Source organism: Streptomyces rishiriensis (assembly GCF_003112535.1).
GTDB lineage: Bacteria > Actinomycetota > Actinomycetes > Streptomycetales > Streptomycetaceae > Streptomyces > Streptomyces rishiriensis.
On sequence record NZ_BEWA01000006.1, the window covers coordinates 230412 to 288082 of the forward strand.

The 57671-nt window shown below is 68.7% G+C and carries 41 protein-coding genes and 1 pseudogene (2 of these 42 cut by a window edge); 18 read left to right on the forward strand and 24 right to left on the reverse strand.

Going from position 1 to position 57671, the window contains the following annotated elements:
- The 4 genes from Sri02f_RS12400 to Sri02f_RS12415 form a co-directional block, all read left to right on the forward strand.
- Positions 1–62, forward strand: the end of a protein-coding gene (locus Sri02f_RS12400; RefSeq protein WP_109001192.1) for a LacI family DNA-binding transcriptional regulator. The gene continues 976 nt to the left of window position 1, outside the view; only the last 62 of its 1038 coding nucleotides appear in the window; its start codon lies beyond the left edge, outside the window; its stop codon occupies positions 60–62.
- 156 nt (positions 63–218) lie between these two features.
- Positions 219–1445 carry a thiolase family protein gene (locus tag Sri02f_RS12405; protein WP_109001193.1) on the forward strand — a complete coding sequence of 409 codons (1227 nt, stop codon included), beginning with the start codon at positions 219–221 and terminating at the stop codon, positions 1443–1445.
- Complete coding sequence (locus Sri02f_RS12410) at positions 1442–3574, forward strand: 3-hydroxyacyl-CoA dehydrogenase NAD-binding domain-containing protein (protein ID WP_109001194.1); 2133 nt, start codon at positions 1442–1444, stop codon at positions 3572–3574. Before Sri02f_RS12405 ends, Sri02f_RS12410 begins: the two co-directional genes overlap by 4 nt.
- Before the next feature lie 543 nt (positions 3575–4117).
- On the forward strand, positions 4118–4501 hold the full coding sequence (locus Sri02f_RS12415; RefSeq protein ID WP_373865092.1) for an NTP pyrophosphohydrolase: 384 nt from the start codon (positions 4118–4120) through the stop codon (positions 4499–4501).
- A gap of 192 nt (positions 4502–4693) precedes the next feature.
- Here Sri02f_RS12415 and Sri02f_RS12420 read toward each other — a convergent pair whose 3' ends face one another.
- From Sri02f_RS12420 to ngcE, 9 genes are all read right to left on the reverse strand, one after another.
- The gene (locus Sri02f_RS12420) at positions 4694–6223 is read right to left on the reverse strand and encodes an amino acid permease (RefSeq protein WP_109001195.1); all 1530 of its coding nucleotides are present in this window, start codon (positions 6221–6223) and stop codon (positions 4694–4696) included.
- 157 nt (positions 6224–6380) lie between these two features.
- Positions 6381–8306 (reverse strand): 1-deoxy-D-xylulose-5-phosphate synthase, encoded by a 1926-nt coding sequence (gene dxs / locus Sri02f_RS12425; protein WP_109001196.1) that lies wholly within the window; start codon positions 8304–8306, stop codon positions 6381–6383.
- A gap of 351 nt (positions 8307–8657) precedes the next feature.
- Positions 8658–10049, reverse strand: coding sequence for a sugar ABC transporter permease (locus tag Sri02f_RS12430; protein ID WP_174855639.1), 1392 nt, complete (start codon positions 10047–10049; stop codon positions 8658–8660).
- Entirely contained in the window at positions 10046–10837 is a 792-nt protein-coding gene (locus Sri02f_RS12435; RefSeq protein WP_109001197.1) for an ATP-binding cassette domain-containing protein, read from the reverse strand. Before Sri02f_RS12435 ends, Sri02f_RS12430 begins: the two co-directional genes overlap by 4 nt.
- Before the next feature lie 287 nt (positions 10838–11124).
- A complete protein-coding gene (locus tag Sri02f_RS12440) occupies positions 11125–12222 on the reverse strand; it encodes a sugar ABC transporter substrate-binding protein (RefSeq protein ID WP_373865093.1) in 1098 nt (365 codons plus the stop codon).
- 123 nt (positions 12223–12345) lie between these two features.
- On the reverse strand, positions 12346–13545 hold the full coding sequence (locus tag Sri02f_RS12445; protein WP_109001199.1) for an ROK family transcriptional regulator: 1200 nt from the start codon (positions 13543–13545) through the stop codon (positions 12346–12348).
- 555 nt (positions 13546–14100) lie between these two features.
- The gene (locus Sri02f_RS12450; RefSeq protein WP_109001200.1) at positions 14101–15033 is read right to left on the reverse strand and encodes a carbohydrate ABC transporter permease; all 933 of its coding nucleotides are present in this window, start codon (positions 15031–15033) and stop codon (positions 14101–14103) included.
- 2 nt (positions 15034–15035) lie between these two features.
- Positions 15036–15962 carry a carbohydrate ABC transporter permease gene (locus Sri02f_RS12455; protein ID WP_109001201.1) on the reverse strand — a complete coding sequence of 309 codons (927 nt, stop codon included), beginning with the start codon at positions 15960–15962 and terminating at the stop codon, positions 15036–15038.
- Positions 15963–16006: 44 nt separating this feature from the next.
- The gene (gene ngcE / locus Sri02f_RS12460) at positions 16007–17500 is read right to left on the reverse strand and encodes an N-acetylglucosamine/diacetylchitobiose ABC transporter substrate-binding protein (protein ID WP_245970610.1); all 1494 of its coding nucleotides are present in this window, start codon (positions 17498–17500) and stop codon (positions 16007–16009) included.
- A 381-nt stretch (positions 17501–17881) separates the two neighbouring features.
- Here ngcE and Sri02f_RS12465 point away from each other — a divergent pair, with 381 nt between their 5' ends.
- The 3 genes from Sri02f_RS12465 to Sri02f_RS12475 all read left to right on the forward strand — a co-directional run bounded on the left by Sri02f_RS12465 (position 17882) and on the right by Sri02f_RS12475 (position 24676).
- Complete coding sequence (locus Sri02f_RS12465; protein WP_167467534.1) at positions 17882–21724, forward strand: GH92 family glycosyl hydrolase; 3843 nt, start codon at positions 17882–17884, stop codon at positions 21722–21724.
- Positions 21725–21831: 107 nt separating this feature from the next.
- Entirely contained in the window at positions 21832–22356 is a 525-nt protein-coding gene (locus Sri02f_RS12470; protein ID WP_109001202.1) for a hypothetical protein, read from the forward strand.
- 325 nt (positions 22357–22681) lie between these two features.
- Entirely contained in the window at positions 22682–24676 is a 1995-nt protein-coding gene (locus tag Sri02f_RS12475) for an alpha-glucuronidase (protein WP_109001203.1), read from the forward strand.
- Here the strand turns inward: Sri02f_RS12475 and Sri02f_RS12480 are convergent.
- From Sri02f_RS12480 to Sri02f_RS12505, 6 genes are all read right to left on the reverse strand, one after another.
- Positions 24670–26721: a beta-galactosidase gene (locus tag Sri02f_RS12480; protein WP_109001204.1), complete on the reverse strand. Its 2052-nt coding sequence runs from the start codon at positions 26719–26721 to the stop codon at positions 24670–24672. The genes Sri02f_RS12475 and Sri02f_RS12480 overlap by 7 nt on opposite strands.
- The gene (locus Sri02f_RS12485; protein ID WP_109001205.1) at positions 26718–27401 is read right to left on the reverse strand and encodes a hypothetical protein; all 684 of its coding nucleotides are present in this window, start codon (positions 27399–27401) and stop codon (positions 26718–26720) included. Before Sri02f_RS12485 ends, Sri02f_RS12480 begins: the two co-directional genes overlap by 4 nt.
- Before the next feature lie 247 nt (positions 27402–27648).
- On the reverse strand, positions 27649–29157 hold the full coding sequence (locus Sri02f_RS12490; RefSeq protein ID WP_109001206.1) for a GH39 family glycosyl hydrolase: 1509 nt from the start codon (positions 29155–29157) through the stop codon (positions 27649–27651).
- Positions 29154–30809, reverse strand: coding sequence for an ABC transporter substrate-binding protein (locus tag Sri02f_RS12495; RefSeq protein ID WP_109001207.1), 1656 nt, complete (start codon positions 30807–30809; stop codon positions 29154–29156). The genes Sri02f_RS12490 and Sri02f_RS12495 overlap by 4 nt, the downstream gene beginning before the upstream one ends.
- Before the next feature lie 34 nt (positions 30810–30843).
- The gene (locus Sri02f_RS12500; protein WP_373865094.1) at positions 30844–31758 is read right to left on the reverse strand and encodes a carbohydrate ABC transporter permease; all 915 of its coding nucleotides are present in this window, start codon (positions 31756–31758) and stop codon (positions 30844–30846) included.
- Positions 31755–32744 (reverse strand): ABC transporter permease, encoded by a 990-nt coding sequence (locus Sri02f_RS12505; protein ID WP_109001208.1) that lies wholly within the window; start codon positions 32742–32744, stop codon positions 31755–31757. The genes Sri02f_RS12500 and Sri02f_RS12505 overlap by 4 nt, the downstream gene beginning before the upstream one ends.
- 271 nt (positions 32745–33015) lie before the next feature.
- Here Sri02f_RS12505 and Sri02f_RS12510 point away from each other — a divergent pair, with 271 nt between their 5' ends.
- Positions 33016–34008, forward strand: a complete 993-nt coding sequence (locus Sri02f_RS12510; protein ID WP_109001209.1) for an acetylxylan esterase — start codon at positions 33016–33018, stop codon at positions 34006–34008.
- A gap of 546 nt (positions 34009–34554) precedes the next feature.
- Here the strand turns inward: Sri02f_RS12510 and Sri02f_RS12515 are convergent.
- Positions 34555–35619 carry a lytic polysaccharide monooxygenase auxiliary activity family 9 protein gene (locus tag Sri02f_RS12515; RefSeq protein WP_109001210.1) on the reverse strand — a complete coding sequence of 355 codons (1065 nt, stop codon included), beginning with the start codon at positions 35617–35619 and terminating at the stop codon, positions 34555–34557.
- Positions 35620–36434: 815 nt separating this feature from the next.
- Positions 36435–39152 (reverse strand): aconitate hydratase AcnA, encoded by a 2718-nt coding sequence (acnA, locus tag Sri02f_RS12520; protein ID WP_109001256.1) that lies wholly within the window; start codon positions 39150–39152, stop codon positions 36435–36437.
- A 309-nt stretch (positions 39153–39461) separates the two neighbouring features.
- On the opposite strand from acnA, the gene Sri02f_RS12525 reads away from it, so the two are divergent.
- The 4 genes from Sri02f_RS12525 to Sri02f_RS12540 are packed head-to-tail and all read left to right on the forward strand — an operon-like array spanning position 39462 to position 43618.
- Positions 39462–40196, forward strand: a complete 735-nt coding sequence (locus Sri02f_RS12525; RefSeq protein ID WP_373865095.1) for a TnsA-like heteromeric transposase endonuclease subunit — start codon at positions 39462–39464, stop codon at positions 40194–40196.
- A 47-nt stretch (positions 40197–40243) separates the two neighbouring features.
- Entirely contained in the window at positions 40244–40768 is a 525-nt protein-coding gene (locus Sri02f_RS12530; protein WP_109001212.1) for a hypothetical protein, read from the forward strand.
- Positions 40755–42584, forward strand: a complete 1830-nt coding sequence (locus tag Sri02f_RS12535; RefSeq protein ID WP_109001213.1) for a TnsB C-terminal domain-containing protein — start codon at positions 40755–40757, stop codon at positions 42582–42584. The genes Sri02f_RS12530 and Sri02f_RS12535 overlap by 14 nt, the downstream gene beginning before the upstream one ends.
- Entirely contained in the window at positions 42581–43618 is a 1038-nt protein-coding gene (locus tag Sri02f_RS12540; RefSeq protein ID WP_373865096.1) for an ATP-binding protein, read from the forward strand. Before Sri02f_RS12535 ends, Sri02f_RS12540 begins: the two co-directional genes overlap by 4 nt.
- Before the next feature lie 668 nt (positions 43619–44286).
- Here Sri02f_RS12540 and Sri02f_RS12545 read toward each other — a convergent pair.
- Positions 44287–44832 (reverse strand): hypothetical protein, encoded by a 546-nt coding sequence (locus tag Sri02f_RS12545; RefSeq protein ID WP_109001214.1) that lies wholly within the window; start codon positions 44830–44832, stop codon positions 44287–44289.
- Between the two features lie 8 nt (positions 44833–44840).
- The gene (locus Sri02f_RS41190; RefSeq protein ID WP_159106702.1) at positions 44841–45230 is read right to left on the reverse strand and encodes a hypothetical protein; all 390 of its coding nucleotides are present in this window, start codon (positions 45228–45230) and stop codon (positions 44841–44843) included.
- Positions 45231–46079: 849 nt separating this feature from the next.
- Here Sri02f_RS41190 and Sri02f_RS12550 point away from each other — a divergent pair.
- Entirely contained in the window at positions 46080–46913 is an 834-nt protein-coding gene (locus tag Sri02f_RS12550) for an SAM-dependent methyltransferase (RefSeq protein ID WP_109001258.1), read from the forward strand.
- Between the two features lie 125 nt (positions 46914–47038).
- Here the strand turns inward: Sri02f_RS12550 and Sri02f_RS12555 are convergent, their stop codons facing one another.
- On the reverse strand, positions 47039–47653 hold the full coding sequence (locus Sri02f_RS12555) for a CYTH domain-containing protein (RefSeq protein ID WP_245970611.1): 615 nt from the start codon (positions 47651–47653) through the stop codon (positions 47039–47041).
- 361 nt (positions 47654–48014) lie between these two features.
- Here Sri02f_RS12555 and Sri02f_RS12560 point away from each other — a divergent pair, with 361 nt between their 5' ends.
- Both Sri02f_RS12560 and Sri02f_RS12565 read left to right on the forward strand, forming a co-directional pair.
- Positions 48015–48215 (forward strand): DUF4236 domain-containing protein, encoded by a 201-nt coding sequence (locus Sri02f_RS12560; RefSeq protein ID WP_109001215.1) that lies wholly within the window; start codon positions 48015–48017, stop codon positions 48213–48215.
- A gap of 65 nt (positions 48216–48280) precedes the next feature.
- Positions 48281–49810, forward strand: coding sequence for a helix-turn-helix domain-containing protein (locus Sri02f_RS12565; RefSeq protein ID WP_109001216.1), 1530 nt, complete (start codon positions 48281–48283; stop codon positions 49808–49810).
- 534 nt (positions 49811–50344) lie between these two features.
- Here the strand turns inward: Sri02f_RS12565 and Sri02f_RS12570 are convergent.
- Positions 50345–50773, reverse strand: coding sequence for a DUF6299 family protein (locus Sri02f_RS12570; protein ID WP_109001217.1), 429 nt, complete (start codon positions 50771–50773; stop codon positions 50345–50347).
- A 230-nt stretch (positions 50774–51003) separates the two neighbouring features.
- Here Sri02f_RS12570 and Sri02f_RS12575 point away from each other — a divergent pair, with 230 nt between their 5' ends.
- Positions 51004–51216: a DUF5999 family protein gene (locus tag Sri02f_RS12575; protein ID WP_109001218.1), complete on the forward strand. Its 213-nt coding sequence runs from the start codon at positions 51004–51006 to the stop codon at positions 51214–51216.
- Between the two features lie 25 nt (positions 51217–51241).
- On the opposite strand, the gene Sri02f_RS42725 is transcribed toward Sri02f_RS12575, so the two are convergent.
- Positions 51242–51769 carry a RidA family protein gene (locus Sri02f_RS42725; RefSeq protein ID WP_245970613.1) on the reverse strand — a complete coding sequence of 176 codons (528 nt, stop codon included), beginning with the start codon at positions 51767–51769 and terminating at the stop codon, positions 51242–51244.
- Between the two features lie 3 nt (positions 51770–51772).
- Positions 51773–52957, reverse strand: a pseudogene (locus Sri02f_RS12580) (acyl-CoA dehydrogenase family protein); the annotation flags it as partial.
- A 248-nt stretch (positions 52958–53205) separates the two neighbouring features.
- Here Sri02f_RS12580 and Sri02f_RS12585 point away from each other — a divergent pair.
- Together Sri02f_RS12585 and Sri02f_RS12590 are read left to right on the forward strand one after the other, a co-directional pair.
- Positions 53206–54810: an AMP-binding protein gene (locus Sri02f_RS12585; RefSeq protein ID WP_109001220.1), complete on the forward strand. Its 1605-nt coding sequence runs from the start codon at positions 53206–53208 to the stop codon at positions 54808–54810.
- A 15-nt stretch (positions 54811–54825) separates the two neighbouring features.
- On the forward strand, positions 54826–55638 hold the full coding sequence (locus tag Sri02f_RS12590; RefSeq protein ID WP_109001221.1) for a PaaX family transcriptional regulator: 813 nt from the start codon (positions 54826–54828) through the stop codon (positions 55636–55638).
- Between the two features lie 103 nt (positions 55639–55741).
- On the opposite strand, the gene Sri02f_RS12595 is transcribed toward Sri02f_RS12590, so the two are convergent.
- Positions 55742–57671: the 3' portion of a bifunctional salicylyl-CoA 5-hydroxylase/oxidoreductase gene (locus Sri02f_RS12595; RefSeq protein ID WP_109001222.1), read on the reverse strand. Its footprint extends 374 nt past the window's final position; only the last 1930 of its 2304 coding nucleotides appear in the window; the start codon falls outside the window, past its right edge — the gene reads right to left on this strand; the stop codon is at positions 55742–55744.

Genomic DNA, 57671 nt, shown 5'->3' on the forward strand with positions numbered 1-57671 from the left:
CGCATCCGGTGCCGACGCCGGTGCTCACGCCGAGGGGATCCACGGCCCCGCCGCGGTCGTGAGCCAGGATGGTCGTCGAGCGCAGCCGGTGTGACGTTCGCCGCTCCTCCCGGCAGGGGTGTGCAGCTACGTTACCCACAAGTAGCATGGTTTCTGAGCGCGCGCTCAGCGCTTGCGTGCCGCAGCAGTGCCACCCCGCACCCTGGAGGAGAGCCATCGTGCCTCGTACCGTCAGGGACGTCGTCTTCGTAGACGGCGTCCGTACCCCGTTCGGCAAGGCGGGCCCGAAGGGCATCTACCACGAGACCCGGGCCGACGACCTCGTCGTGAAGGCGATCCGGGAGCTGCTGCGCCGCAACCCCGGCCTCGACCCGAAGAAGATCGACGAGGTCGCCATCGCCGCGACCACGCAGATCGGCGACCAGGGCCTGACCCTCGGCCGCACCGCCGGCATCCTGGCCGGTCTGCCGACCTCCGTGCCCGGCTACTCCATCGACCGCATGTGCGCGGGCGCCCTGACGGCCGTCACCGCGGTCGCCGGCTCCGTCGCCTTCGGCGCGTACGACGTCGCCATCGCCGGCGGCGTCGAGCACATGGGCCGCCACCCGATGGGCGAGGGCGTGGACCCGAACCCGCGGTTCGTCAGCGAGAAGCTGGTCGACGAGTCCGCCCTGTTCATGGGCATGACGGCGGAGAACCTGCACGACCGCTACCCGCAGATCACCAAGCAGCGCGCCGACGAATACGCGGTGCGCTCCCAGGAGAAGGCCGCCAAGGCGTACGCCAACGGCAAGATCCAGGCCGACCTGGTGCCGATCTCGGTGCGCCGCACCAACCCGGAGGCCGGTGAGACGGGCTGGGGCCTGGTCACCGCCGACGAGCCGATGCGCCCGGGAACGACGCTGGAAAACCTCTCCGGCCTCAAGACCCCGTTCCGCGTCCACGGGCGGGTCACCGCCGGCAACGCGGCCGGTCTGAACGACGGTGCAACCGCTTCCCTGATCGCTTCCGAGGACTTCGCGCGCGAGAACGACCTGCCGGTCAAGATGCGCCTGGTGGCGTACTCCTTCGCGGGCGTCGAGCCGGAGGTCATGGGCTACGGCCCGATCCCGGCCACGGAGAAGGCCCTCGCCCAGGCGGGTCTGTCCATCTCCGACATCGGTCTGTTCGAGATCAACGAGGCCTTCGCCGTCCAGGTCCTGGCCTTCCTCGACCACTACGGCATCGCCGACGACGACGAGCGCGTCAACCAGTACGGCGGCGCGATCGCCTTCGGCCACCCGCTCGCCTCCTCCGGCGTCCGTCTGATGACGCAGCTGGCGCGCCAGTTCGAGGAGCAGCCGAACGTGCGCTACGGCCTGACCACCATGTGCGTCGGCTTCGGCATGGGCGCGACGGTCGTCTGGGAGAACCCCCACTTCGAGTCCGCCGGAGGCGACAAGTGAGCACCACCACCGCTGAGCTTCTGAAGGGCGCGGCCGAGCTGTTCCCGGACGAGGTCGTCACCCAGGCGCACGTACGCCACCTGGACCTGCCGTTCGGCGCGGGGCGCTTCGCCCTGATCACGCTGGACAACGGTCTCGACCACACCAAGCCGACCACCTTCGGCCCGCAGTCCCTCGCCAACCTCGACCTCGCGATCGACCAGGTCGAGAAGGAGGCCGCGGCCGGCGAGATCGTCGGAGTCGGCGTCACCGGCAAGCCGTTCATCTTCGCCGTGGGCGCGGACCTCAAGGGCGTCGAGCTCCTGAAGGAGCACCAGGACGCCCTGGCCATCGGCAAGGGCGGTCACGAGGTCTTCAAGCGCCTCGCGGGCCTCGCGGTCCCCACCTTCGCCTACTACAACGGCGCGGCGATGGGCGGCGGCGTCGAGGTCGGTCTGCACTGCCGGTACCGCACGGTGTCCGCGGCGCTGCCCGCGTTCTCGCTGCCCGAGGTCTTCCTCGGCCTGGTCCCCGGCTGGGGCGGCTGCACCCTGCTGCCGAACCTGATCGGCGCGGACAAGGCCGTCTCCGTCATCATCGAGAACTCGCTCAACCAGAACAAGCAGCTCAAGGGCGTGCAGGTCTACGAGCTGGGCATCGCCGACGCCCTGTTCGAGGGCGCGGACTTCCTGGAGCAGTCGCTGCTGTGGACGGCGTCCGTCCTCAAGGGCGAGATCGTCGTCGACCGTCCGGTGATCGACCGCGGCGAGGCCTGGGACCAGGCCGTCGCGCGCGGCCGGTTCATCGCGGACAGCAAGGTGCACGGCGCGGCCCCGGCCGCCTACCGCGCCCTCGACATCATCGCCGCCGCCAAGAACGGCGACCTCCAGCAGGGCTACGACGCCGAGGACGTGGCGCTCGCCGACCTGATCATGGGCGGTGAACTGCGCGCCGGCATCTACGCGTTCAACCTGGTGCAGAAGCGCGCCAAGCGCCCGGCCGGCGCCCCGGACAAGTCCCTGGCCCGTCCGGTCACCAAGGTCGGCGTGGTGGGCGCGGGCCTGATGGCCTCGCAGCTCGCGCTGCTGTTCCTGCGCCGTCTTGAGGTGCCGGTCGTGCTGACCGACATCGACCAGGAGCGCGTCGACAAGGGCGTGGGCTACGTCCACGCCGAGATCGACAAGCTGCTCGGCAAGGGCCGGATCAACCAGGACAAGGCCAACCGCCTCAAGGCGCTGGTCTCCGGCGTCCTGGACAAGGCCGAGGGCTTCTCCGACGCGGACTTCGTCATCGAGGCCGTGTTCGAGGAGATCGGCGTCAAGCAGCAGGTGTTCGCGGAGGTCGAGGCGGTCGCCCCGGCGCACGCGATCTTCGCCACCAACACCTCCTCGCTGTCGGTCTCCGAGATGGCGTCGAAGCTGAAGCACCCCGAGCGGGTCGTGGGCTTCCACTTCTTCAACCCGGTCGCGATCCTGCCGCTGCTGGAGATCGTGCGCGGCGAGCAGACCGACGACGCCTCGCTGGCCACCGCCTTCGCCGTCGCCAAGAAGCTGAAGAAGACGGCGGTTCTGGTGAAGGACGCCCCGGCGTTCGTCGTGAACCGCATTCTGACCCGTTTCATGGGCGAGGTGCAGAACGTCATCGACGAGGGCACCCCGGTCGCGGTGGCGGAGAAGGCGGTGGAACCGCTCGGCCTGCCGATGTCGCCGCTGGTGCTGCTGGAGCTGGTCGGCCCGGCCATCGGTCTGCACGTCTCGGAAACGCTGAACCGCGCGTTCCCGGACCGATTCACGGTCTCCCCGAACCTCGCGGCCGTCGTCAAGGCGGGCAAGCGCGGTTTCTACGTCTACGACAGCGGCAAGCCCGAGCTCGACCCGGAGGTCTCCGCGCTGCTGCAGCAGGGCGACACCGTCCTGACCGAGGAGCAGGTGCGGGCGCGCGTCCTGGACGCGGTGGCGCAGGAGATCGGGCTCATGCTCGACGAGGGCGTCGTCGCCGAGGCGCAGGACATCGACCTCTGCCTGATCACGGGCGCGGGCTGGCCCTTCCACCTGGGCGGCATCACGCCGTACCTGGACCGCGAGGGCGTCTCCGAGCGCGTCAACGGCAAGCAGTTCCTGGCGCCGGGCGTGGCGTCGGTGCCGGCGTAACGGTAGTAACCGTGTGCACGTCGTGCACCTGAAGAGGGCCTCCGCTCACGGGCGGGGGCCCTCTTCGCGTGGCGCGGCGGACCACAGTCGCCGCGCCCGCCCGCACGGTCCTCGCGGGCGGCCGCACGCACGCACGGCCGCACGCCCAACCACCCGCCGCGTCCGCCGTGCTGCCGCTCCGCCGTGACTGACCCGCTCGCCGTCGTCCCCGCCCCCGCCGCCTCCCCTGTACGGCGAGCAGCGGTCGCGGACGGTGGTCCCTCGCGAGCGCCCCGACGTCGTCGGCGGGCAGCGGGCCCCGACTCCCCGCTCCCGGCTCTCGGCTCCCGGCTCTCGGCTCGGTCCGACGCGCGCCGGCCGGCTCCCGCTCGTCGGGACACGCGGCAACGGCGACGAGCCGGCCGCCGTTCACGGATCATCCTGGAGGGAGGCGGACCGTGCGACATCCGCGCGCGGGCACGCCGCGGGGTGGACCGTGTGACGCCCACGCGACGCCCACGCGCGGGGGACGTCGCGGGGGTCGGCCGTGCGACTCTGGGCCGTATGGACGACGACAACGACAACGACATGGCGCTGCTCGTGATCGTGGACGCCGCGAACGTCGTCGGATCGGTGCCCGACGGCTGGTGGCGGGACCGGCGGGGGGCCGCCGAGCGGCTGCGCGACCGGCTGGCCGCGGACGGGCTGCCGGAGAGCCTCGGACCGGTGGAGATCGTCCTCGTGGTCGAGGGCGCGGCGCGCGGGGTGGAGCCCGTGCCCGGCGTGCGGGTGGAGGCGGCGTCCGGCAGTGGCGACGACCGCATCGTGGAACTGGCCGCCGCGGCCGGAGCACGGCCCCGGCTGGTCGTGACGGCCGACCGCGAGCTGCGCCGCCGGGTCACGGAGCTCGGCGCGGACGTCACCGGGCCGCGCGCGGTGCGGGGCTGAGGGCGGGACGGCGTACAGGGCGTCCGGCACGGCAGACGGCCGGCCCCGCACACCGTGCGCGGGGCCGGCCGTGGAGCCGAGCGTGGAGCGGCCGTGAGGCCGGCCGTGGAGCCTCCTGCGGGTCGCGGGCGGACCGGCCGGGCTGCCCGTGATGCCCGTGAGAGCGGCCGTGGAGGCGGCTGTGGGGGCCCGTCAGACGGTGTCGTCCCGGGTGGACCCGGCGGAGCCGGCGAGCCCTGCGGGGGCCTCCTGAGGGCGTGCGAGGCGGCTGTGGGTGCGGCCGTAGAGGAAGTACACGGCGAACCCGATGACCATCCAGATGCCGAACCGCAGCCAGGTCTCGGCGGGCAGGTTGAGCATCAGCCACAGCGAGGCGCACACCGACACGACCGGCAGGACCGGCACCCACGGGGTGCGGAAGGACCGGGGCAGGTCGGGGCGCGACCTGCGCAGGATGATCACGCCGATCGCGACGACGATGAACGCGAACAGGGTGCCGATGTTCACCAGTTCGGCGAGCTCGCTCAGGCTGGTGAAGCCGGCCAGGATCGCGATGAGCACGCCGAGCAGGATGGTCGGCCGGTGCGGGGTCCTGAACCGCGGGTGGACGTGGGAGAAGAAGCGAGGCAGCAGTCCGTCGCGGCTCATGGCGAAGAAGACACGGGTCTGTCCCAGGAGCAGGATCATGCAGACCGTGGTCAGGCCGACGGCGGCGCCGAAGCTGATGAAGCCCGCGAACCAGGCGTGCCCGGTGGCCTTGAAGGCGTCGGCGAGCGGGGCGCTCACGGACAGCTTGGTGTAGTGCTCCATGCCGGTGACGACGATCGACACGGCGACGTACAGGAACGTGCAGATGATGAGCGAGCCGATGATGCCGCGGGGCATGTCGCGCTGCGGGTTCCTGGTCTCCTCGGCGGCGGTGGCGACGACGTCGAAGCCGATGAAGGCGAAGAAGACGACGGAGGCGGCGGTGAAGATGCCCATGACGCCGAAGTTGGACGGCGCCCAGCCGAAGATCAGCTGGATCAGCGGGGCCTTGAGGCCGCCGCCCGCGTCGACGGGCTGCGCCTTGGGGATGAACGGGTCGTAGTTCTCGCCGTGGATCAGGAACGCGCCCGCGACGATCACGGTCAGGACGACGATCACCTTGATGGCGACCACGATGGAGGTGACGCGCGCGGAGAGCTTCGTGCCGATCACGAGGATGGCGGTCAGCACGAGGACGAGCGCGGCGGCGAGGATGTCGAAGCCGAAGCCGTGGGCGCCGTCCCGGCCGCTGAGCGCCGCCGGCAGATGCCAGCCCGCGTTGTCCAGCAGCGAGGCGATGTACCCGGACCAGCCGACGGCCACCACCGCCGTGCCGAGCGCGAACTCCAGGACCAGGTCCCAGCCGATGATCCAGGCGGGGAGTTCCCCGAGAGAGGCGTACGAGAAGGTGTACGCGGAGCCGGCCACCGGGACGGTGGAGGCGAACTCGGCGTAGCAGAGCGCGGCGAGTGCGCAGACGACCCCGGCCACGACGAAGGCCAGGGCGACGGCGGGGCCGGCGTTGTTCTTGGCGACCGTGCCGGTGAGGACGAAGATGCCGGTGCCGATGATGACGCCGACGCCGAAGACGGTCAGATCGAGCGCGGACAAGGACTTCTTGAGCGCGTGCTCTGGCTCCTCGGTATCGAGGATGGACTGCTCGACCTTCTTGGTCCGGAAGAGGGTGCTGCTCACGGGGTACCTCCCACGCTGTGTCGTCCTCGACATGATCGAGAGGGGGCGTAGACCGTATGCCCCGGAGCAGGCCGGTTAACGCGAACGGACCGGTTCCACCACTCTTCACAGTGGTGGAACCGGTCCGTTCGGGCGTCGGCGCGCCTCTGCGACGGCGTCAGTCGCGGGCGGGCTCCACGGAGTCGACGTCGGAGGCCGCGCTGCCGTACCGGCCGTCGAGCTTGGAGACGAGGCCGGTGACCTGGCGGGCGATGTCGGGGGCGGTGAGCCCGATCTCGGCCATGACCTCCGCGCGGGAGGCGTGGTCGAGGAAGCGCGGCGGAATGCCGAAGTCGCGCAGCGGGACGTCGACGCCGGCGTCGCGCAATGCCTGGGCGATCGTCGAGCCGACGCCTCCCACGCGCGAGTTGTCCTCGACGGTGACGACCACCCGGTGCCGCTCCGCGAGGGGGGCCATGGCCTCGTCGACGGGCTTGACCCAGCGCGGGTCGACGACGGTGGTGGTGATGCCCTGGCGGTCGAGGAGGGTCGCGATCTCCAGGCACATCGGGGCGAGTGCGCCCACGGAGACCAGGAGCACGTCGGGGGTGTCGGTGCCGCTGTCGCGCAGCACGTCCATGGCGCCGACGCGTCCCACGGCGGGCACGGCGGGGCCCACGGCGCCCTTGGAGAAGCGGACGACGGTCGGGGCGTCGTCGACCTCGACGGCCTCGCGCAGCTGGGCGCGGACCTGGTCGGCGTCGCGCGGGGCGGCCAGCCTCAGGCCGGGGACGACCTGCAGGATCGACATGTCCCACATGCCGTTGTGGGAGGCGCCGTCGGTGCCGGTGACGCCGGCCCGGTCCAGGACGAAGGTCACACCGCACTTGTGCAGGGCGACGTCCATCAGGACCTGGTCGAAGGCGCGGTTGAGGAAGGTGGCGTACACCGCGAACACCGGGTGCACCCCGCCCGCCGCCAGGCCCGCGGCGGAGACGGCGGCGTGCTGCTCGGCGATGCCGACGTCGTAGACCCGGTCCGGGAAGGCCTTGGCGAACTTGTCGAGGCCGACCGGCTGCAGCATGGCGGCGGTGATCGCGACGATGTCCTCGCGCTCCTTGCCGAGCGCGACCATCTCCTCGCCGAAGACGGACGTCCAGTCGGCGCCGGAGGTGGCGATCGGCAGACCGGTGTCGGGGTGGATCTTGCCGACGGCGTGGAAGCGGTCGGCCTCGTCCTGGAGGGCGGGCTGGTAGCCGCGGCCCTTCTCGGTGAGGCAGTGCACGATGACCGGGCCGCCGAAGCGCTTGGCGCGGGCCAGGGCGGACTCCAGGGCCTCGATGTCGTGGCCGTCGATCGGACCGACGTACTTCAGGCCGAGGTCCTCGAACATGCCCTGGGGGGCGATGAAGTCCTTCAGGCCCTTCTTGGCGCCGTGCAGGGTCTCGTAGAGGGGTTTGCCGACGACCGGGGTGCGCTCCAGGAGGTCCTTGCCGCGGGCGAGGAAGCGCTCGTAGCCGTCCGTGGTGCGCAGGGTGGCCAGGTGGTTGGCGAGGCCGCCGATGGTGGGCGCGTACGAGCGCTCGTTGTCGTTGACGACGATGACCAGCGGGCGGTCGCCGTCGGCGATGTTGTTCAGCGCCTCCCAGGCCATGCCGCCGGTGAGCGCCCCGTCGCCGATGACGGCGACCACGTGGTCGTCGCGGTCGAGGATCTGGTTGGCCTTCGCGAGGCCGTCGGCCCAGCCGAGCACCGTGGAGGCGTGGCTGTTCTCGATGACGTCGTGCTCGGACTCCGCCTGCGACGGGTAGCCGGAGAGGCCGCCCTTCATCTTCAGCCGGGAGAAGTCCTGGCGGCCCGTGAGCAGTTTGTGCACATAGGACTGGTGGCCGGTGTCCCACAGCACCTTGTCCTTGGGCGACTCGAAGACCCGGTGCAGGGCGATGGTGAGCTCGACCACGCCGAGGTTGGGGCCGAGGTGGCCGCCGGTCTTGGAGACGGCGTCGACGAGGAAGGTCCGGATCTCCCCTGCCAGCTGGTCCAGCTCCTCCAGGCTGAGCCGGTCCAGATCGCGCGGTCCCCTGATGCGGGTCAGCAGCGGCACCCGTGCCTCCTTGCAGTAAAAGCTGATCGAGCTGTTGCCGGGCTTGTCGAGTCTAATGTTCCGCCCGGGCGGCCGGTGTCCGGGCCGTGCGTCATACGTCACGCGAACGGCCGTACCCAGGATCGGCCCTTCCCATGACACGACCGTGCCAGGCATCCGCGACCGTGCCCCCATCCCGCACGACCGTGCCCGGCGTCCGTCCGTACGACCGCGCCCGGCGTCCGTCCGTTGCCCGGCGTCCGTCCGTACGACCGCGCCCGGTGTCCGTCCGCACGACACGACTGTGCCCGGCATCCGCCGGGATGCCGGGCACAGGGGTCGTGCGGGAAGGCCCTACTCCGCGGACACGGTCTAGCCGCGGCCGGCGGCCTTCTGGCTCTTGCGGGACACCGAGTCGATGACGACGGCGCCGAGCAGAACACCACCGGTGATCATGTACTGGATCGAGGTGTTCATGTTCAGCAGGTCGAGACCGGTCTGGATGGACTGGATGACCAGCATGCCCAGGAGCGCCGACCAGACGGTGCCGCGGCCGCCGAAGAGGCTGGTGCCGCCGATGACGGCCGCCGCGATGGCGAGCATCAGGGTGTTGCCGCCGCCGGCGCTCAGCGACGCGCCCGCGGTCTGACCGGCGAAGAACATGCCGCCGACCGCGGCGAACCCGCCGGAGATGGCGAACACGGTGATCCGGACCAGCGGGACGTTGATGCCGGCGCGGCGGGCGGCCTCGATGCCGCCGCCGACCGCGAACACCTTGCGGCCGTACGTGGTGCGACGCAGCACGAAGTCCACGATCACCAGCGCCGCCAGGAAGATCACCAGTGCGTTGGAGACACCGGAGGCGTTGTTCAGCACGGCGGCCGAGACGAACGCGGCGAGCGCGAGCAGACCCACGCGCAGCAGGATCTCGCTGGTCGCGCGGAACGGCACGCCGGCGGCCCGACGACGGCGCTGCTCACCGAAGTTGCCGATCGCGGAGAGCGCGACGGCGAGGCCGGCCAGGATGTAGGCGCCGATGATGGCCTGGTCCATGAAGAACGAGTTCTGGCCGAGCAGGTGGATCGGGCCGGAGTCCGACGGCAGGTTGATCGTGCCGCTGGAGCCCAGCAGCCACAGCATCAGACCGTTCCAGCCGAGGAAGCCGGCCAGGGTCACCACGAACGCCGGTACGCCGATCCTGGCGAAGAACCATCCCTGCAGGGCGCCGACGGCGATGCCGGTGAGGACCGCCAGGACCAGCGACACCCATGGGTTCACGCCGTGGTCCGTCACGAAGACGGCGAACAGCGCGGACGCCAGACCGCTCACGGAACCGACCGACAGGTCGATCTCGCCGAGCAGCAGCACGAACACCAGGCCGATGGCGAGCATGCCGGTGGCCGACAGGAAGTAGCTGATGTTGGAGAGGTTGGCGGCGCTCAGGAAGCGGTCGTTCTGCAGCTGGAAGATCGTCCAGATGACGATCAGGCCGAGGACGACCGGGATCTGGCCGAGCTCACCGCCCTTGACCTTGCGCTTGAACTCGGTGAGGTAGCCCTTGAGGCCCTCCTCGCGGATCAGCAGCCGGGGGTCGACGACGGTGACGGGCGCGGCCGTCGGGTCGTCGGCGGGGGCGACGGTCTCCTGACCGTCGACCACGCCCTCGGCCTTGCCGGCCTCGATCGTCGTCGCGGCCTTCTCGGTCCTCGTGCCCTTCACGGGCTCCGAGGAGTCGCTCTTGACGGGCTTCGACGTGTCGCTCACTTTGCCGCCTCCGCGGTGCGACGCCCCGCACGACGGGTCACGGCGTTGTCCGTGGCACCCGTGATCGCGGCGATGATCTCTTCGTGGCTGGTGTCCTTCACGGGGAAGGAGCCGTTGTTCTTGCCCAGACGCAGGACGGCGACGGTGTCGGCGACCGCCTTGACGTCGGCCATGTTGTGGCTGATGAGGATGACGCCGAGGTCGCGCTCGCGCAGCCGCTCGACCAGGTCGAGGACCTGCGCGGTCTGCTCCACGCCCAGGGCGGCCGTGGGCTCGTCGAGGATGACGACCTTCGGGTCGCCGATCAGCGCGCGGGCGATGGCGACGACCTGACGCTGACCGCCGGAGAGGCTCGCGATCGGGATGCGCACGCTCGGGATGCGGATGGAGAGCGTGGACAGCAGTTCCCGCGCGTTCTTCTCCATCGTCACCTCGTCGATGACGCCGCGGTGCAGCAGCTCACGTCCGAGGTAGAGGTTGCCGACCACGTCGAGGTTGTCGCACAGGGCGAGGTCCTGGTAGACGGTCGCGACGCCGAGTCCCTGGGCGTCGTGCGGCTTGGTGATGCTGACGGGCCGGCCCTCCCACTCGATGACGCCCTCATCGATGGGATGGACACCCGCGATCGTCTTGACCAGGGTGGACTTTCCTGCGCCGTTGTCGCCCACCAGGGCGACCACTTCTCCGGCGTGAACCTCCAGCTCGACGTCGGTGAGTGCCTGCACCGCACCGAATCGCTTGGAGACTCCGCGCAACGCCAGCACGGGCGTAGCGGACACGTGAACCATCTCCTTCGCCGCCTGACCGGCGGGGATGCCGCGCGCAAAGAACAGGCGCGGAGGGATGTGCGCGACGCGCGGGTGACGCGGCGTCGACGCACGAGGTTTACAAGATGAACATGCGCGAATCCGCTGCTCTTGGCAACGGTTCCGTCCGACGCCCGCCCCGGCAGCGGGGTGTGAAGGTGGGGCGGGCGTCGGACAGGTCTCGCGGGACCGCTGGGCGGTCGACGGTCCCGCGGAGCGGACCGAGGGCGGCTCGCGGCCGGCTCGGAGGCTCCCCGGGACCAGGACTGCTACTGGAGGCCGGCGGCCTTGCAGGCGGCGGCGTACTCCGGGGTGCAGATGTCGGCGACGGTGTACAGCCCGTCCTTGATCACCGTGTCCTTGATGTTGGCCTTGGTGACCGACACCGGGGTCAGCAGCTGGGAGGGCACCTTGTCGCCGGAGCCGCTGGTCAGCGTGGCGGTGGCCAGGGACTTGATGTCCTTGCCCTCCAGCAGGTTGACGGCGAGCTGCGCGGCGGTCTCGGCCTCGGGCTTGTAGGCCTTGTAGACCGTGGCGGACTGGGTGCCGGCGACGATGCGCTGGATGGCCGCGAGCTCCGCGTCCTGACCCGTCAGCGGGATGTTGCTGATCTTCGCACCCTTGAGGGTGTTGGCGATGCCGCCGGCCATGCCGTCGTTGGCGGCGTAGACGCCCGCGATGTTCTTGGCGCCCAGCTGGGTGATGGCCGCGGACATCTTCTGCGCGGCGACGGTGTCCTTCCACAGGCCGGACTGCTCGTAGGCGATGTTGACCTTGCCGTCGAGGACCTTGTGCGCGCCTTCCTTGAACTGGGCGGCGTTCGGGTCGGCGTCGTCACCGTTGATCATGACGATCTTCGACGCGGGGGTGGCCTTGGCGCCGAGGGCGTCGAGCAGGGCCTGGCCCTGGAGCTGGCCGACCTTGACGTTGTCGAAGGAGACGTAGGCGCTGACCGGGCCCTGGGCGAGACGGTCGTACGCGACGACCTTGACGCCCTTGTCCACCGCGGACTTGATGGAGGACTTGATGGCGGCCGAGTCCTGGGCGGAGATCACGATGACCTTCACGCCCTTGGTGACCATGTTGCTGACCTGCTGGGCCTGCTTGGCCGGGTCGGCCGCGGCGTTCGCGTACTCCAGCTTGCAGTCGGAGCAGAGCGCCTTGACCTTGGCGTCGAAGTACGGCTTGTCGAACTTCTCGTACCGCGCGGTGACGCTGTCGGGGAGCAGCAGGCCGATGGACTTGTCGCCCGAGCTGCTGCTGCCGGAGTCGCTGCCCTTGTCGCCTGCCTTGCCGCACGCGGCAATCGACAGCGCCATGGAGACGGCGGTGGCGCCGATCACGACTCTACGCATCGTTGCGTTCATTTGGGGTGTGCCTCCCTGACAGGGCCGCAACGCTGCGGCCGAGGTGGCTGGAAGTCAACTCGGCCACACGTGCGACGTCAAGAAGTAAATACTTAACGAGATGGCAACGGCGTCATTCGTTCTCTAAGTGAAGGCGGGTGTCGCTGCGGTCAGCGTGCCGTCCAAAAGGGTCGAATCACCCATCTCGCTCAACGCGAGAGCAAGTGCTCCGAGGACCTCCGCACGCCCCCCAAGTGCCCCCGGGAGAACGGAGAGTTGACGCGCCGCACTCGGGATCGCATAGCGGCCGACGGACTCCCTTATCGGACCGAGTACCAGCTCACCGGCCTCGGCGAGATCGCCGCCGAGGACCACCCGGCTCGGGTTCAGCAGGTTGCAGAGATTGGCGACTCCACTGCCGATGTGTCGGCCGACGTCGGCGATCACCCGACGGCAGCCCGGGTCTCCGTCCCTGGCCAGCCGCACGACGCCTTCCATCGTCAGATCCGTGCCGTGGCTGGACTGGAGGAGTGGCAGCACATAGCGCGCGGCCGCGAAGGTCTCCAGGCAGCCCCGGTTTCCGCAGCGGCAGACGGGGCCGGACTCATCGAGTGTAATATGCCCGATTTCTCCCGCAGTGCCGCCGGGACCGCGGTAGATCTTCCCGTCGATCACCAGACCGGCCCCCACACCGCTCGCGACCTTGATGTATGCAAGATCACGAACGCCCCTGCCGCTGCCCCAGACCATCTCGCCGAGGGCGCCGAGGTTGGCGTCGTTGTCCACGTGCACGGTGACGCCCAGCCGGCCCTTCATCTCCTCGGCGGGGCGGGTGCCGATCCAGCCGGGCAGGATGGCCGAGGAGCCGAGCGTGCCGGACTCCAGATCGATCGGCCCGGGCACGCCGAGCCCCACCCCCGCGACCTTCGTACGGTCCACCCCGGTGGCCTCGATCAACCGGCTGACCAGCTGTTCCGCCCGGTCGAAGCCCTGCGTGGACGAGGCGTCCACGTCCAGGGGCTCGGACTCCTCGGCGAGCACCTGATGGGCCAGGTTGCCCACGGCGACACGGAGATGGGTGTGGCCGAAATCGACCCCGATGACGATGCCCGCGTCACCGCTCAGACTGACGCTGCGGGCCCTGCGTCCCCCGGCCGAGGTGGGCGTCACCTCGACGGTGCCGCCGTCCTTGAGCTCACGCACGATGTTGGAGACGGTCGCGGCCGACAGACCGGTCGTCCGGGCGATCTCCGCCTGTGTGAGGGACCCGGCCAGGCGCACGGCGCGTACGACTCGCTCCAGGTTGGCTCGGTGCAGCGACGACTGCGACCCCGGAGTCTCCACGACGACCTCCTGCGCGCGGGACCGCTTCGATGAGGCCCCGTCTATGTCCAACTAGTGAACTCTAAGCTGAGCTGTTCGGGTCGCCTCCCGTCAAGAGGTTGAACAGTATCCGCATGCGTGCGAAGAGACACGGAGGGTGGCCGAGCCGTCGGTCGCGGGGTGTGCGGGGCCGGGTGCGGGGCGTGGCGAGCGGGACGAAGCAGAGCGCGTCACGCACTCTCACCGCTTCGGCCCATCGCCCCTCCCCCACTCGCCCCAGCGGGCCCGGACGGCGGCCGGACGGCGGCTCGGACGGCGGCTCGGACAAGGGTGCGGGCCAAGGGGAGGCGCAGGCCGAGGGCCGAGGGCCGAGCGGCGGGGCCGCTCGGGCGTCCGGCGCGGCAGGGAGTACGAGCGGGCCCGAGGCCGGACCGACGGACTTCGGAGCAGGCCCGGGGCAGGACCGGCGAGCTGCGGAGCAGGCCCGGCGCTCCTCGGCCGCGACGCGCGGAACCTGGGCGAAAGCCGGGCGAAAACCGGGCTGGCGAGCTTGTCGGTCCCGACCCGGCCGTGCCGCTACTTCAGCGCGCCCGCCGTCAAGCCCTGCACCACCTGTCGCTGGAAGACGATGTACGCGGCCAGCACCGGCAGCATCGCCATCACCAGTCCCGCGAACAGCCCCGACCAGTCGCCCTTGTACCCCTGGCTGACGGCCAGTTGGACCAGCCCCTGGGTGAGAACACGTTTGTCGGGGTCGGTGTTGAGGACCGTCGGGAGCATGTACTGGTTCCACTGGCCCAGGAAGTTGAAGATGCCGACGCTGATCAGGCCGGGCTTGGCCATCGGCAGCATGATCTGGAAGAACGTACGGCTGTGCGAGGCGCCGTCCACGAAGGCGGCCTCCGCCACGGATGTGGGAAGCGTGCGGAAGAAGGCCGTCAGGAAGAACACCGTGAACGGCAGCGAGTAGGCGATGTACACCAGGATGAGGCCGTGGATGGTGTTGAGGAGCCCCATGTTGTTCACGACATAGAACAACGGGACCAGCGCCAGCATGATCGGGAAGCTCATGCCGCCGATGAAGAGGTAGTAGATGAAGCGGTTGCCCGGGAAGTCGAAGCGGGCCAGGACATAGGCGGCCATGGAGCCGAGGACCAGTGTGCCGATGAGCGAACCGCCCACCACCAGGACGGTGTTGAGGAAGTAGTCGCTCATGTCGGCCTCGGTCCAGGCCCGCGTCCAGTTGTCGAAGTGCAGCATGTCCGGCAGCGACCAGGGCGAGCCGAAGATGGAGCTGTCGTCCTTGAAGGAGGTCATCACCGCCCAGAGCAGGGGCAGCACGACCATGATCGCCCAGATGACCAGAATGCCGTGAGAAAAGGCGTTGAGAACCTTTCCTTCCCTTTTCTGTGCCGTCGGCGGCTTCCCCGAGGGCGGGCCGGCCTTCGTGACGGACATGCCGGAGCCGGCGTCGGCCGGCAGGGGCGCGGAGGTCTCGGTCGTCTTCATCGTCAGTACTCCAGCCGCTCGCGCCGTCCCAGCCGCAGCACGACCGCGGCGAAGGCCAGCGTCACGATGAGCAGGGCGACGCCGATGGTGGTGGCGTAGGCGGCCTGACCGTCACGGAAGGCCTTCTGGTACACGTACAGAACCATGACGGTCGTCGAGTAGTCGGGACCGCCCGGGCCGGTCGTCATGATCTGCACGACCGCGAACGACTCGGCGCCGAGCGCGAGAATGCCCATGTAGACCCAGCCCGACTGCACCGTGTCCCAGAGCAGCGGGAGGGTGAGGCGGAAGAACGTCGTGGCCCGGTTCGCACCGTCGAGCAGCGCGGCCTCGTAGAGTTCCGCCGGGATGGAGGCCATGCCCGCCGAGAACAGGACCACGAAGAAACCGACCGTCGACCAGACGAGCACCGCCATCACGCACCACAGCGCGAGGTCCGGGTCGCCGAGCCAGAGGGGCTGGACGCCGTCCAGCCCGATCCCCCGCAGAAACGAGTTGATCGCACCGCTGTCCGGGTTGTACGCGAAGTTGAACAACAGCGCGACGATGGCGATGGAGAGCACCTGCGGGAAGAAGTACACGATCTTGTAGAAGGAGGAGCCCCGGACGCCGGAGATGACCGGGCCGCCCTTCCGTCGCCGCCCGCCGACATTGATCATGAAGGCGAAGAACAGCGCCAGGCCGATCGTCACCAGCGGCAGCACGATCGCGAACATCAGACTGTGCTGCAGGGACTTCCAGAAGACGTCGTCGTCCAGCATCCGGCGGTAATTGTCCAGGCCGACCATCTTGAATTCGGGGCTGAGGCCGGTCCAGTCCGTGAACGAGTAGTAGATGGACTGGATGAACGGCCACACCACGAAGAGCGCGTACAGTCCCAGGGGCAGCGCGAGAAACCCCACGATGAACCGGTACTTGCCGTGCTGCATCGCCACTCCGGTGCTTTTGCGGACGCTTCGCGGTGTTTCTGTCGTCACTGGTGCTTGTAATGCTTGATCGACGTGTCCTTGGCCGTCGCGTCGGCGTAGTCCTGGATCTTCTTGATCGCCTCGGCGGGCGTGATCCGTCCGGCCATCATCTCGCCCAGACCGGACACCCCGATCTTCTCCTTCTGCAACTGGACGTACCAGTCCTGCAGCCGGGGATTCACCACGTTGGAGCCGGCCTTGTCCAGTGCGGCGACGCCCGATTTCAGGCCGGGAGTGAGCGTGATGCCGTCGGTGCCGCCGTTGTACGCGGTCAGCGACTTGACCTTGGAGGTGAAGTTCTTCGACGACGCCTCGCTGAGCATGATGCGCAGTTGCTCCATGCCGCCGGCGGTGTTCTGCGCCTTGGCGGGAACGACGAACGGCTCGCCTCCGGAGGCCCAGATGGTGCCGAAGGGCATCTTGTCGGAGGAGTCGATGCCGGTGGGCGCGGACACCGCCAGGTCGAAGTCCTGCGGGATGACGTTCGCCGACTCGTTCTCCACCCAGGAACCGTTGGGGATGAACAGGGCCTTGCCCTTGGCCCACGCGGTCTGCGACTGGATGTGGTCGAGCCCCGGGGTGCCCTGGAGGATGTAACCCTTCTTGTAAAGCTCGTAGTACGCGTCGAAACACGCCTTCACGGCGGGGTGTTTCCAGGCGTTCGGCTCCAGGTTGTCGATGGCGTCGAGGACTTCGCGGCCGCCGACCTTGCCGATCATCGGGTAGAGCGAGAAGGGGAGATAATAAGGGTACTTGCCCGCATATGTCCAGCCGGCCATGCCCTTCTTCTTGGCCTTCGCGCAGACCGCGAGCATCTCGTCCCAGGTCTGCGGATACGTGGCGTCCAGCGAGGCGAGGGCCTTCTGCGAGTACCAGACGCCGTAGACGGTGTAGGCGTAGTACAGGATCCAGACCGGGGCGCCGTCGAACTGGCCCATCTCGACGATCCCGGGACGCAGTGTGTCCCGGACCTTCTTCTTCGGATCGTCGTAGGAGGCGGCGTCGAGGAGCGGCGTGAGGTCGGCGAGCTGTTTCTTGCCCACCAGGACGCCCATGTCCATCTGCTCGGCGCCGGAGTTGTCGATGAGGTCGGGCGGGGTGCCCTGGTTGAAGCGGGGCTGGAGCGTCGACTGGATCTTCTGCGTGGCCGAGAACTTCACCTTCGCCTGCGGGAAGTTCTTCTCGTAGATCTTCACGGCGTCCTCGGCGTACTCCTTGCCGAAACCGCCGTCGAACAGGACGAATTCCATCTGGGCGGTCTCGTTGACCGCGAGGGGGTTCTTGGCGGTCTTCTTTCCGGCCTTGGCCTTGTCCTCACCACCCGCGCCGCTGCTGGCGCAGGCGGCCAGAAAACCCGTCACGGGGACGGAGATCAGGCCCAGCGCCGCCGATCTCCGGATCAGATCTCTGCGGCCGAGACCCACGGCGCCGCTCTTCTCGAAACCGCTCTCCCCAAAGCCCTCGTGTTCCAAACGGTCGTACTCGGAGTGGGATCCCATGCTCAAGTCCTCGCCTTCTCCAGGACTCAGGCGGTGCACCGGATCCTTCCCGGCACCGCGGTCGGGTCAAGCAGGGTCGTACGGAGCGCGTGGTGCGGAGGTCTCGCGGCCTGGACAGTGAATTGCCGACAGGTATAGTCCATTCCTGGCCGACGGAGCAAGATCGAATACAAGGTTGGCCACGGGTCTTTTCCGAGTTGAGACCTCCTGGAAATATGACCGACGGATGGGCGCCTTGCCAGAGAATTGCATGAAATGACCCCCCGCTGACGCAATCAACGTCCTTGACACCACTGTCCACTTCCCCACCTACTGATTCCTGCGCAACCAGGAGGACAACGTTGTCCCGGGCGTGGTCCGGCGCGGGGAGGGTGCTCACGCATGCAACGGTCTGGACGGTGGTGGGCGGTCGCGATCGTGGCCGCTCTGGTCATGACGGTCGGCGACGCACCGGGAACGGCGGCCGCGCTGCCGGCCCGGGGATCGCTCCCCGACCGGGGCTTCGCCTCGTCCTTCGAGACGGGTGAACGCGCCCCGGACTGGCTGAGCACCGTCGAGTCCGCACCCGGCGGCGGCAAGCGCGCCTCGGGCGTCGACGGCGGGTATGGCGGCGGGCTTCCGGGCGACGTGACGGACCGGGTCACGAACGTCCGGGCGAGCGCCGAGAACGCGGCCGGCGGCGAGGTGAAGGAGAACCTCGTGGACGGCGAGGCGAGCACCAAGTGGCTCGCCTTCGCCGCCGACGGGTGGGTGGAGTTCGACCTCGACCGGCCGGCCCGGGTAAGCGCTTACGCGCTGACCTCCGCGAACGACTTCGCCGAGCGCGATCCCGCCGACTGGACGCTCTCCGGTTCGGCGGACGGCGCCACCTGGACGCCGCTCGACAGCCGCTCCGGGGAAACGTTTGCTGAGCGGTTCCGGACCCGCGCCTACAGCCTCGACGCCCCGGCCGAGTACCGGCACTTCCGGCTGGAGATCTCGCGGAACCACGGCGCCCCGATCCTGCAACTCGCGGACGTGCGGTTCGGCACGGGCGACAGCGGCGGGCCCGTGCCGCCGGACATGCTCACCGTCGTGGACCGCGGCCCCAGCGGATCGCCGACCGCGAAGGCCGGCGCCGGATTCACCGGACGACGGGCCCTGCGCTACGCGGGCCGGCACACCGCCGCCGGCCGGGCGTACTCGTACAACAAGGTCTTCGACGTCGACGTGCCGGTCGGCTCGCGCACCCGGCTGTCCTACCGGATCTACCCGGCGATGGCGGACGGCGACCTGGACTACGCCGCCACGCACGTCTCCGTGGACCTGGCCTTCACGGACGGGACGTATCTGAGCGGACTCGGGGCGAGCGACCAGTACGGGTTCCCGTTGTCGCCCCGCGGACAGGGTGCGGCGAAGGTGCTGTACGTCAACCAGTGGAACGACGTGGTCTCCGGGATCGGTGCGGTGGCGGCCGGGAAGACCGTCGACCGGATCCTGCTCGCCTACGACTCTCCCGGCGGGCCCGCCCGGTTCCGGGGCTGGGTGGACGACATCGCGCTGCGCGCGGCGGCCCCGGAGCCGAGGAAGGAGCACCTCTCGGACTATGCGCTGACCACGCGTGGCACCCACTCCAGCGGCGGCTTCTCACGCGGAAACACGTTCCCCGCCACGGCGGTGCCCCATGGCTTCAACTTCTGGACGCCGGTGACGAACGCGTCGTCGCTCGGCTGGCTGTACGACTACGCGCGGGGCAACGACGCGGACAACCTGCCCACGATCCAGGCGTTCAGCGCGAGTCACGAGCCGAGTCCGTGGATGGGCGACCGGCAGACCTTCCAGGTGATGCCGTCGGCCGCGGCAGGCGTCCCGGCCACCGGGCGGACGGCCCGGGCGCTGGCCTTCCGGCACACGAACGAGACCGCTCGCCCGTACTACTACGGAGTGCGTTTCGAGAACGGTCTCACGGCCGAGCTGGCCCCGACCGACCACGCGGCCGCCCTGCGCTTCACCTATCCGGGCGCGGACGCGAGCGTGGTCTTCGACAACGTCACCGACCAGGCCGGGCTCACCCTCGACAAGGACGCCGGCGTCGTCTCCGGCTACTCGGACGTGAAGTCGGGGCTGTCGACGGGAGCGACCCGGCTCTTCGTGTACGGCGAGTTCGACGCGCCGGTGACGGAGGGGGCGTCGAGCGGGGTAACGGGTTACCTGCGTTTCAACGCGGGTGCCGACCGCGCCGTCACCCTGCGTCTGGCGACCTCCCTCATCAGCGTCGACCAGGCTCGCGACAACCTCCGCCGGGAAATTCCGGCGGACACCGATTTCGAAACGGTCAAGTCGCGGGCTCAGCAGAAGTGGGACCGACTCCTGGGCAGGGTGGAGGTCGAGGGTGCGAGCCAGGACCAGCTGACGACTCTGTACTCCAGCCTGTACCGGCTGTATCTGTATCCCAACTCCGGCTTCGAGAAGGTCGGTGCGACGTACCGGTACGCCTCGCCGTTCTCCCCGATGCCGGGTCCCGACACGCCCACGCACACCGGCGCGAAGATCGTGGACGGCACGGTGTACGTCAACAACGGTTTCTGGGACACCTACCGGACGACCTGGCCCGCGTACACGCTGCTCACCCCGACGCAGGCCGGCGTGCTGACCGACGGCTTCGTGCAGCAGTACAGGGACGGCGGCTGGATCTCGCGCTGGTCCTCCCCCGGTTACGCCGACCTGATGACCGGCACGTCCTCGGACGTGGCCTTCGCGGACGCGTTCGTCAAGGGTGTGCGCTTCGACGCCGCAGCGGCGTACGAGGCGGCGCTGAAGAACGCGACGGTCGTGCCCCCGGTCTCCGGGGTGGGCCGCAAGGGCATGTCGACTTCCCCCTTCCTCGGCTACACGAGCACGGCCACCCATGAGGGGCTGTCGTGGGCGCTGGAGGGCTATCTCAACGACTACGGCATCGCGCGCATGGGACAGGCCCTGTACCGGCAGACCGGCGAGAAGCGCTACCGGGAGGAGTCCGACTACTTCCTGAACCGCGCCCAGGGCTACGTCCACCTCTTCGACTCCCGGGCCGGGTTCTTCCAGGGCAAGGACGCCGAGGGCGACTGGCGGACGGCGTCCGGCGCCTACGACCCGCGGGTGTGGGGCTACGACTACACCGAGACCAACGGCTGGGGCTACGCCTTCACCGCGCCGCAGGACAGCCGGGGCCTGGCCGATCTGTACGGCGGCCGCGGCGGCCTGGCGAGGAAACTCGATGACTATTTCTCCACTCCGGAAACCGCTTCCCCGGAATTCGTCGGCTCGTACGGCGGAGTGATCCACGAGATGACCGAGGCCCGGGACGTGCGGATGGGCATGTACGGGCACTCCAACCAGGTCGCCCACCACGCGATCTACATGTACGACGCGGCAGGGCAGCCCTGGAAGGCGCAGGCGAAGTCGCGCGAGGTGCTCTCCCGGCTCTACACCGGCAGCTCGATCGGACAGGGCTACCACGGTGACGAGGACAACGGCGAGCAGTCGGCGTGGTACCTGTTCTCCGCGCTCGGCTTCTACCCACTGGTGATGGGCGGCGGCGAGTACGCGGTCGGCTCCCCCTTGTTCACCAAGGCGACCGTGCACCTGGAGAACGGCAAGGACCTGGTGGTCAAGGCTCCGAAGAACAGCGCGAGGAACGTCTACGTGCAGGGGCTGAAGGTCGACGGCCGTCCCTGGACGTCCACAGCGCTTCCCCACGCCCTCCTCGCCAAGGGCGCTGTCCTGGAGTTCGCCATGGGGGCGCGGCCCTCGGCATGGGGCGCCGGGAAGGACGCGGCTCCGGTCTCGATCACCCGGGGCGACAAGGCGCCGACGCCCCGCACGGACGCGCTGAAGGGCGGCGGGGGCGCGCTGTTCGACGACACGTCGGCAACGCAGGAAGCGGTGTCGGGAACGCTCTCCCTGCCGGTGACGGGGAGGACCAAGGCGCTGCAGTACACCCTGACGTCCGCCGACCACGCCCAGTCTCCCGGCAGTTGGGCGCTCCAGGGCTCCGCCGACGGAGTCGAGTGGACCGCCTTGGATGAGCGCTCCGGTGAGACCTTCCGATGGGACCGCCAGACACGGGTCTTCACGATCGCCCGCCCCGGCGCGTACCGGCACTACCGGCTGGTCCTCGATGGAGAAAGCGTTACCGGGAGCAGGGCGGCCGAGGGAAGAGCGGCGACCGAACTGCACCTGGCGGAGGTCGAGTTGTTGTCCTGATCGGGTAACCAACAGCGATCCTCCGCTGTACCGGGCGTCACCCGTGTTTCAGAATGAGCGGACGGCGCGCGAACACCGCGCGGTCCGTGACGAAGGGGGAAGCGGGAATGGGTATCACCAGAAGATTCACGGGACTGCTCGCGGGCGCGGCCCTCGCGGCGGGGGCGCTCTTCGCCACCGCGGCGCCGGCTCAGGCGTACAGCCCGAACCCCACGTTCCACGCCTACTACTACGACACCGACGGCTGCCCGTGCAGCGGCGGCAACCTCACCGACCCCTTCGACAACACGTACTTCGCGCAGGACGCCGGCGGCTACGCCGTGAAAATGGAACTGACGAAGGGCAGTGCGTTCGTCGGCAAGGTGGAGTTCCACCCGAACGACGAGAAGCTGTGGGTGTACGACACCGCCAACGACGGTGACACGTTCTACGTCAAAGTCAGCTACACGTCCGGCGGAACGACCCGCAACCTGGGCACCTTCAGCCCGCCCGGAACCTCGGCGGTGGTGGACTACGAGGTGGAGGACTTCGATCTGCCAGAAGGCGCTTACGTCGACATTTCCGTGTACGACGACGCAGGACTCACCGACCTCATCGGTGCCGCGCGCGGCACCGGAGCAGCCATCGCGTAGGCGCTTCGTCCGGATCGGGTCGGGGTCCGGATCGGGTCGGGGTCGGATCGGGGTCGGATCGGGGTCGGAATCGGGATCGGGTCGGGGTCCGGATCGGGTCGGAGTCGGGGTCGGATCGGGGTCGGGGTCGGCGGGCGGGAGGCTGCGCGCCGGGTCGTACCCGCACAGCGGACGACGGAAGCAGGGCGGCCCCCGGCGACCAAAATCACCTCTGCAAGGCAAGGCAAGGCGAGGCACGGTCAGCACGACCGGGTCCGGGCTGGTCCCGCGAGCCCGGCACGATTCAGACGACGACCCCACGTCGGACCGCATCACCGGAGGGATCATGCCGAGCACCGTGCCCGTCCTCCCCGAGGGAGTCGACCCCGCCTGGTTGCCGCCGGACGCGTTCCGGGCGCTGGGCAGCCGGCGGACACTGATCCACGGCTCCGGGCCACTGGTGGAGACGGTGCACGACGAAGTGGCCCTCGCCTGCGCACAGTTCGGCGGGCAGGTCGTACGGGACGCGACGAGCGCCTCGTACGACCTCGTCCTGCGTGTGGCCGGTGACGACGGCGCGGAGATCGGCGAGGAGGGGTTCCTCTACGCACGTGCCGCCGGGACGACCACGGTCACGGCGGCCGGCCACCGCGGGCTGCTGTACGGGCTGTTCCACGTCGTACGGCTCGGCGAGGACGCCTTCCGCGGTACGCGCCCGCGTGAGGCGCACCGGCCTGCGACGGCTCTGCGGATGCTGGACCACTGGGACAACGTGGCGGTGCATCCGGTCATGGGGCAGGTGGAGCGAGGATACGCCGGCGGCTCGCTGTTCTGGCAGGACGGCCGGGCCCGTGGTGACACCGAGCGCGTCAGGGCGTACGGCAGGCTGCTGGCGGCCTGCGGCGTCAACGCCGTCTCGGTCAACAACGTCAACGTGCACGACGTCGAGGCGCACCTGCTCACCGACCGGATCGGCGAGGTGGCGCAGATCGCCGAGGCGTTGCGTCCGTACGGCATCCGGACGCACCTTTCGGTGACCTTCGCCGCGCCGGTCGTCCTCGGGCGCCTGCCCACCGCCGACCCACTGGACGGCGCCGTGCGCGCCTGGTGGGCGAAGGCCGCACGCGGCGTGTACGAGGCGATCCCGGACTTCGGCGGGTTCGTGGTGAAGGCCGACTCGGAGGGCCGTCCGGGCCCGTTCGCCTACGGCCGCACGCACGCGGACGGCGCGAACATGCTGGCCGCGGCCCTGGCCCCGTACGACGGCACGGTCCATTGGCGGGCCTTCGTGTACGACCACCGCCAGGACTGGCGGGACCGCTCGACGGACCGCGCACGCGCCGCGTACGACCATTTCGCTCCGCTGGACGGTGAGTTCGCCGCCAACGCCGTACTGCAGGTGAAGCACGGGCCCATGGACTTCCAGGTCCGCGAACCGGTCTCGCCGGTGTTCGGCGCGCTTCAGCGGACCCGGGTCGCCGTGGAGGTGCAGGCCACCCAGGAGTACACCGGGCAGCAACGGCACGCGTGCTGGCTCGGACCGATGTGGAGCGAGGTGCTGCGCTTCCGTCCGGGCGGTGAACAGGGTTTGACCGTGGGCGAGTTGGCGACGGGCGGATCGGTGGCGGTGTCCAACGCCGGCGACGACCCGTTCTGGACGGGACATCCGCTGGCCCAGGCGAACCTCTACACCTTCGGCCGGCTCGCCTGGCGACCGGACGCCGATCCGCTTCGGATCCTGGACGAGTGGATAGCGCTCACCTTCCCCAGCGCCCCCGAGCGGCTGACGGCAGGCCTGCGCGCGGTGCTGCGGAACTCCTGGCGCACCTATGAGAAGTACACCGCCCCGCTGGGCGTGGGTTTCATGGTGCAGCCCGGGCATCACTACGGCCCGGCCGTCGACGGCTACGAGTACAGCCCCTGGGGGACGTATCACTTCGCTGACCGGGACGGCATCGGCGTCGACCGGAGCGCGGCGACCGGCACCGGTTACGCAAGCCAGTACGGCGAACCCTGGTCGGCCTTGTACGAGTCGGCGGTCTCATGCCCCGACGAGTTGCTGCTGTTCTTCCACCATGTGCCGTACGGGCATGTGCTGAAGAGCGGGAAAACGGTTGTGCAGCATATCTATGACACGCATTTCGAAGGCGTCGAGGAGGTGGAGGAGGCTCGCCGGGTGTGGGCGGGCCTCGCGGATCTGGTGGAGCCGGCACGGCACGCGCGCGTCGCGGAACGCTACGACGAGCAGGTACGCGGCGCACGGGAGTGGCGGGATCAGGTGAACAGTTACTTCCTGCGGAAGTCGGGCATCCCCGACGAACGGGGGCGCACGATCTACTGAAGCACGAGCACGGCCACGCCGAGCGGGTCCAGGGTCAGGACGTCGCCTTGGTCGAGCCGCTTGCCCGTGAGGAGGTCCCTCGCCGCGGCATGGACCGCCACGTCGGTCGACGTCGAACCGTGGTTGAGCAGGAAGAACAGGCAAGCGCCGTCGGGAGCGACGCGGGTGGCCGTCTCCACGGCGCGGTGGTCGGCGTACGGGCCGACGAGCGCGTGACGTGCCAGGACGCGCCGCACGACATGGTCGACGCCGGGGCGGTCGAGGGCCGTCGCCACATACCAGCCTTCTCCTCCGTCGGGGCCGAAGCGATTGCGGGTCACGGCCGGGGTGCCCGCGTAGAAGTCCGCGCCGTACACGGCGACGGCCTCGGCCCCGCGCAGGCGGACGATCTCGAACAGGAGGCCTGCCTGAGCGGTGAGCTCCCCCAGTCGCACCGGCTGTACGACGTCTTTTGGCCGTGCGTCCCACTCGTCGACACGGATCCCCATGAGGGGAGCCAGCGGGCCGGGGACGTCGGCCAGGAAGGCACGGTCGTGTTGGTCGCACCGGGCGGTGAGGAAGGTGGCGAGTACCGTCCCGCCGCGCCGGGCAACCGCTTCCAGGCGCGTTGCCAGGTCCCCCTTGACGAGGTGGAGCACCGGCGCGAGGACCACGTCGTACGACGTCAGGTCCGCGGTCACCGGAACGACGTCGACGTCCGCGCCCGCCTCCCGAGCCGCACGGTAGTAAGCGTGTACGACGTCCGGGTAGCGGATCAGCCGGGAGGGGCCGTCGGAGATCTCCAGAGCCCACCAGCTTTCCCAGTCGAAGAGGAGGGCGGTGCGGGCAGGCGTCCGGGCGCCGAGCGTGATCGCGCCCAGCCGCCCCAACTCGGCGCCCAGGTGAGCCACTTCGGTGAACACCCGGGTGTCGTCGCGGCCCGCGTGGCCGATGACCGCGCCGTGGTACTTCTCGCACGCACCGCGTGAGGCGCGCATCTGGAAGTAGAGGACGGCATCCGCGCCATGAGCGATGGCCTGCCAGGTGGCGAGCCGGAGCTCGCCCGGACGGCGCAGCGGGTTGACGTCGCGGCAGGCTGTGGTGGAGGGCGTCTGTTCCATGAGCCAGAAGGGCGCCCCGTCCTTGAGGCCGCGCATCAGGTCGTGGGCGAGGGCCGGCCGTGTGGGCGGAGCGTCCAGGGGCGGGTAGTTGTCCCAGGAAGCGAAATCGAGGTGCGGCGCCCACCGGTGGTAGTCGATCGGACGGTAGGCGCCCATGAGGTTGGTGGTGACGGGCGTGTCGGGGTCGTAGAGGCGGATGGCGTCCTTCTCCGCGGTGAAGCAGCCGAGCAGAGCGTCGGTCATGAAACGCTGGTAGTCGAGGGTGATGCCCTGGAAAGCGGTGTGATCGGGGCCGCGCCAGTGCTCGGTCAGCACGCTCGGCGGCTCCACCTCGTCCCAGTCGGTGAACCGGTGCGACCAGAACGTCGTGCACCACGCGTCGTTGAGAGCGTCGAGAGTGCCGTGCCGTTCTCGCAGCCAGCCGCGGAAGGCCTGGGTGCACACGTTGCAGTAACACGATCCGCCGTACTCGTTGTTGATGTGCCAGGCCAGCAACGCGGGGTGGTGCGCGTAGCGTTCGGCGAGCCGGGCGGCCAGCGCCGTGGACAGTCGACGGTACGCGTGTGAACTGGGGCAGAAGTTGTGCCGTTGCCCGTACCGGTGACGGCGCCCCTCGAAGTCGGTGCGATTGACCTCGGGGTACTTCTTCGCGAGCCAGGGCGGGACTGCGGCCGTCGCGGTGGCCAGACACACCTGGCGACCCTCGGCGGCGGCCCGGTCCAGGATGCCGTCGAGCACGGTGAAGTCGTACACGTCCTCGGCGGGTTGCATCACCGACCAGCTGAAGACGCCGACGGTGAGCGTGTCGACGCCGGCCTGCGTGAACAGACGATGGTCGTCGTCCTGGACGTCCCGCGGCCACTGTTCGGGGTTGTAGTCCCCGCCATACGGAACCTTGGCCGTGCACGGGAGTCGGCCGTCGTTTCCGGGTTCGTGCTCTGTCATGCGGTGAAGTCCTCCTGGGTCTCGACGATCACCGGGCGACTCGACTGCAGCAGGGAGAGCAGCAGCGGCGCGGCCAGCAGAACGGTCAGCGCCTCCGTGAGCACGACGGTCAGACCGGCGGCCAGCCCCAGCAGCGATGCCGCGGCAAGGGTGACGCGCCGCCGCCGGAGCAGGAAGTACGCGGCGAGGCGGGCGGTGTCCCGGGCACGGAACGTGAACAACGAGGTGATGACGAGCGCATGAGCCCCCCAGAGCAGGCCGGCCACGCCGATGACGCCGAGGAGCATCGCCCACCAGACCGGCAGGCCCGTGGCCGCGAAGTGGGTGAGGGTGAAGACGATCACGGTCAGCCACGTCGACAGCGGCGCCCAGAGTCTCAGCGCGGGCCATGCGTTCAGGCGCAGACCGCGCCTGAACGCCCGGGCCGGGTGCAGGTCGGTGAGGTCACGGCTGCGGTGGTGCAAGGCGTACAGCGCGGCGGAGACGGCCGGGCCGAGCGGTAGGACGCAGACGGCGGCGAGGGGCAGGTTGGCGGGGTCGGGGCCCAGAGCGAGCAGACCGGCCAGACCTGGGGCCGCCGTTGCGAGGAACAGGGCCTCGACCGTGAGCAGGGTGTGCAGGAGGGCGGCCGCCCGGGAAAGCGGCCCTGTGCCGAAACCCAAGGTGTTCACGGTGCTCATGCGGTCCCCCTGGCGGACGCTCGAGGGCGGACTCGGACAAGGGGAAGGGGAAGGGGAAGGGGAAGAAACGGGAGGGGGAACGGGTCTAGAAACGGGAAGGGGAGCGGGACGCGGGGGGAGGCGACGGGGTGTAACCGATGGGGAAACCGATTTCGAGATCGTTCAGGGTGGGAGCGTTCCGGTTTCCCCACGGTGCGGACGGTGGGAGGAGGCCGACGGGAAAGCGGTCTCGAAGTGTTTGCCTCGCTCATGGCGTCGACCGGCCCAGCAACCGTTGCTCGTCCCACCAGGGCGGTGTCTCGTCGGTCACCGGTGTGATCTCCACGAGGGTGATCTCATGGCGGGCCAAGGTGAGGTCCAGCTCGGCGCGCCCTTCCTGGACGGAGAGCCGCCGGTGGCTGCGGGCGGGCTCGGCAGCCTCGTGGAGGACGTCCAGCTGCCCGGGTCGCGGCGAGCGTGGACTGCCCATGTGACGCCAGGCGGTGTACGCGTTTCCCCGGTCCTCGTCGACGGAGGACCGGCGGACGAAGACCTCCCGGGCAGCGACCGGGAGCGACAGGCGCAACGCATGCCGGTCGGGGCCCGCGGTCAGGCCCGTCGGGTCTACGGGGGCCCAGGCCAGGACCGCGATCCGGCCGTCCGCATGGCGGGTGATGAGGTGGTCGTCGCCTCGGGCCAGCAGATCGGGCCCCATCCGGGCCATGAAGGCGTACAGGTGGTAGGTCGGTTTCTTGACCTGCCGGTGGGTGAGCAGTCCGAAGCCGCCGTGGAAGAGAGCCGTGGGGACGCCGATTTCCTCGAACACGTCGCTGAACGTCCAGTAGGAGAAGGAGTCCACGAGGTCGCCTCCGTGGGCGAGCACGGGAGCGAGGTAGGCGGCGTGGAACGCGGTGTCGTGGATGGGATTGTCGGGCCGGTAGGAGGAGTTGAACTCCGTTATGTGCAGGGGCAAGCCGGCCAGTGCGGTGCCCTTGAGGCGTTCACGGGGAGCGGCGAACTGGTCGAGCAGGTCGGAGGCCGGGGCGAGTGCCTGGTGGGCGCCGAACGGAACATGCTGGGCCGGCCCCGAGGTGTAGGCGTGCTTCGACACGAAGTCGACCGGGACGTCCCGGCGCTCGGCGAACTCGGCGAACCTCTCCAGCCAGTCATCGGCACCGGGCGAGATCGCGGGGCCTCCGACCTGGAGACCGGCGTCCACGTCTTTGACCGTGCGCGCGGTGATCTCGTACAGCCGGTGGTATGCCGATTCGTCCGCGTCCTGCCAGAAGTCGCGCAGGTTGGGTTCGTTCCACACCTCGACGGGCCAGTGCCGGACCTCGTCGAGACCGTAGCGGTCGACGAGGTGGGTGAGAGTCGCACGCACCAGGTCGGCCCACTCGTGGGGAGAGCGTGGCGGGGTGACATTGCCGCGCCACCAGAAGACCGTCTGTTCGCCGGAGGCCAGCGCGGCGGGCATGAACCCGAGCTCCAGAAACGGCCTGATACCGGTTTCCAGGTAAGCGTCGAGCACCTGGTCGACATAGGTGAAGGAGTGGTGGACTCGGCGAGCCCCTTCGAGGTCGTAAGGCCGGTACACGCCCATGCCGTCGCTGAGCAGGCCGTGACCGCGGATGTGCCGGAAACCGATTTCACGCTGCAGCAGGCGGAGGGAGTCCTGGTAGTCGCGGCGTAGGGCCAGTTCCACTCGGCCGGTGCCGACGCAGTGTCGCCAGGCGTCGGAGAACCGTCCCGTCGGATCGGCAGGGACGCGGATCATCCGTTCTCCTTCTTGAAGCGTTCGCGCGCCTTGTTGTGCAGCCCGACGAGCCGATCCATGTTCTTGGCCTTCAGCTCGGTCACGTAGTCGCCCCATTCGGACAGTGGGCGCTTTCCGAGGACGAACTTGAGCATGTTCTGGGTGACGTGGTCCCTCAAGGGGGTGTCCCAGAGCGAGGCCTGCTCCTGTTCCACGGACTGCAGCGGATGGGCCGGGTCGATGGGCAGCTGCTTACGCTGAGCCATGGCGTCCTGGAATCTCTTCTCGTCCGGACTGAAGGACGAGGACACCAGCGCCCAACTGCCGCCGTAGGTGAACACGCCGTTGAAGAACCCGTAGTCCTTCTGCAAGTCCTTCGGCGCGTCCGGGTCCGATCCCATGAGGCTGATGCCGGGCTCGAGCTTGTACTGGCTGCCCGAATAGGTGTAAGTGGTGCCCTGCACACCCCACTTGGCGAACCGCTGGCCCTCGTCCGAGTACCAGAGCCAGTCGACGAACTGCATCATCGCGACGAAGGTGTCGCTCTTGAGGGCCTTGGTGGAGATCATGACGCCGTTCTCCAGGCGAGCACCGCCCATCACCACGGGGCCGGCCGGGCCGAGTGGAACCGGCACCATCTCGATCTTCGCGCCCTTGACCTGCTTTTCCAGGTTGTAACGGTAGTTCTGGACCAGCTCCTGGGGGTTGGCGCTGATCGCGAAAGACTTCTGGCCGAGAAGTTTCTGAACCGCTTCGTCGTCTGTCTGGGTGAAGCTCTCCGGGTCCATCAGTCTTTCAGCAACCAGTTTCCTCAGGTACTCGACCACCTGGCGGTATCCGTCCGTGGCACCGGTGAAGACGAACTCTCCGGCCTTCGTGTCGAAACTGATGTTGTCGTAGGTCCAGCCGGCCTTCACACCGTGCGCCTGGCCGAGATAGCTGAGCAACGCGGCGGCCGGGAAGGGAGTGTTGGTGCTCCAGCGGTCGGAGAAGGGATAGAGATCCGGGTGTTCGGCCTTGATCGCCTTGAAGACGTCGTAGACCTCGTCCCAGGTCGTGGGCAGGTTCAGACCGAGCTTGCCGAGGACGTCCGTACGTAACGACAGGGAGTAGCCGGATTTGACCTTCTCGTGCAGGCCGGGGAGCAGGTAGTACTTTCCGTCGGACTGGCGGATGGAATCGAGCTCGGGCTCCAGCTTCCATTTTCTGACCTTGTCCTGGAAGTTGGGCATGAGGTGCACATACTCGCTGACCGGGAGGATCGCACCCGAGGAGACGAAGGCGACCTCCGACGGATGATAGGTCTTGGGGATCAGGAACGGGGCGTCGCCCGCCCCGATGAGGACACTGCGCTTCTTCTCGTAATCGCTCAGCGGGACGGCGATCGGCTTCAGGGTGATCCCGGTACGCTGGGTGAGCTCCTTCCAGAAGATCCAGTTTTCCTTCATCGGGTAGACGGGGTTGTTGTTGTGCAGAATGGAGAAGGAAATCGGTTTCGACGCCTTGAACTGCTGTCCGACGCGGTACTCCTTCATCGCTCCGTTCTGCTTCTTGGAGAGGTCTTTGGTGTCACCTCCGTCTCCTCCGCTTCCACAGCCGGTGAGGGCCGCGAGGCCGACGAAGCCTGCGGCGGACAGCATCTGTCGTCGTGACAGCTGGCCTGTGTTCTTCACGGAGACTCCTCTGTTCCGTAAGGGGTTACGGCTCTCAGCCCTTGACCGCGCCGAGCGTGACGCCGGAGACGAAGTAGCGCTGTACGAACGGGTACACGCAGAGGATGGGCAGCGCTGTCAGCACGATGGTGACGGCCTGGATGTTCGCCCCGACCTGGCTGAGCTGATCGGTCCCCGCGCCGGCGTTCCCGCCGGTGGTGGCCCCCGAGATCAGGTTGCGCAGATAGACCGTGGCCGGCATCAACTCGGTCCGGTCCATGTAGAGGTACGCCGAGAACCACGAGTTCCAGAAGGACACGGAGTAGAACAGAATCATCGTGGCGATGACCGCCTTGGACAGCGGCAACGCGATTCTGAGCAGGATGCCGTAGGTACTCAGGCCGTCGATCTCGGCGGCCTCCTCGAGTTCGATCGGCAGGCTCTCGAAGAATGCCTTCATCACCAGCAGGTTGAAGACGCTGACCGCGTTGGGCAGCGCGATCGCCCAGACGGAGTTCTTCAGGCCAAGGCTGGTGACCAGGACGTAGTTCGGAATCAGACCGCCGGTGAAGAACATGGTGAAAACGGCGACGCCGACGAGCACTCCCCGCCCCTTGAGATTCCTTTTCGACAGAACGTAGGCGTAGCAGGTCGTCAGAACCATGGCGATGACGGTGGAGACGACCGTGTAGAGAACTGTGTTTCCGTAGTTGCGCCAGAACATCGAGTCCCGGAAGACGATTTTGTACGTCGTGAGGTTGAATCCCTTCGGCCACAAGGTCACTTCGCCGGCACGGATCTGGCGTTCCCCGCTGAAGGACCGGGCGATGATGTTGACGAAGGGATACAGGGTCACGAGCACGACAAGGGTGAGGATGACACCGTTGACGCCCTGGAAGACGCGGTAGCCACGGGTGGGCTGGTGCACGGAGGTGCGCGGGCGCGGAACCCGGGCGGTCAGGAGTTTCACCACAGGCTCGTCCCCACGCTGCGACGCGACAACAGGTTCGCGCCGGTGATCAACACGAGTCCGATGACCGCCTCGAACAACCCGATTGCGGCCGCGTAACTGAAGCTGTTGGACTCGACACCGGTTCGGTACAGGTAGGTGGAGACCACGTCGGCCGTCGGGTAGGTCAGCGGGTTGTACAGCAGGAGGACCTTCTCGAAGCCGACCGCCATGAACGTGCCGATGTTGAGGATCAACAGCGTGATCATGGTGGGACGGATGCCCGGCAGCGTGACGTGCCAGATCTGCCGCCAGCGGCTCGCGCCGTCGATGCGGGCGGCCTCGTAGAGATCCTCGTCGATGGTCGTGAGCGCCGCGAGGTAGAGGATCGTGCCCCAGCCGGCGGTCTGCCAGATCTCCGAGCCCACGTAGATCGTCCGGAACCATCCGGGTTCCTGGATGAAGCGGACCGGTTCGTGGCCGAACCAGGTCAGTGCGTGGTTGACCGGACCGTCCGTGGCCAGCATCTGCAGGGTGATGCCGGCGACGATCACCATCGACAGGAAGTGAGGAAGATACGAAATCGATTGCACAAGCTGTTTCAGCGAGCGTCGCCGTACCTCGTTGAGCAGCAGCGCCAGGATGATCGGGATGGGAAAGCAGAACACGAGCGTGAGGCCGCCGAGCCACAAGGTGTTGCGGAAGACCTGCCAGAAGGTGGGGTCGGTCAGGAACATCCGCACGTAACGGAGCCCCACCCACTGCTCCCCCAGGATCGAACCGCCCGGCTCGAAGCGGCGGAACGCGATCACATTGCCGATCATCGGCAGATAGCGGAAGACGAGGAAGAACAGAAGCGGCAGCACGGCCAGCGAATACAGCTGCCAGTCCCGGCGCAGAGCCCGACCCCAGCCTCGGCGGGCGGTCGGTCGCGCCGGCCCGTGCCGGGTCTTCGCAAGCGGGTGCCGGGTTCCTGACGGTGGGGCCGACCTGGTGGAGGTGCTCATGCTCGGGCCTCCTGGGGCATCCTTCGAAACGCTCGATTCGCCGTGCGTGATCTCGAAACTTTCGTGCCCTTACCGGTAACTCTGCGGAAACGTAAGGGCTCACGGAAAGCGCTGTCAATGGGTGCTGCACGGTGGACCCGTGGGACGTCGGGTGGCGTTGTGGAATCCTCATGGGCGGGGTAGAACCGGGACGTCGACTGCTTCGTCTCCCGCAAATTTCTGGCTGACCTACGCAACGATCGCTCCCCCCACGACCCTGCGAGGTGGCACCGTGCCTGCGTTCGACCTGCCGCTACCCGAGCTGGAACACCATCGCCCGCCGCTCGACGAGCCCGCCGAGTTCGACGCGTTCTGGGCCGAGACCCTGCACGAGGCACAGCAGCGGGAACCGCTGGTTTCCGTGCATCCCGTCGAAACCGGTCTCCGTCTCGTGCAGACGTGGGACGTCACCTTCCGAGGCTTCGCAGGCGACCCGGTCAGGGCATGGTTCACCCGCCCGACCGGCGTGCGGGAACCGCTTCCCGCAGTCGTCGAGTACGTCGGCTACGGGCGCGGGCGCGGCTTCCCGCACGAGCGGCTGACCTGGGTGAACGCGGGCTATGCGCATCTGCTCATGGACAACCGGGGCCAGGGGGACCAGTACGGCGACGGAGGCGTCACCCCGGACCCGCACGCCACCGCGCCGGGTGGGCCGGGTCCCGCCGCCCGCGGCCTGCTCTCTCCGCGGGACTATCACTATCGGCGCCTGATCACGGACGCGGTGCGTGCCGTGACGGCGGTCCGCGCCCTGCCCGGTGTGGATCCGGTCCGCACGGTCGCCGTCGGGAACAGCCAGGGCGGCGGGCTGGCCCTGGCCGTCGCCGGCCTGGTACCCGATCTGGCCGCCGCCCTCGTCACGGCGCCCTTTCTGTGCGGCATCCGGCGTGCCCTGGACCTCACCGACACGGGCCCTTATGGGGAGATCGCCTGCTACCTCTCCGTCCATCGCGGTAGGGAAGAAGCCGCTTACCGCACGCTTTCCTATGTAGAAGGCGTTTCCTTCGCCCGGCGGGCCCAAGCCCCGGTCCACTTCGGCACAGGCCTGCGCGACATCGTCTGTCCTCCGAGCGGGACGTACGCCGCCTTCAACCGCTACGGCGAGCTCAGCAGTGGGCTGCCCGCCCGCAAAGAGCTTCACCCGTATCCGTTCAACGGGCACGAGGGGGGTGGGGGCGAGCACGGGAAGCGCCAACTCCATTGGCTGGCATCACAGTTGGCTGAATGACGCGCCAGCCGCGCCTCACCCTCCGCCGGCCACGCATCCCTTCTTCCCCCCTCCGGCCGGGGGAACTGGTGAACCGGGCCCGCATCCGGCGGCCGTGGGTGACCAGCACATGAGCACCGGCGCGCCCGCTCAGCCGACCAGCGTCTCTTCCGCCTCCTCGACCGGGCAGGTCGAGAGCTGATCGGCGGGCCCGGCTGATCGGTGAGCCGGTCCGGCAGAAGCAGGTCAACGGGTTCCTTCACCAGCCGCGCGCTCGATCCGCCTGCGCGGCCCGTACGACAAGGCGCCCATCCCCATCAGAAGTGGCCGGGCTCGAACAGTACGCCTGACACCAGACGGTCGACGTGCGCCTCCCGGTGCCGGGCGGGCCGAGGCCGGGCAGGCCAGGGGGCCGGGCAGGCCGGGGGCGGTCGCCGGGCCGACCCGGGGGCGAATGCCGCGGGACCGCTCGGGATTGCTTCGCTCTCCCGTCGCGGGACCGTCCGTCCGGTTCGCTGGCCCGGTGAGCGTTGAGCGCCCACCGGGCCCCTCTACTGCGGCAGTGGCTCAACCGACCCTGCAGGGCAGGCTTGTCGTGCTGTCTCCGCCCGCGCCGGAGGTGACGTACCCGAACGTCGTACTCTGGCCCGGACTCAACGAGCCGTTCCAGTCGGCGTTATGGACCATCACCGCCTGCCCGGTGTATGTGGCGTTGCCACTCCACAGGCTGGCGACGGACTGACCTGACGGCAGCGTCCAGTCGACCATCCAGCCGAGCATCGGGACGTCGCCGGAGTTGGTGACGGTCACCTCGGACTGGTAGCCGCCGTTCCAGGTGTTCGTGGTCCTGCGGGTGGCGGTGCAGACGCCCGGAACCGGCTCGGTCGGATTGCCCGGTTCGTGGATACCGGTTACCTCGCCATTTCCTCCGTCGAAGACGACGTCGGAACAGGAGTAGAAGGTCTCCGCGCTGTCCGAACGCTGCCAGACCATGTAGATGATGTGCCGGCCGGACTTGTTGGCCGGGAGTTGGCCGGTCCAGGAGTAGTTGGCCTCCACCGTGCCGGGGCTGCCGTGCAGCGGTGGGTGGTCGACGGAGAGGAAGGGCTGGCTCTCGATGTCGTCCCAGGTGAGTGTGCGGGTCGGGTCGAAGCCGTCCTTCGTGACGTAGACGTAGAACCAACCCGGGTGGGCTGCCCAGGCGTTGTAGGAGAAGTCGACGGTCGAGCCCGCGGTGAGATGGGTCAGGGGCCAGTCGTTGCGCGGCGCGTTGAAGCCGGTGAAGTTGGTGTTGCCGCCGCTGCACAGTTGGCCGTCGGGCACGAAGCCGCGGGTGCGGCCCGCGCCGTCGGAGCGCAGCACCGAGAACCAGTTGTAGAACGGCGTGGTACCGCTTACCTGCTGTGCGTTCCTGCAGGCCGGGTTGATCGGCTTGATCTCACCGGTGTCGGTCAGCGCGTCCCGCCAGCACAGAAACGTGCGACTGGCGGGTTTCATGGGAGTGCCGTGGGCCTCGGCCTTGCCGCCGGCCGTGACGATCAGACCGAGGGCGGGAACGGTGGCCAGTAAGGCCAGGAGGACGAGGAAGAGGGCATGGGTGCGTAACTTGGATTTCCGGTTTGGCGTGATCATGACAGATCGCAGGACAGATTGCATGACAGGTGAGTCCGCCTTCCGTGTACGGACCGTGCGGGCATGGGGTGCACTGCGGATGCGGGAGCGGTTCGCACACCTGCGGGGTGCCAGCGGGCATGCGCGGGCCTCGCGGTGGCGAAGTGGGAGCGTCCCGCTCACGCCCGGCGGGTTCCGGTCCACCGGGCGCGAACACATGGGAGCGCTCCCACCTCACCTGTGGCGGAAGGTAGCGCTGTACGGCCCACTTGTAAACGGGGTTGTACGGGTTTCTTCGAGCATCGGACCGTCAGCGGTGGTGCGGCGACGCCTGAACGCCCGGCCTGCGAGGGTGGACTGCTTCCGGCAGTCCGGGCGGCCCGGTGGTCCGGGCGGCCCTTTCGCCCGGAATCCGTCGACGACGGCGCGGGCGACCAGCAGGGCGGGCACGGCACCCCGTCACCGGCGCGGTGCAGACGACTCACCGGTCGGCGCCAGCCGGCTGGCCGGCCGAGGACGCGTGCGGAGGCTTCAGCGCGGGACCGTACTTCCCGGACCGGCGCAGCGGTCCGCCCGGCCGCAGCACCGCCTCGAGCACGGAGAACGGTTTCGCAACGTGGCCGACGGCGGGGACGAGGACGCGACCGGCGCGCGCCCCTGGAGGGCCGGTCGTGTCCGGTCACGTCCGGACTGGTGTCCCGGGCAACCGCAGCGACCCGGTGTTCGAGCCGAGAATGGTGGTGGCTCGGGCGGGCACGGCTCAGGGCCGCACCCCCGTCGCCGGGGGTGCGGCCCTGAGCTGCTTTGCGGTACCGCTTACTCGTCCGCTTACTTGCTTACTTGCGGATCAGGCTGCGGAGCACGTACTGCATGATGCCGCCGTTGCGGTAGTAGTCGGCCTCACCGGGGGTGTCGATGCGGACGACCGCGTCGAACTCGACGCCCGTGTCGGTGGTGACCTTGACCGTACGCGGGGTGGTGCCGTTGTTGAGCTCCTCGACGCCGGTGAAGGAGAAGGCCTCCTCGCCGGTCAGGCCGAAGGACTCGGCGTTGGTGCCCTCCGGGAACTGCAGCGGGAGGACGCCCATGCCGATGAGGTTGGAGCGGTGGATGCGCTCGTACGACTCGGCGATGACGGCCTTGACGCCGAGCAGCGCGGTGCCCTTGGCGGCCCAGTCACGCGAGGAACCCGAGCCGTACTCCTTGCCGGCCAGGATGGCCAGCGGGACGCCCTGCTCGATGTAGTTGCGGGAGGCGTCGTAGATGAACGACACCGGACCGCCGTCCTGCGTGAAGTCGCGGGTGTAACCGCCTTCCGTACCCGGCGCGATCTGGTTGCGCAGGCGGATGTTGGCGAACGTGCCGCGGATCATGACCTCGTGGTTGCCTCGGCGGGAGCCGTAGGAGTTGAAGTCACGACGCTCCACACCGTGCTCGGTGAGGTACTTCCCGGCGGGGGTGTCGGCCTTGATGGCGCCGGCCGGGGAGATGTGGTCGGTGGTGACCGAGTCGCCCAGCTTGGCCAGGACGCGCGCGCCGGTGATGTCGGAGACCGGGGTGGTCTCCATCGTCATGCCCTCGAAGTAAGGGGGCTTGCGGACGTAGGTCGACTCGGCGTCCCACTCGAAGGTGTTGCCGGTCGGGATCGGCAGTGCCTGCCACTGGGCGTCGCCCGCGAAGACGTCCTGGTAGGACTTGTTGAACATGTCCTCGCCGATGGCGTTGGCCACGACGTCGTTGACCTCGGCCTCGGAGGGCCAGATGTCCTTGAGGAAGACCGGGTTGCCGTTCTGGTCGGCGCCCAGGGCGTCCTTGGTGATGTCCACCTTCATGGAGCCGGCGAGGGCGTACGCGACGACCAGCGGCGGGGACGCCAGGTAGTTCATCTTGACGTCGGGGTTGATCCGGCCCTCGAAGTTGCGGTTGCCGGAGAGGACCGAGGTGACGGCCAGGTCGTGGTCGTTGACGGCCTTGGAGACCTCCTCCGGCAGCGGGCCGGAGTTGCCGATGCAGGTGGTGCAGCCGTAGCCGACGAGGTTGAAGCCGACCTTGTCGAGGTACGGGGTGAGACCCGCCTTGTCGAAGTAATCGGTTACGACCTTCGAACCCGGGGCGAGGGTGGTCTTGACCCACGGCTTGCGGGTCAGGCCCTTCTCCACGGCCTTCTTCGCGACCAGCGCGGCGGCGACCATGACGTACGGGTTGGAGGTGTTGGTGCAGGAGGTGATCGCCGCGACCGTCACCGCGCCGTGGTCGATCTCGTACGTCGAGCCGTCGGGGGCGGTCACGGTGACCGGCTTGGACGGGATGCCGTTCGGGATCGTGGACGGCGCGTCGGAGCCGGGGAAGGACTCCTTGCTGGCCTCGTACTCGTCGTTGACGTAGTTGAGGACGTCCTTCTTGAACTGCTCGGCGGCGTTCGCGAGGACGATGCGGTCCTGCGGGCGCTTCGGGCCGGCGATGGAGGGGACCACCGTCGAGAGGTCGAGCTCCAGCTTCTCGGAGAAGTCGGGCTCGGCCTTCGGGTCCAGCCAGAGGCCCTGCTCCTTGGCGTACGCCTCGACGAGCGCGACCTGCTGCTCGGAGCGGCCGGTGAGCTTGAGGTACTTCAGGGTCTCGTCGTCGATCGGGAAAATCGCCGCGGTGGAGCCGAACTCCGGCGACATGTTGCCGATGGTGGCGCGGTTCGCGAGGGAGGTCGCGGCGACGCCCTCGCCGTAGAACTCGACGAACTTGCCGACGACGCCGTGCTTGCGCAGCATCTCGGTGATCGTGAGGACGAGGTCCGTGGCGGTGGTGCCGGCGGGCAGCTCACCGGTGAGCTTGAAGCCGACGACGCGCGGGATGAGCATGGAGACCGGCTGACCGAGCATCGCGGCCTCGGCCTCGATGCCGCCGACGCCCCAGCCCAGCACGCCGAGGCCGTTGACCATGGTGGTGTGCGAGTCGGTGCCGACGAGGGTGTCGGGGTACGCCTGTCCGTTGCGGACCATGACGGTCCGGGCCAGGTGCTCGATGTTCACCTGGTGCACGATGCCGGTGCCCGGCGGGACGACCTTGAAGTCGTCGAAGGCGGTCTGGCCCCAGCGCAGGAACTGGTAGCGCTCCTTGTTGCGGCCGTACTCCAGCTCGACGTTCTGCGCGAAGGCCTCGTTCGTGCCGAACTTGTCTGCGATGACCGAGTGGTCGATGACCAGCTCGGCCGGGGAGAGCGGGTTGACCTTCGCGGGGTCGCCGCCGAGCTCCTTCACGGCCTCGCGCATGGTGGCGAGGTCGACGACGCAGGGCACGCCGGTGAAGTCCTGCATGATCACGCGGGCCGGGGTGAACTGGATCTCCTGCGACGGCTGGGCCTGGGAGTCCCAGGTGCCGAGCGCACGGATGTGGTCGGCGGTGATGTTCGCGCCGTCCTCGGTACGGAGCAGGTTCTCCAGCAGCACCTTCAGGCTGTACGGAAGGCGAGCCGAGCCTTCCACCTTGTCCAGCCGGAAGATCTCGTACGACTCGTCGCCCACCTGCAGCGTGCTGCGGGCGTCGAAGCTGTTCGCCGACACGACAGTCTCCTTCATTGATGTGCGCGTACCACCGCATCCTGCCGTCACGCGGGCTTGGCCAATCCGCTGAGGTGAGGCTAAGTTAGGGTGCCCTTACCAGGTGGCGGCTGCGGTGCGCCTTCGGCAGATATCTCGATGTCGAGATAACTCTAGTACATGGGGGCTGAATGGTCATGCCCGGGCTCTCCTGTCCGCTCTCATCCAATCGAGGCGTTTACTCAGCGAACCCAGTCGGTTGCCCTTCCGTATCAGCGAACCTAGTCGTGAGGGTGATCGCACTGGGGGTGCTGGGTGGCTGTACCGGCTGAGGTGAATCTCGCGGCGCCGTACGTCGAGCTGTCGTACGTGGACGCCGTACGCGAGCGCCAGCGGCGCCCGCTGCTGGACTGTGTGACGAACCGGTTCGAGGACGTCGCTCCGGTGCGGCCGTTTCGGTGGTCACAGGGTGAGCGTCACTTCGCAGGCTGGTACTGGGCGGCGACGACTGGGCAGCATGTCGGCTTCGAGTCGTGGCTGGAGCGGGACCGGCTTGTGCTGATGGACTTCGATCCCAAGGTGGTGGGGATTGCCTCGCAGCCGTTCTGGCTGCACTGGCACGACGGCGAACGGGAGCGTCGGCACGCCCCGGACTACTTCGTGCGACGAGCGGACGGCTCGGCTGTGGTTGTCGATGTCCGTGCGGATGAGCGGATCGAGCCAAAGGACGCCGAAGCGTTCGAGGTGACGCGTCTGGCTTGCGTCCGGGCCGGGTGGGGGTTTCAGCGGGTCGGGGTGTCGGAGGAGGTGTTGCTGGCGAATGTCCGGTGGCTGTCTCGCTACCGGCATCCCCGGTGTCTGAACAGCCTAGCCTCGGGGCGGCTCCGCGAGGTCTTCGCAGCCCCGACGCCGCTTATGGCTGGGGCGGACACGGCCGGGGATCGGCTGGCGACGCTGCCCGTGCTGTTCCATCTGCTCTGGCTCCAGGAGCTGACCGCGAAGGGGATGGCGGTCGAGTTGATGGGACCGCGCACGGTCGTGCACCTGGCCGGCGGGGGTACCCGGTGACCAGGAAGAGGCGGGTGCCACCCACAGCCCGAATCGCGGAATTTCCTATGACGGCCGCTGAACAGGCCCGCTGGTGGGAGACGCACGTCCTGGAGGTCCTGCACGGCCTGCCGCCGGATACCCCGGAAGGGTCGAAGCCGCGGCCTGGGTTCGATCCGAAACAGCACTCGCTGGCCCAGCGTGAGCGGGCCAAGGCCGCCGAGCTGACGGCGGCGGGACATCGGGTGACGGCCAGCGGCATCAAGCAGCGGCGCCAGCGCTACCAGAGGGACGGGCTAGTCGGGCTCGCGGACGGCCGGTCGGCCAAGCAAATGCCGCCCTTCGGGCAGGCCCACGTGGCCGTGGTGGAGGCAATGCGGCAGGCCATCGCCGAGTCCGCCGAAGCGTCGTCGAGAACCATCGGATTCATCATCTGGCGGACCAAGCAGATCCTTGCTGATCGCGAGGAGACCGCTGCCGCCCAGCTGCCGTCACGGGCCACGCTCTACCGGCTGTTCGAGAAGCTGGCCGCGGACACCCACGCCACCGGGTCGGCCCGCACCCGCCGCTCGGTCACCGTTGACGGCCGCTGAACAGGCCCGCTGGTGGGAGACGCACGTCCTGGAGGTCCTGCACGGCCTGCCGCCGGATACCCCGGAAGGGTCGAAGCCGCGGCCTGGGTTCGATCCGAAACAGCACTCGCTGGCCCAGCGTGAGCGGGCCAAGGCCGCCGAGCTGACGGCGGCGGGACATCGGGTGACGGCCAGCGGCATCAAGCAGCGGCGCCAGCGCTACCAGAGGGACGGGCTAGTCGGGCTCGCGGACGGCCGGTCGGCCAAGCAAATGCCGCCCTTCGGGCAGGCCGACGTGGCCGTGGTGGAGGCAATGCGGCAGGCCATCGCCGAGTCCGCCGAAGCGTCGTCGAGAACCATCGGATTCATCATCTGGCGGACCAAGCAGATCCTTGCTGATCGCGAGGAGACCGCTGCCGCCCAGCTGCCGTCACGGGCCACGCTCTACCGGCTGTTCGAGAAGCTGGCCGCGGACACCCACGCCACCGGGTCGGCCCGCACCCGCCGCTCGGTCACCGTGAGGCCGACGGGGCCATTCGGCGAAGTGCCAGCCAGCGCACCGGGCGAGCTGATGCAGATCGACTCCACTCCGCTGGACGTGCTTGTTCGCTTGGACGACGGGATCGCCGAGAAGGTCGAGCTGACGGCCATGGTTGATATCGCCACGAGGTCGATCACCGCAGCGGTGCTGCGGCCCACCACGAAGGCCGCGGATGCCTCCGCCTTGCTGGCCCGCAGCGTCACCCCAGAGGCAATGCGTCCAGGCTGGTCGGATGCCCTCCGGATGTCCCGATCGGTACTGCCGCACCGGCGGCTGCTGAGCATCGACGAACGCCTGGAGCACGCAGCCGCCCACCCGGTGATCGTTCCGGAGACGATCGTCTGCGACCACGGCAAAGTGTTCGTCTCACACAACTTCCGGGCGTCCTGCCGCTACCTGGGCATCAACCTGCAACCTGCCCACAAAGCGACGCCGACCGACAAGGGCGCAATCGAGAGAACGCTGGGCTCCGTGGCGACACTGTTCGCCCAGTTCGTCGCTGGTTACACCGGATCCACCACTGACCGCCGCGGCCGAAAGCTGGAAGACGGGCCGCTGTGGTCGCTGCCCGAGCTCCAGGCCCTTCTCGATGAGTGGGTCATCGCCTGCTGGCAGACCAGGCCCCACGACGCACTGCGCGACCCAGATGCGCCAGCGCGGGCGTTCTCTCCGAATGAGAAGTACGCGACGCTGCTTGAGTCCTGCGGCTACGTTCCGGTTCCGCTCGGCGCCGATGACTACGTGGAGCTTCTACCCGAACGCTGGCAGGCGATCAATGCCTATGGCATCCGTATCAAGCACCGCATCTATGACAGCCCGGAGTTGAATCCCTTTCGCCGCCAGCACTCCGGGGTGCTCGCGAAGAAAGGCCTGTGGGAGATCCACCACGACCCCTACGACGTCTCCCGGATCTGGGTACGCGACCGCCGAGGCGACCGGTGGATCACCGTTTTCTGGAAGCAGCTGCATCGCGTCGGGGTGCCGTTCGGCGAACTGGCCTGGGACCGGGCCTGTGAACAAGTCCCCGGGGGCACCGAAGAACAGATTGCCGATGCCGTCAGTGCTCTGCTGCGGCGAGCCCACGATGGCCCCGTCGCCAAGGAGAGCCGCCCGGCAAAGCGTTCCCGACGTGACCGCCGGGCCGCCGCCCGCACCCGGGCTACCGCCACGGACCGACAGGTCCCCACCGCACCATCTGCCGAGCCCGCACACGACGGCGAGACGGACACCGACCTCGCTGAAGTCATCCCGCTGGGGCTCTTCGACCCGCTCGCCAATCCCTGGAGGCGCCCTTGACCACGTCCCCACCGGCCGCCCTGCAGGAGGCCGATACCGAGGCGAACCGGCAATTGGCCACGTTGGACGGGTGGCGAAGGTTTGTCGCCGGGGCCCCTGCGGCTCCCGTCCTACTGTCCCCCGATGATCTGAAGCGGCTCTCCTCGGCTGAACGTGATCTTTACGACGATGACCGGCTCGACCATCACGCCCGCATGCTCACGGTCGCCACGTCATTCGTCGAGAGGACAGTGATTTGCGGTCGCCGGTTGGTCCTGCTCAATCGCCACGCCATCAGTGCCCGCCGAGGGCTGATGGTCTCCGGGCTTCCCGGCACGGGAAAGACCAGCGCCATCTCCCAGCTCGGGCGATCCCATGAGCTTCTCGACCGGGCTCGCCATCCGAAGGTCTCGGGCCGCATTCCTGTGCTCTACATCACCGTTCCTCCCGCCGCTACTGCCCGCATGGTCGCCGCCGAATTTGCCCGCTTTCTGGGCCTACCAGTGCGTCACAGATCAAACATGACGGACATCATCGAGGCCGTGGTCGGCGTCTGCACCGACACTCGCACTGGCCTCGTGCTCGTCGATGAGGTCCACAACATCTCGCAGGTAACCCGAGCAGGCGCCGAAGTCTCCGACACCCTCAAGTATTTCTCGGAACGCATCCCCGCGACATTCGTCTATGCGGGGATCGGCCTGGAAACCAGCGAGCTCCTGGCCGGCACGCGGGGCGCCCAGATTTCGGGCCGCTTCACCCTCGTCCCCACTCGCCCTTTCCCCTACGGCGACGAGTGGAAAGGACTCATCGCAACCTTGGAGAAAACAATTCTCTTGCACAACCACCCTCAGGGCAGTCTGGTCAAGCTGGACCGTCACCTCCACAAGCGCACTGGTGGGATGATCGGAGCGCTGTCACACGCAATCCGGGGTGCCGCCATCGACGCGATCCTCAACGGCACGGAACGGGTCACGAAATCGGGGATCGATGCGATCTCTCTGGACCACGCTGCGGAAGTTTCCGCGCCATTCCACGCAAAGGCATCCACATGCTGACAGGAGCTGTCGAACTACCGCGTCGGCTCCCCATCCAAGTCCCGCCACGCTTTGGGGAAACCACAGATTCCTACATCCGGCGGCTGGCCCGCGCAAACCATCTCAAGCCGAGCTATCTGCACGAGTATCTGTGTGGACCGCCCTACTGGTTCGGGAAACCTCTTCTCGATCGCCTCGCTGCTGTCTCTGGCCGGTGCCCTGATGCCCTGGACCGCGCCCTTGCCGACGCCAGTTCACGCCGCGGCCGCTTCAAACCAACCGCACGCTACGCCAGAAGGTTCCCTTTCCACGGCCGTCTCGACCTCCGTTACCACATAGCCCGTGACGCTTACAAGGGCGTACCCATGCGGCTACTCGCACAGCGCTACGGCGTCCAGCGATGGGTCGTACACCGCGCTCTGGACACTGCCCAGCCGCTTCTCCCAGGGACACGTCGAGGTGCCGACCCCATCGGTGGTGAAATCTCCGACCTACTCGAAGGAATGATCGCCGCTGGCCTCAACACCAGACAAATGTGGGCCGAACTCCTCGACAACCACGAGTGCTCAATCTCCTATGGAGCACTCGCCTACCACCTCCGACACACCCGATCCTGGCAGCAGCGCCTGAAATGAGCGTTCGCGGGGGCGGCCAAAACTGAGCCTGACCGAAGGGGTCCGAGTGGCTCGTTAGTACATTTTGAACACTCGCACACTCTCTTCCAAGTCTGCTACGAAAACCGCGACGGCGATGAGGGGAGAGACCACGAAACCGATGTCGCAAAACAGGTCCGCCAACGCAGATGCCAGCGAGAGGATCAGAAGGGCAAGCCCAACGGCAGTCAAGCTCTCGCGGCAAATGAACTGGAATTCCTTGGCCGGCCTACGGAAAATCAATGGAGCAGAGAGGAGCACCACGGAAGAGAGCAGAAGAAGGTTGCGCGTCAACGACGTCAGCTGCTGACCCGCCCCGTTGGTTGAGTTAGTGAATAGCTGAGACCATGCGGCTAGGGAGATTGAGCCCGCAATGAGTAGCGTGTTGAACTGCCGAGTCGTTGTTTCGAAGAACTCCTCATGACGCTTCTTCTTTTCCGTGTTGGTTTGCCCCGAATACTGAAGGACCTTCACATGTGAGCTGGTGAACGGCTTGTCAGTTCTCCAGCAATAGCTCACGATCACCGCGAGACGGAGCGCGATCACGCCACATAGGCTACCTAGCAAGAATGCGTCGGTCATGCCGATTCCTAGCTGCACGGCCGCCGGCGACACTTGTTATCTTCATATGTGATGCGACCGTGAATACATTCACCCGAATTCAGAGACACAATCTCGTTCAGATCGACCGCGTTAGCGAGTTCACCTAGCTTGCCCAATGAATCAGCTACAGCTCGAACATCCCCCGCTTCCGCTTGCATAGCGACAGCGACCCCAAAGGCCTGAGCTGCTTCAACTGTCCAGTGCAGCACGACGCCAGGATCGGCACCATCCCGCGCCAGTGAAATAGCGTGCTCATGTGCCGCATCGGCTACTTCGGAGAATCCTTCGAGAGCTGATTCGTACCTACCCTCGGCGATATCCATCCAGGCTTTCGCCGCCCTGTCCGTCAGCTTGCCCAGCTCTTCCGGATCATCCATCTAGCCTCACTCTGCCGCGGTTGACGCCTGGTAGAGAATCTCGCGTTGATGACATGGCACTTCAAGCAACTGGCGTTCGGCGCGGCCTACGCTTCGCCCGACTGGGCGCACGACGGCTGCGCGTCAGCGCCTCCGCGTTCGGCACACAGAACGGGGCAGGGAGCAGGCACAGACGGCTATGACGAACCCCAGCCCGTACCGGCCGTCTGCGAGCACCAGGCCCCGCAGCGAGTACTCGCTGTCTCAGTCAATCCAGTCCGCGCAGGTCAGCACGGGCTATCCGACTGGTTTCACTGAGACAGGACATCTCCTGTCCGCTGTCATCCGATCGACCGATCGACGCGTTCGACAGCGAACCCGGTCGTTTCGGCTTCCGTACCGGCCGCTCACACCGCGCGAAGCGATGCGCTGAGGGGGCTGCGAGCGTCGAGGGGGCCGTGCGAGCCGAGGGGGTCGAGGGGCCGGGTGGCCGTACCGGTCGGGGGCGGATCTTGCGCGACCGTACGTAGAGCTGTCGTACGGGGATGCGGCAGGCAGGGCTGTCGCACGGGGATGCGGTGCGTGAGCGGGGGTGTCCCGCTGCCGGACTGTGTGGGCGGCCCGGTTCGAGGATGACGTCGTCCCGGCGGCGACGTTTCGCTGATCGCGTGGTGAGCGTCACTTCTCGGGCTGGTACGGGGCGGCGGCGAAAAACACCGCTGGCAGTGCCGTCGGTCGGTGAGTGGAGCCGGTCGTCCCGTCATCCGGTCGAGGCGTTCGACGCCGAACCCCGCGCGTCCATGTCCTCGCGTCGTCCGGCCGGGCCGGGGACCCCAAAACGAGGGTGGGCAGGCGCAGTTACAGGGAAGAATAGCCGCCATGACGTACGAAGGCTCCTCCATCGACCCGGCCAAGCCCAGCATCGCCCGCGTCTACGACTACCTGCTCGGCGGCAAGGACAACTACGCCGTGGACCGTGAGATCGGCGACGTGTTCAAGCGAGACCTGCCCGGTTCGGTGGCCATCGCCTTCGCCAACCGCTCCGCCCTGACCCGGGCGGTCAGGGAGATCGCGAAGACCACCGGCATCCGGCAGTTCATCGACCTGGGCAGTGGCCTGCCGACCGCGGACAACGTCCACCAGGTCGCGCAACGGCACGCTCCCGAGTCCCGGGTCGTCTACGTCGACATCGACGACCAAGTGTTGGTCCACGGCCGCGCTCTGCTGGAGAACAACGACCGGACCCGCGTCGTCGCGGTCGATGTGCGCAATCCCGAAGGCATCCGCACCCACCCCGACACCCTCGAACTCATCGACTTCACGCGTCCCGTCGCCGTCATACTCAGCGCCATCCTCCACCACGTCAACGACGACGAGGACCCGGCCGGCATCGTCCGCTACTGGCGCGACCACGTTCCCTCCGGAAGCTACTTCTTCATCAGCCACTTCCGCTCCGGCAACAACCCGGAGACCGCGGAGGCCGAGAAGGTCCTCCAGCAGACGTTCGGCCGCGGCCGGTGGCGCACGGACGCGGAGATCGCCTCCCTGCTGGACGGCCTGGAGATCCTCGACCCCGGGATCGTCCCCGCGTCCCTGTGGCATCCCGACGAGACCGACAACCCGTGGAACACCGGCAAAAGGCGAGAACTCACGGTCTGGGAACACCTGATCGCCGCCGGACTGGCCCGGAAGGCCTGGACATGAGCCCCGGATGGGGATCGCCGGGGGGTTTCTGCCTACGCCGGCCGAGTACATCCGCCACGGCGGTGGGACCGATGGTGCGACGGGCGGGGCGACCGACTTCAGTGTCGAAGGACATCGACGGCCGCTTATGGTGAGAGACGGATTCCGTACTCGTCGAGCCACGCACCTAACTCCCGGCGGGTGGCGCGGACGAGTCTTCCGCCGGTGAATCGCACGTCGTTCGTGACCTCTGCCACGCACGCCGGGGGAAACGGAAAGGCAATCGCTTCCTGATCATTTCCGAACTCGGCCTCGGCCAGGACCAGGCCCTCCAGGGGGCCGTCGAAGACGTCGACGCCCAGGGGCGGCAGGCTGAGCCGCGTCTTGGACAGCACGGCCGCGGGCAGCGAGGCGAGGAGGTCGTACTCGCTCTGCGACAGATAGGTGTTCGTGATCAGTCCCTGGACGGCGCCCGGCTGACCTGCCGGGATTTTCTGGGTCAGCTTGAGCTCCGGGGCGTCGGCGTCCGGGCGCTCCACCCGCCTGAGCCGTAGGCGTGTGTCGTTCAGATACCGGTCTCGAATCAGCCGGGTGGCGGTGACCGGCGCAGACGCCGGAGGGCCCGGCATCAGAAACCTTCTTTCCCGTTCGATCCGCGCGTACTTCTGAGCGTGCTGCTCGCCTGGCAGCCGGTCCGCCAGTTGCTCAGGTGTTCGCTCGGCTTGCCGCTCAGGTCTCCGCTCGCTCTGCCGCTTCTCCATGCACCCAGACTCCCAGCAGATCCCTGGACAGGGAGAGCCCAAGCGGCCATGGCGGTCGTCCGATGCGGAATCCACGTCGCCGACGGCACGACCACCGCGAGGGAAACGCCTGCCGCGAGGACGATGCCTGCCGTGAGGGAGCCGAGCCGGCAGTCGGCAGTCGGCACTTGGCGCTCGGCGGGCGACATGCGTCGCGCGGCACTCAGCCGACGGACCGGCCGCGGTGACGTGAGCCCCTCCTGGTGCCGCCTTCGGGCCCCGCGGGCAACCTGGGCAGAGAACGGTTTCTGAATGGGCGTCATGGGCCCGTCGCGCCGGGGTAAACGAGAGCGGACAGGCACCCCCGACGAAGGAGGCTCCGATGCCCCTCACTTTCCGCAAGAGTTTCCGCATCCTCCCCGGCGTGCGGCTCAACATCAACCGGCACTCGTGGTCGATCACCACCGGCGGCGGGCAGCACGGCCCCCGTCACACGCACAGCAGCACAGGACGTCGTACGACATCGATGGATTTGCCGGGACCTTTCGGGTGGCGTCGTACGAGTAAGGCCAAGCGCCGTTGACGAGCTGTCACCCGAACGGACCCCCCGACGAGGCGACATCTCATATCTGAGATAACCTCAGCCTCATGGCAGACGACTACCTCGTACGCATCGGCAAGCTCATCCGTGACGCCCGTCAGCACCGAGGCTGGACACAGGCACAGCTGGCCGAAGCGCTCGGAACCAGCCAGAGCGCCGTCAACCGCATCGAGCGGGGCAATCAAAACATCAGCCTTGAGATGATCGCTCGAATCGGTGAAGCCCTGGACAGTGAGATCGTCTCTCTGGGCTACGCGGGCCCCATGCACCTGCGTGTCGTGGGCGGCCGTCGGCTGTCCGGCGCGATCGACGTGAAGACCAGCAAGAACGCGTGTGTGGCCCTGCTGTGCGCCTCGCTGCTCAACCGGGGGCGCACAGTGCTGCGCCGGGTCGCCCGGATCGAGGAGGTCTACCGCCTGCTCGAGGTCCTCAACTCCATCGGTGTGCGGACACGGTGGATCAACGACGGCGTCGACCTGGAGATCGTGCCGCCGGCCGAGCTGGACATGGCGGCCATCGACGCCGAGGCCGCCGTGCGCACCCGTTCCATCATCATGTTCCTCGGCCCGCTGCTGCACCGCATGGACACCTTCAAGCTGCCGTACGCCGGCGGCTGCGACCTCGGCACGCGGACCATCGAGCCGCACATGATCGCACTGCGTCGGTTCGGGCTGGAGGTCGCGGCGACGGAGGGGCAGTATCACGCCGTCGTCGACCGCGCCGTCCGCCCGGACCGGCCGATCGTGCTGACCGAGCGCGGGGACACGGTCACCGAGAACGCGCTGCTGGCGGCCGCGCGGTACGACGGCGTAACCGTTATCCGCAACGCTTCTTCGAACTACATGGTTCAGGATCTCTGTTTCTTCCTGGAGGCGCTCGGCGTCAGGGTCGAGGGGATCGGCACCACGACGCTCACCGTGCACGGTGTGGCGAACATCGACATCGACGTGGACTACTCCCCCTCCGAGGACCCGGTCGAGGCGATGAGCCTGCTGGCCGCCGCCGTCGTCACGGAGTCGGAGCTGACGGTGCGCCGGGTGCCGATCGAGTTCCTGGAGATCGAGCTCGCGGTCCTGGAGGAGATGGGCCTCGACCACGACAGGACGCCGGAGTATCCGGCCGACAACGGCCGCACGCGGCTGGTGGACCTCACGGTCCGGCCCTCCAAGCTGGAGGCGCCGATCGACAAGATCCACCCGATGCCGTTCCCCGGCCTGAACATCGACAACGTCCCCTTCTTCGCCGCCATCGCGGCCGTCGCCCAGGGCAAGACCCTCATCCACGACTGGGTCTACGACAACCGCGCGATCTATCTGACGGACCTCAACAGGCTCGGCGGGCGGCTCCAACTCCTCGACCCGCACCGGGTTTTGGTGGAGGGACCGACCCGCTGGCGGGCCGCCGAGATGATGTGCCCGCCGGCCCTGCGCCCTGCGGTGGTCGTGCTGCTGGCGATGATGGCGGCGGAGGGCACGTCGGTGTTGCGCAACGTGTACGTGATCAACCGCGGTTACGAGGATCTGGCCGAGCGGCTGAACTCGATCGGGGCGCAGATCGAGATCTTCAGGGATATCTGACGGCCCCTCCTGGCCGAGCCGCCGTCCCCCCTCGACCTGCGCGAAACGCCCTACGAGGGGGACGCGGCGGCATCGCGGCGACTGCCGCGGGACTGCGGGGCTGCGGAACTCGTCCGAGTGTGCCGCCCTGGCCTGTTCGCCGTGCGGTCGGTCCGCCCCAGGCCGCGCGCCCTGTCCCTGTGTCAGCGTGGCGTACTGCGCCCTCCTCCGCCAGTTGCCGGGCCTTGGAGAGGCCCCCCGCTCCCCCCGCCGGCCCCGAGCTGACCGCTCGGCGGCGGGGCGGCCGCATCGCCGTCCCGCCGCCGCGGCCGATCACGTGCCGGCCAGGTCCGACCGGACCCTGACCAGACCTTGATCGACGCCAGGTCGGACCCCGATCGGACCCTTGCCGGCCCCTGAGGCAGACCCAGGGTCAGACTCAGTCCAGATGCAGCTGAGACCCAGGTCAGATGCAGCTCAAACCCAGGTTCAGATGCATGTCAGATGCAGGCGAGACCCAGGCCGGACCCCGCTCAGACCCAGGTCAGATGCAGGTCAGACCTGGGTCAGGGTGATGTCCTGCTGCTGTACGGCATGGAAGCGGGGCAGGGGGAGGCCGCTGTCGGGGCGGAGTTCCATCAGGGTGACCTCGACGTGGGCGGCGCCGGGCTTGAGGTCGTCCGGGGTGGCCTTGCCGGTGTTCTGCCAGGCGTGTTCGGCGCCGTCGCACACCGCGCGGGTGCCGCCGATGCCGTGCCGGGCGCCGTCGGCGCTCTGGCCGACGGAGGAGCTGACGAAGACCGGGCCGCTGTCGCCGACGCAGCGGTAGGTGCCGGAGAGCGTGATGGTGCCGTCGGCGGCGATACGGCCGGCCGGGTCGACGGTGACGGACTCCGACGGGGCCGCGTGGGCGGTGACCGCCGGGGCGGCCAGCAGGAGCAGGGCGGCGCCGGCGGCCGCGGACAGTGCGGGACGCATCGACATGGGAGAACCTCCTGTGATGGGGGCCTCCACTGGTACCGGGCGGACCGGCCCGGGGCGGTGATCGTCACTCCTTCGGTGGCGAGTCCGCGCCTGTCGTCGACGAACGGTCCTGGACTTGTCCTGGTGCTGTCACGCTTCCGGGCGGTCTCTGGCGATTCCTCCCGGCCGGGCGCATGGTCTAACCACAGGGGCCGGCCGGACGGCCGATCCCGTCGACGTGGAGGTGCGAAATGTGTTCCCACCTGTTTCCCGGCGCTTCTGTCCACGCCCGGCCCTCCGCCGACGCCCGCCCCGGGCATGTCGTCGCCGCCCACCCCGAGCAGGGGTGGAACCTGCTGTGCGACGGCACGATCGTCTTCGACGACTCGGGTGAGCTGCTGCCCGACGGCCGGGTCGTGGACCCGCACCGGGTGACCGCGGAGCTCCTGGCAGTGGCGGCCTGACCCGACGGCCCTCCCCTCGCGCGAGTCAGTGCGCGGTGGACGGCGGCGAGCCCAGCACGGCGATCCCGTCGAGCTCGACGAGCGCCCGTTCGTCCCAGAGCCGCACGACTTCGACGACGGCCATGGCCGGATAGTCCCGGCCTGCCAAGTCGCGCCAGATCCGCCCGAGTCGGGGCGCGTGCGCGCGGTAGTCGGCGACGTCAGTGGCGTGGACGGTGACCCGGGCGAGGTCGGCCGGAGCGCCGCCGCAGCGACGCAGCGCCGTGAGGAGATTGCCCAGGGCCCGCTCGAACTGCTCCGGGAGCCCCTCACCGACGATCTTCCCCTCGGCGTCGAGCGCGGTCTGCCCGGCCAGGAAGACGATGCGCTCGCCGGTGGCGACGACGGCGTGCGAGAAGCCGGTGGGCGGGGAGAGTTCGGACGGGTTGACGCGCTCGGCGCTCACTTGGCCTCCTGATCGAGTCCACGACTGGTACGGCCTGTTCGACGGCCCCGGCCCGTCGGCCCGTCCCGCGCCGGTCGACCGCTTGCGTCCACTTGCGTCGACTTGCATCCGCTCGGCGTACAACTCCCGGGCGATGATGTCACGTTGGACTTCACTCGCCCCCTCGTAGATGCGTGGTGCGCGAACCTCGCGGTAGAGGTGTTCGAGCAGATGGCCGCGGCGCAGCGCCCGTGCGCCGTGGAGCTGGACGGCGGCGTCGACGACGTACTGCGCTGTCTCCGTGGCGAGCAGCTTGGCCATCGCGACCCGTTTGCGGACGTCCGGTTCCCCGGCGTCGTACGCCGTCGCCGCGGCGTGGACCATCAGACGGGCGGCTTCCGTGCGCAGGGACATCTCGGCGACCTGGTGGGCGACCGCCTGAAGGTCCATCAGCTTGCCGCCGAACGCGTCCCGTCGGGCGGTGTGGGCGAGGGCGGCGTCGAGGGCGGCGCAGGCCATCCCGACGGCGAAGGCGCCGACGCTGGCGCGGAACAGGTCGAGGGTGCCCATGGCCACCCGGAAGCCGCGGTCCGGCTCGCCGAGGACGTCGTCCGCGGTGACGGGGACGGCGTCGAAGCGGAGAGCGCCGATGGGGTGCGGGGAGAGCATGTCGAGTGCGGAGCCGGTGAGGCCCGGGCGGTCGGCGGGAACAAGGAAAGCGGTTACACCACGGGCTCCGGCTCCCGGTGTCGTCCGGGCGAAAACGGTGTAGAAATCGGCTTCTGGAGCGTTGGAGATCCAGCATTTCTCACCGGTGAGGCGCCAGCCTCCGGCCCCGCTCCCGCCCTTCGCCCCGCTCCCGGCCTTCGCTCCGCTCTCTGTACCGCCCCTCGCTCCGCCTGCTCCTGCGTCCCGCTCCGCGGCCAGCGACAGCGCAGCGGCGTCCGAGCCCGCGCCCGGCTCGCTCAGGGCGAACGCGGCCACCGCGGTGCCGTCGGCGACGTGGGGCAGCCAGCGCCGCCGTTGGGCGGGAGTGCCATGGGCATGGACGGGATGCGCGCCCAGTCCCTGCAACGCGAGCGCGGTCTCCGCCTCCGTGCAGGCATGGGCGAGGGATTCACGCATCAGGCAGAGGTCGACGGCGCCGGAGGTGAACAGCCGTGACAGCAGGCCGAGTCGGCCGAGCTCCGCGACGAGCGGGCGGTTGACGCGGCCCGGCTCGCCCTTCTCGGCCAGGGGGCGCAACCGCTCGGCGGCCAGGGTGCGCAGTTCGGCGCACCAGGCGGTCTGTTCCGGTTCGAGTGCGAATGCGGGCATAGCCGGTCCCCTCTCCCACATCGGCTGTCCGGGCTGTTCGGGCTGTTCGGGCTGTTCGGGCGGTCCTGGTTGTCCTGCGTCGTCCGGTCCCACGGCCTTTCCTGATGGCCGGGCACGGCTCCCCTCGACGGTATCGCGTACGGTTGACTGCCGTCACCAACGCGATACGCTCCTTGCACGACCCCTCATGACGAAGCCCTCCCGGGCAGCCCGGCCGGAAGTCCATCCAGGCAAGGGGACGAACGCTGATGAACGTCTCGGCCCATGTCGACACCTTCGCGCGCGACCGCCTTCCGCCGCCCGACCAGTGGCCCGAGCTGTGTTTCGATCTGCCCGAGCTGCACTACCCCGACCGGTTGAACTGCGCCGCCGAACTGCTCGCCCACACGGCGTCGGACCGGGTGGCGTTCCGCACCCCGTCGGGGCCCTGCTGGACGTACGGGGAGTTACGCGCCCGCGTCGACCGGATCGCGCATCTGCTCAGCGGCGATCTCGGAGTGATTCCCGGAAACCGCGTACTGCTGCGCGGCCCCACCACGCCCTGGCTGGCGGCCTGCTGGCTGGCCGTGCTGAAGGCGGGGGCGGTCGCGGTGACCGTGCTGGCTCAGCAACGGCCGTACGAGCTGCGCACCCTGTGCGAGATCGCCCAGGTGGAGCACGCGCTGTGCGACGTCAGGGCCGTGGACGACCTCGCCAGGGCGGAGATACCCGGACTGCGGATCACGACGTACGGCGGGGACTCCCCCGGTGATCTGCTGAACCGGCCTGCGCCGACCGAGCCGTACAGAGCCGTCGAAACCGCTTGCGACGACGTTGCGCTGATCGCGTTCACCTCCGGCACCACCGGACGCCCCAAGGGCTGTCTGCACTTCCACCGGGATGTGCTGGCGATCGCCGACACCTTCTCGCAACACGTGCTGAAACCGCTTCCCGACGATGTCTTCGCCGGCAGCCCGCCGCTCGGCTTCACCTTCGGTCTCGGCGGGCTCGTCGTCTTTCCGCTGCGGGCCGGCGCCAGTGCGCTGCTGCTCGAACAGGCCGGGCCCGGGCAGCTGTTGCCGGCGATCGCCGAACACGGGGTGAGCGTGCTGTTCACCGCCCCCACGGCCTACCGCGCGATGCTGGAGGAACCCGGCGGGCACGATCTGTCGTCGCTGCGGCGCTGTGTCTCGGCCGGTGAGAACCTGCCCGCCGCGACCTGGCGGGCCTGGCACCAGCGGACCGGTCTGCGGCTGATCAACGGCATAGGCGCCACCGAGTTGCTGCACATCTTCATCTCCGCGGCCGACGACGACGTCCGGCCCGGCAGGACCGGCGTCCCGGTGCCGGGCTGGCGGGCGCGCGTACAGGACGCGGGCGGCGCGCCCCTGCCCGACGGCGAGCCCGGACTGCTCGCCGTGCGCGGCCCGGTCGGCTGCCGTTATCTCGCCGATCCGCGGCAACGGCAGTACGTGCGCGACGGCTGGAACGTCACCGGAGACACCTACGTCCGTGAGCCCGACGGCTATTTCCGGTACGTCGCCCGCGCCGACGACATGATCATCTCGGCCGGGTACAACATCGCGGGGCCCGAGGTGGAGGAGGCGCTGCTGCGTCACCCGGACGTGGTCGAGACGGCGGTGGTGGGGCGGCCCGACGAACGCCGGGGCCAGGTGGTCGTCGCGTTCGCCGTGCTGCGCGAGGGCGCCCGGCGCGACACAGAGGCGCTGCGCGCGTTTCTCAAGGAGGAGCTGGCGCCGTACAAGTGTCCGCGCGAGTTCGTCCTGCTGGACGCGCTGCCGCGTACCGCTACCGGAAAACTGCAGAGATTCCGGTTGCGCGCAAGCGGTTGCACCGATGGTGACCAGCAGTGATGCCGAAGACCTAAGATGATCAACGTGTCCGACCAGCCCGCTCCCCGGTCTCTCATCGTCACGCTCTACGGCGCGTACGGACGCTTCGCCTCGGGCCCGGTGCCCGTCGCCGAGCTGATCCGGCTGCTCGCCGCGGTCGGCGTCGACGCGCCCTCCGTGCGTTCCTCGGTGTCCCGGCTGAAACGGCGCGGTCTGCTGTTGCCGGCCCGTACCGCGCAGGGTGCGGCCGGCTACGAGCTCTCGCATGAGGCACGGCAGCTGCTCGACGACGGGGACCGGCGCATCTACGCCACCGCGCCTCCCGCGGACGAGGGCTGGGTCCTGGCAGTGTTCTCCGTGCCGGAGTCGGAGCGGCAGAAGCGGCATGTGCTGCGGTCACGGTTGGCGGGGCTGGGCTTCGGCACGGCCGCCCCCGGGGTGTGGATCGCCCCGGCTCGGCTGCACGAGGAGACACGGCACACGCTTGAGCGGCTGCGCCTGGACGCGTACGTCGATCTCTTCCGCGGCGAGCATCTCGGTTTCGCGCCGACCCTGGAGGCGGTCGGCCGCTGGTGGGACCTGGCGGCCATCGCCAAGGAGCACGAGGCTTTCCTCGACCGTCATGCGCGGGTGCTGGATGCCTGGCGGCATCGGCCGGACACCCCGCCGGAGGAGGCCTACCGCGACTACCTCCTCGCCCTGGACGCCTGGCGCCATCTGCCGTACGTGGACCCGGGCCTGCCCGCGCGGCTGCTGCCGCACGACTGGCCGGGGACGCGTTCGGCGGCCGTGTTCCAGGGGCTGCACGAACGGCTGCGGGACGCGGGGGCGCAGTTCACCGGCGTGTGAGCCCACCCCCGGCCGCCGCTCCGCGCGGACCGCCAGGCGCCCCTGTCGCACCCGTCGCCCCTGTCGCCCCCGTCACGCCTGTCGCCCCATCCCCGACTGCTCGTCAGTTGTTCAGTTGCAGACGGGGTTTGGGGGCGTCCGTGCGTCCGGTGCGCGGCGGGCGGCTGCCGGCCTGGTACGGGTCCGGCCAGGGGGCGCCGGGTCCGGTGTAGCCCTGTTCGGTGGCCGCGTGCAGGGTCCAGTTGGGGTCGTGGAGATGGGGGCGGCCGAGGGCGCAGAGGTCCGTACGTCCTGCGAGGATCAGTGAGTTGACGTCGTCCCAGGAGGAGATCGCGCCGACCGCGATCACCGGGAGGCCCGCCTCGTGCCGGATGCGGTCGGCGAACGGCGTCTGGTAGGAGCGTCCGTACTCGACGCGCTCGTCGGACACCACCTGTCCGGTGGACACGTCGATCGCGTCGACGCCGTGGGCGGCGAAGGCCCGGGCGATCTGGACGGCGTCGTCGGCCGACGTTCCGCCGGGCGCCCAGTCGGTGGCGGAGACGCGGACGGTCATCGGGCGTTCCGCCGGCCATGCCTCGCGGACCGCGTCGAAGACCTCCAGCGGGAAGCGCAGCCGTCGGGCGAGCGAGCCGCCATAGGCGTCGGTGCGGTGGTTGGTGAGCGGGGAGAGGAAGCCGGACAGCAAGTACCCGTGCGCGCAATGCAGTTCGAGCAGGTCGAAGCCGGAGTGGGCGGCCCGCCGGGCAGCGGAGGCGAACTGCTCGCGCAGGTCGGTGAGTTGGGCTCGGGTGAGTTCGCGGGGCGTCTGGCTGTGCTTCTTGTACGGCAGGGGGGAGGCGGCGACGAGCGGCCAGCCGCCGTCGGGCAGCGGTTCGTCCATGCCCTGCCACATCAGCTTCGTCGAGCCCTTGCGGCCGGAGTGGCCGAGCTGGACGCCGACGGCCGTCCCCGGGGCCCGTTCGTGCACGAAGTCGGTGATCCGCCGCCAGCCGTCGCCCTGCCGGCCGGTGTAGAGGCCGGTGCAGCCGGGGGTGATGCGCCCTTGCGGAGAGACGCACACCATCTCGGTCATCACCAGTCCCGCCCCGCCGAGGGCGCGGGCGCCGAGGTGGACGAGGTGGAAGTCGCCGGGGACGCCGTCCACCGCCGAGTACATGTCCATGGGGGAGACGACGACCCGGTTGCGCAGGGTGAGGCCGCGCAGCCGGAACGGGGTGAACATGGGTGGGGTGCCCGGCGGACAGCCGAACTCCCGTTCCACGGCGTCGGTGAAGCGGGAGTCGCGCAGGCGCAGGTTCTCGTGGGTGACCCGGCGGCTGCGGGTGAGGAGGTTGAAGGCGAAGGTGCGGGGCGGCTGGTCGAGGTGGAGGCCGATGTCCTCGAACCACTCCAGGCTGGCCCTGGCCGCGCGTTGGGTGGAGGCGACGACGGGCCTGCGCTCCGTCTCGTAGGCGGTGGACGCGGTGCGCGGGTCGGGCTGTTCGTGCAGACAGGCCGCCAGCGCCAGCGCGTCCTCGACGGCGAGCTTGGTGCCGGAGCCGATGGAGAAGTGGGCGGTGTGGGCGGCGTCGCCCAGCAGGACGATGTTGTCGTGCGACCAGCGCTCGTTGACCACGGTGCGGAAGGTGGTCCAGGTGGAGGCGTTGGATCGGAGGGGGCGTCCGCCGAGGGCGTCCGTGAAGATCTTGGCGCAGCGTTCCACCGATTCCCGCTCGTCGAGTTCGTCGAAACCGGTTGCCCGCCACACCTCCTCGCGCATCTCCACGATCACGGTGGAGGCGTCGGGCGCGTACGGGTAGCCGTGCAGTTGCACCACGCCGTGCTCGGTCTCGGCGATCTCGAAGCGGAAGGCGTCGAGCGCGAAGTCCGCGGCGAGCCAGATGTAGCGGCAGCGGTGGCCGCTCAGCCGGGGCCGGAAGACGTGCGCGTACGCCTCACGGACGGTGCTGTGCACGCCGTCGGCGGCGATGACGAGGTCGTACTGCGCGGACAGCGACGCGGCGTCCGGAGCCCTCGTGCGAAAACGCAGG

Bases quoted from the DNA above. Each gene is read 5' to 3' on its own strand.
- Sri02f_RS12415 (WP_373865092.1), top strand. From the start codon at position 4,118: ATGGACGACGACAACGACAACGACATGGCGCTGCTCGTGATCGTGGAC.
- Sri02f_RS12435 (WP_109001197.1), bottom strand. From the start codon at position 10,837: ATGGTTCACGTGTCCGCTACGCCCGTGCTGGCGTTGCGCGGAGTCTCC.
- Sri02f_RS12440 (WP_373865093.1), bottom strand. From the start codon at position 12,222: ATGAACGCAACGATGCGTAGAGTCGTGATCGGCGCCACCGCCGTCTCC.
- Sri02f_RS12450 (WP_109001200.1), bottom strand. From the start codon at position 15,033: ATGAAGACGACCGAGACCTCCGCGCCCCTGCCGGCCGACGCCGGCTCC.
- Sri02f_RS12455 (WP_109001201.1), bottom strand. From the start codon at position 15,962: ATGCAGCACGGCAAGTACCGGTTCATCGTGGGGTTTCTCGCGCTGCCC.
- ngcE (WP_245970610.1), bottom strand. From the start codon at position 17,500: ATGGGATCCCACTCCGAGTACGACCGTTTGGAACACGAGGGCTTTGGG.
- Sri02f_RS12465 (WP_167467534.1), top strand. From the start codon at position 17,882: ATGCAACGGTCTGGACGGTGGTGGGCGGTCGCGATCGTGGCCGCTCTG.
- Sri02f_RS12470 (WP_109001202.1), top strand. From the start codon at position 21,832: ATGGGTATCACCAGAAGATTCACGGGACTGCTCGCGGGCGCGGCCCTC.
- Sri02f_RS12475 (WP_109001203.1), top strand. From the start codon at position 22,682: ATGCCGAGCACCGTGCCCGTCCTCCCCGAGGGAGTCGACCCCGCCTGG.
- Sri02f_RS12480 (WP_109001204.1), bottom strand. From the start codon at position 26,721: ATGACAGAGCACGAACCCGGAAACGACGGCCGACTCCCGTGCACGGCC.
- Sri02f_RS12485 (WP_109001205.1), bottom strand. From the start codon at position 27,401: ATGAGCACCGTGAACACCTTGGGTTTCGGCACAGGGCCGCTTTCCCGG.
- Sri02f_RS12490 (WP_109001206.1), bottom strand. From the start codon at position 29,157: ATGATCCGCGTCCCTGCCGATCCGACGGGACGGTTCTCCGACGCCTGG.
- Sri02f_RS12505 (WP_109001208.1), bottom strand. From the start codon at position 32,744: ATGAGCACCTCCACCAGGTCGGCCCCACCGTCAGGAACCCGGCACCCG.
- Sri02f_RS12515 (WP_109001210.1), bottom strand. From the start codon at position 35,619: ATGATCACGCCAAACCGGAAATCCAAGTTACGCACCCATGCCCTCTTC.
- Sri02f_RS12530 (WP_109001212.1), top strand. From the start codon at position 40,244: ATGACGGCCGCTGAACAGGCCCGCTGGTGGGAGACGCACGTCCTGGAG.
- Sri02f_RS12545 (WP_109001214.1), bottom strand. From the start codon at position 44,832: ATGACCGACGCATTCTTGCTAGGTAGCCTATGTGGCGTGATCGCGCTC.
- Sri02f_RS41190 (WP_159106702.1), bottom strand. From the start codon at position 45,230: ATGGATGATCCGGAAGAGCTGGGCAAGCTGACGGACAGGGCGGCGAAA.
- Sri02f_RS12555 (WP_245970611.1), bottom strand. From the start codon at position 47,653: ATGGAGAAGCGGCAGAGCGAGCGGAGACCTGAGCGGCAAGCCGAGCGA.
- Sri02f_RS12560 (WP_109001215.1), top strand. From the start codon at position 48,015: ATGCCCCTCACTTTCCGCAAGAGTTTCCGCATCCTCCCCGGCGTGCGG.
- Sri02f_RS12565 (WP_109001216.1), top strand. From the start codon at position 48,281: ATGGCAGACGACTACCTCGTACGCATCGGCAAGCTCATCCGTGACGCC.
- Sri02f_RS12570 (WP_109001217.1), bottom strand. From the start codon at position 50,773: ATGTCGATGCGTCCCGCACTGTCCGCGGCCGCCGGCGCCGCCCTGCTC.
- Sri02f_RS12575 (WP_109001218.1), top strand. From the start codon at position 51,004: ATGTGTTCCCACCTGTTTCCCGGCGCTTCTGTCCACGCCCGGCCCTCC.
- Sri02f_RS42725 (WP_245970613.1), bottom strand. From the start codon at position 51,769: ATGCAAGTCGACGCAAGTGGACGCAAGCGGTCGACCGGCGCGGGACGG.
- Sri02f_RS12585 (WP_109001220.1), top strand. From the start codon at position 53,206: ATGAACGTCTCGGCCCATGTCGACACCTTCGCGCGCGACCGCCTTCCG.
- Sri02f_RS12590 (WP_109001221.1), top strand. From the start codon at position 54,826: ATGATCAACGTGTCCGACCAGCCCGCTCCCCGGTCTCTCATCGTCACG.